This window comes from Actinomycetota bacterium (assembly GCA_035536535.1).
In the GTDB taxonomy this organism is placed as follows: domain Bacteria; phylum Actinomycetota; class JAICYB01; order JAICYB01; family JAICYB01; genus DATLNZ01.
In genome coordinates, this window is the sequence record DATLNZ010000006.1 from 1 (window position 1) to 55888 (window position 55888).

The 55888-nt window shown below is 68.6% G+C and carries 58 protein-coding genes (1 of these 58 cut by a window edge); 34 read left to right on the top strand and 24 right to left on the bottom strand.

From position 1 onward, the window contains the following. Positions 1-611, top strand: a 611-nt coding sequence (locus tag VNE62_00395) for an isocitrate/isopropylmalate family dehydrogenase (protein ID HVE90749.1), incomplete at its 5' end; no start/stop codon positions are given. Here VNE62_00395 and VNE62_00400 read toward each other — a convergent pair. Both VNE62_00400 and VNE62_00405 read right to left on the bottom strand, forming a co-directional pair. Next, a complete protein-coding gene (locus VNE62_00400) occupies positions 608-1477 on the bottom strand; it encodes a methyltransferase domain-containing protein (protein ID HVE90750.1) in 870 nt (289 codons plus the stop codon). The genes VNE62_00395 and VNE62_00400 overlap by 4 nt on opposite strands. A gap of 32 nt (positions 1478-1509) precedes the next feature. After that, positions 1510-3096, bottom strand: a complete 1587-nt coding sequence (locus tag VNE62_00405; GenBank protein ID HVE90751.1) for an MFS transporter — start codon at positions 3094-3096, stop codon at positions 1510-1512. A 103-nt stretch (positions 3097-3199) separates the two neighbouring features. On the opposite strand from VNE62_00405, the gene sdhC reads away from it, so the two are divergent. The 5 genes from sdhC to VNE62_00430 are packed head-to-tail and all read left to right on the top strand — an operon-like array spanning position 3200 to position 6997. Further along, positions 3200-3601, top strand: a complete 402-nt coding sequence (sdhC, locus tag VNE62_00410) for a succinate dehydrogenase, cytochrome b556 subunit (GenBank protein HVE90752.1) — start codon at positions 3200-3202, stop codon at positions 3599-3601. Between the two features lie 2 nt (positions 3602-3603). After that, positions 3604-4002, top strand: a complete 399-nt coding sequence (locus VNE62_00415; protein ID HVE90753.1) for a succinate dehydrogenase hydrophobic membrane anchor subunit — start codon at positions 3604-3606, stop codon at positions 4000-4002. 3 nt (positions 4003-4005) lie between these two features. Then, positions 4006-5766 (top strand): succinate dehydrogenase flavoprotein subunit, encoded by a 1761-nt coding sequence (sdhA, locus tag VNE62_00420; protein ID HVE90754.1) that lies wholly within the window; start codon positions 4006-4008, stop codon positions 5764-5766. Then, positions 5766-6464, top strand: coding sequence for a succinate dehydrogenase iron-sulfur subunit (locus VNE62_00425; GenBank protein HVE90755.1), 699 nt, complete (start codon positions 5766-5768; stop codon positions 6462-6464). The genes sdhA and VNE62_00425 overlap by 1 nt, the downstream gene beginning before the upstream one ends. A 26-nt stretch (positions 6465-6490) precedes the next feature. After that, positions 6491-6997, top strand: a complete 507-nt coding sequence (locus VNE62_00430; GenBank protein HVE90756.1) for a peptidylprolyl isomerase — start codon at positions 6491-6493, stop codon at positions 6995-6997. Between the two features lie 6 nt (positions 6998-7003). On the opposite strand, the gene purB is transcribed toward VNE62_00430, so the two are convergent. The 6 genes from purB to VNE62_00460 form a co-directional block, all read right to left on the bottom strand. Beyond that, positions 7004-8302, bottom strand: coding sequence for an adenylosuccinate lyase (gene purB / locus VNE62_00435; GenBank protein HVE90757.1), 1299 nt, complete (start codon positions 8300-8302; stop codon positions 7004-7006). A 78-nt stretch (positions 8303-8380) separates the two neighbouring features. Further along, positions 8381-8764, bottom strand: a complete 384-nt coding sequence (locus VNE62_00440) for a hypothetical protein (GenBank protein ID HVE90758.1) — start codon at positions 8762-8764, stop codon at positions 8381-8383. Then, positions 8748-8945 carry a helix-turn-helix transcriptional regulator gene (locus VNE62_00445; GenBank protein HVE90759.1) on the bottom strand — a complete coding sequence of 66 codons (198 nt, stop codon included), beginning with the start codon at positions 8943-8945 and terminating at the stop codon, positions 8748-8750. The genes VNE62_00440 and VNE62_00445 overlap by 17 nt, the downstream gene beginning before the upstream one ends. Positions 8946-9010: 65 nt before the next feature. Next, complete coding sequence (gene purE / locus VNE62_00450) at positions 9011-9469, bottom strand: 5-(carboxyamino)imidazole ribonucleotide mutase (GenBank protein HVE90760.1); 459 nt, start codon at positions 9467-9469, stop codon at positions 9011-9013. Next, positions 9466-10728 (bottom strand): phosphoribosylamine--glycine ligase, encoded by a 1263-nt coding sequence (gene purD / locus VNE62_00455; GenBank protein ID HVE90761.1) that lies wholly within the window; start codon positions 10726-10728, stop codon positions 9466-9468. Before purD ends, purE begins: the two co-directional genes overlap by 4 nt. A 41-nt stretch (positions 10729-10769) precedes the next feature. After that, positions 10770-11138, bottom strand: coding sequence for a hypothetical protein (locus tag VNE62_00460; GenBank protein HVE90762.1), 369 nt, complete (start codon positions 11136-11138; stop codon positions 10770-10772). Positions 11139-11238: 100 nt separating this feature from the next. On the opposite strand from VNE62_00460, the gene VNE62_00465 reads away from it, so the two are divergent. Then, entirely contained in the window at positions 11239-11457 is a 219-nt protein-coding gene (locus VNE62_00465) for a hypothetical protein (protein HVE90763.1), read from the top strand. 59 nt (positions 11458-11516) lie between these two features. On the opposite strand, the gene VNE62_00470 is transcribed toward VNE62_00465, so the two are convergent. Continuing rightward, positions 11517-13847 (bottom strand): family 78 glycoside hydrolase catalytic domain, encoded by a 2331-nt coding sequence (locus VNE62_00470; GenBank protein ID HVE90764.1) that lies wholly within the window; start codon positions 13845-13847, stop codon positions 11517-11519. A gap of 138 nt (positions 13848-13985) precedes the next feature. Between VNE62_00470 and VNE62_00475 the strand changes: the two genes are divergently transcribed. Then, the gene (locus VNE62_00475) at positions 13986-14693 is read left to right on the top strand and encodes a hypothetical protein (protein HVE90765.1); all 708 of its coding nucleotides are present in this window, start codon (positions 13986-13988) and stop codon (positions 14691-14693) included. A 141-nt stretch (positions 14694-14834) separates the two neighbouring features. Here the strand turns inward: VNE62_00475 and VNE62_00480 are convergent, their stop codons facing one another. Then, entirely contained in the window at positions 14835-16007 is a 1173-nt protein-coding gene (locus VNE62_00480) for a MarP family serine protease (GenBank protein ID HVE90766.1), read from the bottom strand. A 33-nt stretch (positions 16008-16040) separates the two neighbouring features. Then, entirely contained in the window at positions 16041-16895 is an 855-nt protein-coding gene (locus VNE62_00485) for a PAC2 family protein (protein ID HVE90767.1), read from the bottom strand. Positions 16896-16916: 21 nt separating this feature from the next. On the opposite strand from VNE62_00485, the gene VNE62_00490 reads away from it, so the two are divergent. Then, the gene (locus VNE62_00490) at positions 16917-17666 is read left to right on the top strand and encodes an alpha/beta hydrolase (GenBank protein HVE90768.1); all 750 of its coding nucleotides are present in this window, start codon (positions 16917-16919) and stop codon (positions 17664-17666) included. Between the two features lie 4 nt (positions 17667-17670). Here the strand turns inward: VNE62_00490 and VNE62_00495 are convergent, their stop codons facing one another. After that, complete coding sequence (locus VNE62_00495) at positions 17671-19260, bottom strand: SpoIID/LytB domain-containing protein (GenBank protein ID HVE90769.1); 1590 nt, start codon at positions 19258-19260, stop codon at positions 17671-17673. Positions 19261-19290: 30 nt separating this feature from the next. Next, complete coding sequence (locus VNE62_00500; GenBank protein HVE90770.1) at positions 19291-19884, bottom strand: sigma-70 family RNA polymerase sigma factor; 594 nt, start codon at positions 19882-19884, stop codon at positions 19291-19293. Between the two features lie 157 nt (positions 19885-20041). On the opposite strand from VNE62_00500, the gene VNE62_00505 reads away from it, so the two are divergent. From VNE62_00505 to VNE62_00520, 4 genes are all read left to right on the top strand, one after another. Beyond that, entirely contained in the window at positions 20042-20434 is a 393-nt protein-coding gene (locus VNE62_00505) for a hypothetical protein (GenBank protein HVE90771.1), read from the top strand. 21 nt (positions 20435-20455) lie between these two features. Beyond that, the gene (locus VNE62_00510) at positions 20456-21496 is read left to right on the top strand and encodes a phosphotransferase family protein (GenBank protein ID HVE90772.1); all 1041 of its coding nucleotides are present in this window, start codon (positions 20456-20458) and stop codon (positions 21494-21496) included. A gap of 216 nt (positions 21497-21712) precedes the next feature. Beyond that, positions 21713-21835, top strand: coding sequence for a hypothetical protein (locus tag VNE62_00515; protein ID HVE90773.1), 123 nt, complete (start codon positions 21713-21715; stop codon positions 21833-21835). 160 nt (positions 21836-21995) lie between these two features. Further along, positions 21996-22988 carry a DUF933 domain-containing protein gene (locus tag VNE62_00520; GenBank protein ID HVE90774.1) on the top strand — a complete coding sequence of 331 codons (993 nt, stop codon included), beginning with the start codon at positions 21996-21998 and terminating at the stop codon, positions 22986-22988. Here VNE62_00520 and VNE62_00525 read toward each other — a convergent pair. After that, positions 22985-24970 (bottom strand): ABC transporter ATP-binding protein, encoded by a 1986-nt coding sequence (locus VNE62_00525; GenBank protein ID HVE90775.1) that lies wholly within the window; start codon positions 24968-24970, stop codon positions 22985-22987. The two genes, VNE62_00520 and VNE62_00525, sit on opposite strands and share 4 nt — an antisense overlap. Here VNE62_00525 and VNE62_00530 point away from each other — a divergent pair. From VNE62_00530 to VNE62_00540, 3 genes are read left to right on the top strand one after another with little or no spacing between them, the layout of a single operon-like run. Further along, entirely contained in the window at positions 24952-25971 is a 1020-nt protein-coding gene (locus tag VNE62_00530; GenBank protein ID HVE90776.1) for a metal ABC transporter substrate-binding protein, read from the top strand. The genes VNE62_00525 and VNE62_00530 overlap by 19 nt on opposite strands. Next, on the top strand, positions 25968-26741 hold the full coding sequence (locus VNE62_00535) for a metal ABC transporter ATP-binding protein (GenBank protein ID HVE90777.1): 774 nt from the start codon (positions 25968-25970) through the stop codon (positions 26739-26741). Before VNE62_00530 ends, VNE62_00535 begins: the two co-directional genes overlap by 4 nt. A gap of 8 nt (positions 26742-26749) precedes the next feature. Beyond that, positions 26750-27562: a metal ABC transporter permease gene (locus tag VNE62_00540; GenBank protein ID HVE90778.1), complete on the top strand. Its 813-nt coding sequence runs from the start codon at positions 26750-26752 to the stop codon at positions 27560-27562. Here VNE62_00540 and mshD read toward each other — a convergent pair. After that, on the bottom strand, positions 27531-28451 hold the full coding sequence (gene mshD, locus VNE62_00545) for a mycothiol synthase (GenBank protein ID HVE90779.1): 921 nt from the start codon (positions 28449-28451) through the stop codon (positions 27531-27533). The genes VNE62_00540 and mshD overlap by 32 nt on opposite strands. Positions 28452-28547: 96 nt before the next feature. Between mshD and VNE62_00550 the strand changes: the two genes are divergently transcribed. Both VNE62_00550 and VNE62_00555 read left to right on the top strand, forming a co-directional pair. Beyond that, positions 28548-29432 carry a DUF892 family protein gene (locus tag VNE62_00550; protein ID HVE90780.1) on the top strand — a complete coding sequence of 295 codons (885 nt, stop codon included), beginning with the start codon at positions 28548-28550 and terminating at the stop codon, positions 29430-29432. 148 nt (positions 29433-29580) lie between these two features. Further along, positions 29581-30423, top strand: a complete 843-nt coding sequence (locus VNE62_00555) for an AAC(3) family N-acetyltransferase (protein HVE90781.1) — start codon at positions 29581-29583, stop codon at positions 30421-30423. A 5-nt stretch (positions 30424-30428) separates the two neighbouring features. Here VNE62_00555 and VNE62_00560 read toward each other — a convergent pair whose 3' ends face one another. Continuing rightward, entirely contained in the window at positions 30429-31190 is a 762-nt protein-coding gene (locus VNE62_00560) for a deoxyribonuclease IV (protein HVE90782.1), read from the bottom strand. A 207-nt stretch (positions 31191-31397) separates the two neighbouring features. On the opposite strand from VNE62_00560, the gene VNE62_00565 reads away from it, so the two are divergent. The 4 genes from VNE62_00565 (at position 31398) to VNE62_00580 (ending at position 38152) form a co-directional block, all read left to right on the top strand. Beyond that, entirely contained in the window at positions 31398-33659 is a 2262-nt protein-coding gene (locus VNE62_00565) for a S8 family serine peptidase (protein HVE90783.1), read from the top strand. A gap of 47 nt (positions 33660-33706) precedes the next feature. Next, the gene (locus VNE62_00570) at positions 33707-35623 is read left to right on the top strand and encodes a hypothetical protein (protein ID HVE90784.1); all 1917 of its coding nucleotides are present in this window, start codon (positions 33707-33709) and stop codon (positions 35621-35623) included. 32 nt (positions 35624-35655) lie between these two features. Further along, positions 35656-37578, top strand: a complete 1923-nt coding sequence (locus tag VNE62_00575) for a hypothetical protein (protein ID HVE90785.1) — start codon at positions 35656-35658, stop codon at positions 37576-37578. A 97-nt stretch (positions 37579-37675) separates the two neighbouring features. After that, complete coding sequence (locus VNE62_00580; GenBank protein ID HVE90786.1) at positions 37676-38152, top strand: hypothetical protein; 477 nt, start codon at positions 37676-37678, stop codon at positions 38150-38152. Here the strand turns inward: VNE62_00580 and VNE62_00585 are convergent. Then, a complete protein-coding gene (locus VNE62_00585; GenBank protein ID HVE90787.1) occupies positions 38133-39569 on the bottom strand; it encodes an amidase in 1437 nt (478 codons plus the stop codon). The two genes, VNE62_00580 and VNE62_00585, sit on opposite strands and share 20 nt — an antisense overlap. A 154-nt stretch (positions 39570-39723) precedes the next feature. Between VNE62_00585 and VNE62_00590 the strand changes: the two genes are divergently transcribed. The 7 genes from VNE62_00590 (at position 39724) to arfB (ending at position 45179) form a co-directional block, all read left to right on the top strand. Next, the gene (locus VNE62_00590) at positions 39724-40218 is read left to right on the top strand and encodes a hypothetical protein (GenBank protein ID HVE90788.1); all 495 of its coding nucleotides are present in this window, start codon (positions 39724-39726) and stop codon (positions 40216-40218) included. A gap of 41 nt (positions 40219-40259) precedes the next feature. Next, entirely contained in the window at positions 40260-40733 is a 474-nt protein-coding gene (locus tag VNE62_00595; protein ID HVE90789.1) for a hypothetical protein, read from the top strand. 126 nt (positions 40734-40859) lie between these two features. After that, positions 40860-41342, top strand: coding sequence for a hypothetical protein (locus VNE62_00600; GenBank protein HVE90790.1), 483 nt, complete (start codon positions 40860-40862; stop codon positions 41340-41342). 24 nt (positions 41343-41366) lie between these two features. Further along, positions 41367-41834 carry a hypothetical protein gene (locus VNE62_00605; GenBank protein HVE90791.1) on the top strand — a complete coding sequence of 156 codons (468 nt, stop codon included), beginning with the start codon at positions 41367-41369 and terminating at the stop codon, positions 41832-41834. A 146-nt stretch (positions 41835-41980) separates the two neighbouring features. Beyond that, complete coding sequence (locus VNE62_00610) at positions 41981-42445, top strand: hypothetical protein (GenBank protein ID HVE90792.1); 465 nt, start codon at positions 41981-41983, stop codon at positions 42443-42445. Positions 42446-42551: 106 nt separating this feature from the next. Further along, positions 42552-44645, top strand: coding sequence for a dehydrogenase E1 component subunit alpha/beta (locus VNE62_00615; protein HVE90793.1), 2094 nt, complete (start codon positions 42552-42554; stop codon positions 44643-44645). Positions 44646-44750: 105 nt separating this feature from the next. Then, entirely contained in the window at positions 44751-45179 is a 429-nt protein-coding gene (gene arfB / locus VNE62_00620) for an alternative ribosome rescue aminoacyl-tRNA hydrolase ArfB (protein ID HVE90794.1), read from the top strand. Between the two features lie 45 nt (positions 45180-45224). Here the strand turns inward: arfB and VNE62_00625 are convergent, their stop codons facing one another. Then, a complete protein-coding gene (locus VNE62_00625; GenBank protein HVE90795.1) occupies positions 45225-45689 on the bottom strand; it encodes a GNAT family N-acetyltransferase in 465 nt (154 codons plus the stop codon). 88 nt (positions 45690-45777) lie between these two features. Between VNE62_00625 and VNE62_00630 the strand changes: the two genes are divergently transcribed. Then, positions 45778-47280 (top strand): phosphatase PAP2 family protein, encoded by a 1503-nt coding sequence (locus tag VNE62_00630; GenBank protein HVE90796.1) that lies wholly within the window; start codon positions 45778-45780, stop codon positions 47278-47280. Between the two features lie 8 nt (positions 47281-47288). Here the strand turns inward: VNE62_00630 and VNE62_00635 are convergent, their stop codons facing one another. Continuing rightward, a complete protein-coding gene (locus VNE62_00635) occupies positions 47289-47921 on the bottom strand; it encodes a VTT domain-containing protein (GenBank protein HVE90797.1) in 633 nt (210 codons plus the stop codon). Between the two features lie 30 nt (positions 47922-47951). Between VNE62_00635 and VNE62_00640 the strand changes: the two genes are divergently transcribed. Continuing rightward, on the top strand, positions 47952-48722 hold the full coding sequence (locus tag VNE62_00640) for a phosphatase PAP2 family protein (protein HVE90798.1): 771 nt from the start codon (positions 47952-47954) through the stop codon (positions 48720-48722). Between the two features lie 14 nt (positions 48723-48736). On the opposite strand, the gene VNE62_00645 is transcribed toward VNE62_00640, so the two are convergent. Then, a complete protein-coding gene (locus VNE62_00645) occupies positions 48737-50278 on the bottom strand; it encodes an FAD-dependent oxidoreductase (protein HVE90799.1) in 1542 nt (513 codons plus the stop codon). A 159-nt stretch (positions 50279-50437) separates the two neighbouring features. Between VNE62_00645 and VNE62_00650 the strand changes: the two genes are divergently transcribed. From VNE62_00650 to galE, 3 genes are read left to right on the top strand one after another with little or no spacing between them, the layout of a single operon-like run. Next, a complete protein-coding gene (locus tag VNE62_00650; protein ID HVE90800.1) occupies positions 50438-50875 on the top strand; it encodes an SRPBCC family protein in 438 nt (145 codons plus the stop codon). Further along, positions 50872-51945 (top strand): sigma-70 family RNA polymerase sigma factor, encoded by a 1074-nt coding sequence (locus tag VNE62_00655; GenBank protein ID HVE90801.1) that lies wholly within the window; start codon positions 50872-50874, stop codon positions 51943-51945. Before VNE62_00650 ends, VNE62_00655 begins: the two co-directional genes overlap by 4 nt. A gap of 11 nt (positions 51946-51956) precedes the next feature. Next, entirely contained in the window at positions 51957-52976 is a 1020-nt protein-coding gene (galE, locus tag VNE62_00660) for a UDP-glucose 4-epimerase GalE (GenBank protein ID HVE90802.1), read from the top strand. 26 nt (positions 52977-53002) lie between these two features. Here the strand turns inward: galE and VNE62_00665 are convergent, their stop codons facing one another. The 4 genes in view from VNE62_00665 to VNE62_00680 are tightly spaced (at most 37 nt apart) and all read right to left on the bottom strand, a layout consistent with a single transcriptional unit that may run on beyond the window. Then, the gene (locus VNE62_00665; GenBank protein ID HVE90803.1) at positions 53003-53890 is read right to left on the bottom strand and encodes an amino acid ABC transporter permease; all 888 of its coding nucleotides are present in this window, start codon (positions 53888-53890) and stop codon (positions 53003-53005) included. Then, positions 53887-54522 (bottom strand): amino acid ABC transporter permease, encoded by a 636-nt coding sequence (locus VNE62_00670; GenBank protein HVE90804.1) that lies wholly within the window; start codon positions 54520-54522, stop codon positions 53887-53889. Before VNE62_00670 ends, VNE62_00665 begins: the two co-directional genes overlap by 4 nt. A 37-nt stretch (positions 54523-54559) precedes the next feature. After that, on the bottom strand, positions 54560-55555 hold the full coding sequence (locus tag VNE62_00675) for a glutamate ABC transporter substrate-binding protein (GenBank protein HVE90805.1): 996 nt from the start codon (positions 55553-55555) through the stop codon (positions 54560-54562). A 28-nt stretch (positions 55556-55583) separates the two neighbouring features. Continuing rightward, positions 55584-55888: the final stretch of an amino acid ABC transporter ATP-binding protein gene (locus VNE62_00680; protein HVE90806.1), read on the bottom strand. The gene runs 463 nt beyond the window's last position; 305 of the gene's 768 nt are visible here — the last part of the coding sequence; the start codon falls outside the window, past its right edge — the gene reads right to left on this strand; the stop codon is at positions 55584-55586.

Consider the following 55888-nt stretch of genomic DNA (forward strand, 5'->3'; position numbering starts at 1 on the left):
ACTACGCGATCGAGCACGGCCTGCCGTCGCTGACGCTCGTGCACAAGGGCAACATCATGAAGTTCACCGCGGGCGCCTTCCGCGACTGGGGATACGAGCTGACGCGCAGAGAGTTCGCCGGACAGGCCATCGGCTGGGACGACTGCGGGGGCCGGGCCCCCGACGGACAGGTCCTGGTCAAGGACGCCATCGCGGACATCACCCTCCAGCAGGTCCTCACCCGCCCGGAGGACTTCGACGTGATCGCCACCATGAACCTCAACGGCGACTACCTGTCCGACGCCCTGGCGGCCCAGGTCGGCGGGATCGGCATCGCGCCCGGGGGCAACATCAACTACCTCACCGGTCATGCGGTGTTCGAGGCCACCCACGGAACCGCTCCCAAGTACGCGGGCCAGGACAAGGTCAACCCGTCGTCGGTGATCCTGTCCGGGGTGATGATGCTGCGCCATCTTGGCTGGGCTGAGGCCGCCGAGCTGATCGAGAACGGCATTGAGCGCGCAATATCGGAGTCGGTGGTGACCTACGACTTCGCCAGGCTGATGGACCCGCCGGTGGAGCCGGTGTCCTGCAGCGCGTTCGGACAGGCGATCGTCGACCGGATGAGCTAGCAGCTGGTCGCGCGGTAGGAGCGCAGCACCCCCGCCAGGGCGTTGCGCGTCTCGGCGACGGTGAACCCCGACTCCCGCAGAGTCCCCAGGGTCTCGCGGTCCAGCCGGCAGCTTCCGGTCCGGCGGTACCACCCGGGCCCGGCCTTGCGCTGGGCCTCCGCGACGCGGCGGTGTCTGGCGACGACGTGCTCGGCCCCCAGCAGCACCCCTTCGGGCTTCAGGGCCCGGCGCAGTTCGCCGGCCGTCGCCTTCTGGTCGTCCACGCTGCACAGCACGAGCGTCGCGACGACCGAGTCGAACGTGGAGTCGCGGAACGGAAGCTGTTCGGCTCTCGCGCAAACCAGATGCGCCCTGGTGCCGCGGCCCGAAGACCTCAGGTAGCGCAGCGACTCCAGGTCCGGGTCCAGCCCGACTGGTCGGAGGCCCGGCGGGAAGTGGCGGGTGTTGCGTCCGGTTCCGGCTCCGAGGTCCAGCGTGCGTCCCCGGGCCTGGGCGAGCAGCGTCCGGCGCCACCTCGAGAATCCCACCGCGTCGATAACTCCCAGGGCGATGTCGATGGACCGGGGCGGGGTAGCCGTGCGCTCGACCGGCAGCCCCTGCTCTGTCCAAGCCGACAACCCCCCGGACAGAACCCACGCGTCGGGACGGCGCGCCGCCGCAAGCACCGCCCGGGGGCCGTGCTGGCAAACGAAGACAACAGGCCTGGCAGGTTCCGGCAGCGGACGAAGGCTGCCCAGCGGCCGGTGAACGGACCCGGCGATCCGTCCCTTGCGCACCTCGGCCCCCGTCCGGACGTCCACCACCTGCACGTCCCATCCCTCGCTCAATCGCCGTGCGAGCTCGAGGGGATACACCGGCTGGCTCACGCGGCGAGACTACAACCGCGGGCCGGACGCGTTCACACCTCCGGCGGGCTGATCTCGTCCAGGGCCTTGCCCTTTGCCTCCGGGAGGTGGGGGATCAGGAACAGTCCGACGAGCAGAGGCGCCACCGCCGTCAGGGCTATCGCCCGGCCTATCGAGCCCAGCGGCCCGGCCAGGTACCCGGCCAGCAGAAGGCCGGCGACCGACCCGGCCACCGATGCGATGAGAAGCGAACCGCCGGCCGTTCCGCGGACCTCCGTCGGGAACATCTCCGTGTTGAAGGAGGCGAGAGCGGGGGCCGCCAGGGCCGCGGCGGCCGTCGACACCAGCAGCGTCACGCCCAGCGTGAACCCCGACGTCAGGAAGAAGATGGCGTCGGTCACGGCCATGACCAGCAGCCCGGCGATTGCCGCCGGCCTGCGGCCACGCGACTCGGCGACGCGCCCGCCGGCCCACACCGCTATCAGCGCCGGCAGCGCCTGGGTCGCCGCCCGAAGGAGCAGGATTCCCGTCTCGGTGTACCCGCGCTCGACGCTGAGGTAGCGGTTGGTGAACTGCGACGTCGGGGCGAAGAACATGTTGAGCAGGAATCCCGTGGCGGCCAGCAGGGCGAACCGGCCCCCGTAGATCCGATCCACTACCTCCCCCGCGTGGCCGCGGACCTCGCGCCGGACCAGCTGGGCGAACCTCGACGACTCCGTCAGCCTCCGCGACAGTCCCGGGACCAGCAGCAGCCCGAGTCCGCCGATCGCGAACAGCGCGCGCCAGGCCTCGGAACCAAGCTGCGCCACCGGAAGCAGCAGGGCCCCGAGCACGAACCCGAGGCTTCCGGCCAGGCCCGCCGCGGCGAGCGCGTAGGCGCGGCCTCCTTCCGGCGCCTCCTCGGTCACGGCTATAAAGGCGACGACCGTGGCGAGGTTGACGCCGCCGCGGACCAATACCTGCAGAGCCCCGAGGACGGCGAGGCTCGGCGCCAGGGCGCTGGCGAGCGATGCGGCGCAGGCGCACACGGTCGCTGCGATGACCAGCCGCCGCCTGCCGATGCGGTCGGCGAGGATGCCCCCTGCCAGAGCGAGCAGGGTCCCCACGCGAGTGGCCGCGGTCGCGACCCCGAGCGCGGCGTCGTCCGCGCCGAAGGTGTGCGCGATCGGGTCCACGGCCTGCGTCAGAAGGGAGCCGCAGTACCCGGTGACGGCCAGGACGAACCCCAGCGTCGCCAGCGCCCTGGCCTGGTGCGCCGACATTGCCTCCGGGGGAGCCCACTTCGGGCGCCCGGGCTCCGACGGTTCGGGCCGGTCCTCCAGCCGGGCCCCGACGCAGGCCGCCTCGTGTGCGAGCTGGCGCCGGATGTGCCGCCGGACGGCCCGCCGGAACAGAAAGCCGAAGTAGGGAAGGTCCAACGAAACGCGCGCCTCGAGGTCCAGTCGTGCGCCGCCGCCGTCCCCTGCCACCGTCGCCCGAGCCAGCACCGGCTCCACGATCGATGCCGGCAGCATCCACTCCGTGCGGCCAGGCGAGCCGCCGGTGACGGCGAGCACCCGCTCCGCCGGCGCCGTCAGGTTTTCCGACAGCCGCACGACCTGCTCGACTTTCGACCTGCGTCGCCTGCTTCGGGTCGCCATTTCGGGTCCTCCGAGGGCCTCAAGCGGCCCAGCGTAAGGGACAAAGTGCCTGCTCCCGCGCCCATCGAATAGGATCGACTGACCCCGCCAAGGAGGCTTGTAGATGGCAGTTGGATCTGCCGCGACGCGGCGCGACCGGCCCACTCCCTACAAGGGAGAGAGCGGGAACTTCATGTGGGTCCTGCACCGCGTAACCGGCATCCTGGTGCTGTTCTTCCTGTTCCTGCACGTGGTCGACACGGCCACGATCCTGTGGGGGCCCGAGATCTACAACGAGGTTGTCGAGATCTACAAGAACTTCTTCTTCCGGGTGTTCATGGAGGTCCCGCTCGTCGGGGCGGTCCTGTTCCACTCGTTCAACGGGCTGCGCGTGCTGGCGATCGACCTCACGAACTGGGGGGCCCGGCGACAGAAGGAGCTGTCCGTGGCGGTGCTGGTGGTAACTCTGCTGTTCTTTGTCCCGTCGGCGTACATCATGCTGCGCCCCGTCCTCTTTTCGGGCTGACCGTGGCCATCCGGACCCAGAACGTCACCCGCAGGCCCCCTCAGGTCCGCCAGTCGTTTCAGCTGTGGACGTGGCTTTTCATGCGCCTGTCCGGGGTCGTACTGCTGTTTTTGGCCCTCGGGCACCTGGCGATCCAGCACATCTTCAACGACGTCGGCGACCTGTCCTTTGAGGTCGTGGCGCAGCGTTGGTCGGGCGGGTTCTGGAGGACGTGGGACTGGCTGCTGCTTGTGCTGGCTCTGCTTCACGGGACCAACGGCGCGCGGACGATGATCCACGACTACATCCGCAAGCCTCGCCGGCGGATAGTGGCCCTTGCCGTCCTGTACACCGCCTTTCTGATGACGATCGCGCTGGGATCCATAGCAATCTTCACCTTCAACCCCGACGCTTTCGGGTAGCCGATGGACACCACCCCCACGGTTCACCGCCACAAGTTCGAGACCGTCGTCGTCGGCGCGGGCGGAGCCGGCCTGTACGCCGCCATGGCCGCCGCCGAGGGCGGCCGGTCGGTGGCGGTTTTGTCGAAGTTGTACCCCACCCGGTCCCACACCGGCGCGGCCCAGGGAGGCATCGGGGCGGCGCTCGCCAACGTGGAGGAGGACCGCTGGGAGTGGCACATGTTCGACACGGTCAAGGGCGGCGACTACCTCGTCGACCAGGACTCCGCCGAGATCCTCGCGCGCGAGGCCGTGGAGACGGTGTACGAGCTGGAGCACTTCGGGCTCCCGTTCTCACGGCTGCCCGACGGAAAGATCGCCCAGCGCAAGTTCGGCGGCCACACTTACAACTTCGGCGAAGGACCTGTCCACAGGTCCTGCTACGCGGCCGACCGTACGGGTCACATGATCCTGCAGACGCTGTTTCAGCAGTGCATGAAGCGACAGGTCACCTTCTTCAACGAGTTCAAGGTGCTCGACCTCATCGTGTCCCACGACGGACGGTGCACCGGCGTCGTCGCTCTGGAGATAGCCAGCGGCGACTTCCACGTCTTCCACGCCAAGGCTGTGTTCTTCGGGACGGGCGGCTTCGGGAAGATGTTCAGGATCACGTCCAACGCCCACACGCTGACGGGGGACGGCAACGCCGTGGCCTACAGGCGCGGCGTCCCCATGCAGGACATGGAGTTCTACCAGTTCCACCCGACCGGCATCTACACGCTCGGGATCCTTCTTTCTGAGGGCGCGCGGGCCGAGGGCGGGATCCTTCGCAACGAAAGCGGCGAGAGGTTCATGGAGCGCTACGCGCCGACTCTGCTCGACCTGGCCCCCCGGGACATCGTCTCGCGGTCGATGTTCCAGGAGCTCAAGGAGGGACGCGGCTGCGGTCCGAAGCGCGACTACCTGCTTCTGGACCTCACCCACCTGCCGCCGGAGGTGCTGGACGAGCGGCTGCCGGACATCACCGACTTCGCCCGCACCTACCTGCGGGTCGAGCCCAAGTCCGAACCGGTGCCGATTCAGCCCACCGCGCACTACGCGATGGGAGGCATCCCCACCGACAACGACGGGCGGGTCTGGAAGGACGGGCACAGCGTGATCTTCGACGGCTTCTACGCCGCCGGCGAGTGCGCGTGCGTGTCGGTGCACGGCGCCAACCGCCTCGGGACCAACTCGCTGGTGGACATCCTGGTGTTCGGCCGCCGAGCCGGAAAGCACATGGCGCGGTACGTCGCCGAGGCCGACTGGCCCGAGCTGCCCAGGGGGGCCGAGGACCAGGCGGTCTCGCTGGTGGACGGGATTCTGTCGCGGCAGTCAGGGGAGCGTCCGGTGGACATCCGCGAGACGCTGCAGGACGAGATGAACGACAAGTGCTTCGTCGTCCGCAACGAGCCCGGACTGAAGGAGATGGACGCCAAGGTCGCGCAGTTGCGGTCGGCGTTCGCCAACGTGTTCATCCAGGACCGGGGCCGGCTGTTCAACACCGACCTCGTGGAGTGCCTGGAGCTGGGGTTCATGCTCGATTGCGCGCAGACGACGGTCGTCGCCGCCCTGGCGCGCCAGGAGTCGCGGGGAGGGCACTACCGCGAGGACTTCAAGGAGCGCGACGACACCCGGTTTTTGGCGCACTCGCTGGCCTTCCCCGGCGAGAGCAGCGACTCCGTGAGGATCGACTACAAGCCCGTGCGGATCACGAGGTTCGCCCCGAAGGAGCGCAAGTACTGATGCGAGTGACGCTGCGAGTCCGCAGGTACAACCCCGAGGTCGCCCGCGACCCCTGGTGGCAGGACTTCGACCTGGAGTCGGATCCCCGCGCCCGGGTGCTGGACCTCCTGCACCAGGCGAAGTGGTACCACGACGGCACTTTGACGCTGCGCCGGTCCTGTGCTCACGCCGTGTGCGGGTCAGACACGATGATGATCAACGGTCACAACCGCCTGGCCTGCAAGGTCCTGGTGGAGGACGTGGCTCCCGTCATCGTCTGCGAGCCCATCCGCGGGCTGCCGGTGATCAAGGACCTGATCGTCGACATGGAGCCCTTTTTTCGCAGCCTGGAGTCGGTCAAGTCCTGGCTGATCAACGAGGAGCCCCCTCCGAACTCCGAGCGCCTCCAGAGCCCGGAGGAGCGGGAGCGGTTCGACGAGGGCACGAAGTGCATCCTGTGCGCGGCCTGCACGACCTCTTGCCCCATCTTCTGGGCCAACGACGAGTACGTGGGTCCGGCCGCGATCGTCAACGCCCACCGCTTCACCTTTGACTCCCGCGACCGCGGGGCGGCCGAGCGCCTGGAGGTCCTGGCGGACCGCACCGGCGTGTTCAAGTGCCGCACGACGTTCAACTGCACGAGCGTGTGCCCGCGCGACATCCCCGTGACCGAGCTGATCCAGGAGATGAAGCGCGCCATCACCTTCGGCAAGATCTGACGCCCCCCACCCACAAGGAGACATCCATGTCGCAGCAGAAGCCTTCGCCCCCGTCCGGGACGCTGGACACCTCAAAGTCCTGGACCGCGACCATCCGCACCGACAAGGGCGACGTCCGGGTGGAGCTGTTCGCCTCCGACGCGCCGATGACCGTGGAGAACTTCGTGAACCTGTCCCGCAGCGGCTTCTACGACGGGACCACCTTTCACCGCGTCATCCCGGGGTTCATGGCCCAGGGCGGGGACCCCACCGGCACGGGCACCGGAGGGCCCGGCTACAAGTTCCGCGACGAGTTCAGCACCCGGCGTCACGACTCGGCGGGGGTGCTGTCGATGGCCAACGCCGGACCGGGGACCAACGGCAGCCAGTTCTTCATCACCTACGGGCCCACCCCTCACCTGGACGGCAAGCACTCGGTTTTCGGCAAGGTCGTGGACGGCATGGACGTCGTCGAGTCGATCCCCGAGCGCGACCCTTCGCGCGCCCGGGAGCCGGGCGAGAAGATCGTCACGATCGACATCGAAGAGTCGTAGGCCTGTCTAAGGCAGGTTCAGCGACTCCAGGCGGTCGAAGACGACGTCCAGCCTGGAGAGGAACCGGCTTTCGTCGAACACGGCGTCCAAGTCGACGGCCTCCGTTGCGCGGGGGTCCTCCTTGAGCACTTCCAGGTAGGGACGCTCCTCCTCCCAGGATGTCATCGCCGCCGACTGCACGATCCTGTAGGCGTCGTCGCGCTCCATGCCCGACTCAATCAGCGCCAGCAGCACGTGCTGCGAGTAGAACAGCCCGAAAGACAGCGCCATGTTGGCGCGCATGCGCTCGGGGTACACCGGCATCCCATCGACGATTCGCGTGATGTCGGCGAGGGCGAAGTCGCACACGCAGGACGCGTCCGCAAGCGCCACCCGCTCGACCGACGACTGGGACATGTCCCGCTCGTGCCACGTGGCGACGTTCTCCCAGCCGGCGTGCGCGTAACCGCGCAGCAGGCGCGCCAGTCCGGACAGCCGCTCGCACCGCCAGGGGTTTCGCTTGTGCGGCATCGACGAGGAGCCTTTCTGGGCTCCCTTGGTGAACGGCTCCTCGGCTTCCCGGACCTCCGTGCGGGCCAGGTGCCTGATCTCCACGGCCAGCCGCTCGATGGACGACCCGATACCGGCCAGCGCCGCGAGGTACTCCGCGTGGCGGTCGCGGGTGACGATCTGGCTGGGTGCGTCCTCGGGACGCAGGCCCAGCAGCGACAGCACATCGGCCTCCACCCCAGGCGGGACGCTGCCGTAGTTGCCTACGGGCCCGGCCATCTTGCCGACGGCGATCCTGCGCCGGACCTCGGCCAGCCGCTCGCGGTGGCGCGCGAACTCAAAGGCGTGGCCGGCGAGCTTGGCGCCGAAGGTGGTCGGCTCGGCGTGGATGCCGTGGGTGCGCCCCATGCAGACGGCGTCCCGGAACTCCAGGGCCCGCCGCCGCAGGACCGACGCCAGCCCGGTGACGCCGGCGAGCATGAGGTCGCACGAGTCGCGCAGCGCCATTCCCTGTGCGGTGTCCACCACGTCGTAGGACGTGAGCCCGAAGTGGATCCACCGGCCGTGCTCGCCGCACGTCTCGGCCACCTGGGACACGAACGCGACCACGTCGTGATGGACTTCGGCCTCGATCTCCGCGATGCGCTCGGGGTCGATGCGGGCCGAGCTCCGGACCGCATCCGCCGTCCCCACGGGAACCTTGCCCACGCGCTCCCACGCCTCCAGGGCGGCCACCTCGACGTCCAGCCACCTGCGCAGGCGTTCGCCGTCGGACCACAGCCGCCCCATCTCCGGACGCGTATAACGCGCGATCATGCGCTCATCGTATGCGGCGGAGCTGGCCGCACGAATTGCCTCAGCAGCGCCGCCCAGGCGAAGGTCGCCGGCTCCGATCTATCGGCGGCGGCCCAGGACGACCGTCGCCAGCAGCTGGACGGATACTCCGACGAGGGCGACGATGCCGAACTTGCCCATGCGGGGCTGGAATGCCAATTCCCACACGGCTCCGACCAAGGCCACTGCGATCATGGCGTAGTAGGACATCTCCATGGCACTTCGACTGATGGAGCGCTGGCGTTCATCGCCTTCGCCCCGCACCAGCGTCGGCAGTTCCCGGTCTCTTCCCCACACATTCAGGACCACTACGAGCCCCACGGCGAAGATCAGCGGGAACAAAATGCTGATCCAGTCCCGGCCTCTCATCGCGGAGATCACCGCCAGCACCATTCCGGTGGCGACTCCGAACGCGGGGGTCACCCAGCTAGTCCTCGTCCACATTGAAAACCTCCTCCACTGTCTGGCCGAAGAAGCGCGCCAGCCGGATCGCCAGGGGAAGCGAAGGGATATAACGGCCGACCTCGATCGAGTTGATCGTCTGCCGTGACACCCCCAGTTCCGCCGCGAGCTCTCCCTGGGAAAGCCCCTTCTGGGTCCTCAGCTCCGCGATTCGGGTGCGCACGTGTAAAGCTAGCTTGTCAGCGCGATCCTGTCAAGCGAACTTTACAGACGGGGGCCGCGAATCGGCTAGACCTCCGACTGCTTGCGCCTGAAGTCGGCGAAGCGCTCTGCCAGCTGCGGGTCAGCTGCCGCCATGATCTGCACCGCCAACAGCGCCGCGTTCTGGGCGCCGTTGACCGCCACACATGCGACCGGCACCCCCTTGGGCATCTGGGCGATGGCGAGCAGCGAGTCCAGACCCCCGAGGCCCCCGGACTGGATCGGGACCCCGATCACCGGCTTGTGGCTCGCGGCAGCCACCACGCCCGGCAGCGCCGCGGCCATCCCGGCGCCACAGATGTAGACGGCCACCTCCCTGGTCTCGGCGTCCTTGATGTACGCCATCAACGCCTCGTGCTGGCGGTGGGCGCTTCGGACGTTGATCTCGCACTGGACGCCGAACTCCTCGAGGGTCGCGTGCGCGCGCTTCATGACATCCATGTCTGACTCGGATCCCATCAGGATCGCGACGAACGGCTGGCTCATGACACTCCCTTCGCGATGTCGGTTCTCATGTACTTCCCGCGCATGCCGATTCCGCCCGCGGCTTTGTATGCGCGGTCACGGGCTTCCGGGATGGTGGTACCCAGGGCGGACACGCTGAGCACCCTCCCCCCGGAGCTCACGAGCCGGCCGCCGGTCTCTTCAGTCCCTGCGTGGAACACCACCACTTCCCCGGACGACACCTCGGCGATCCCCTCCACCGGCACCCCGGTCTCGTAGGGTCCCGGGTAGCCCTCCGAGGCAACGACGACGCTGACGCACGCGGTGTCGTTCCAACCAAGCTTGTAATCCGACAGGTTCCCCTCCACGGCCGCCAGCATCGCCTCCGCGAGGTCCGAGGACATCCTGGGCATCAGCGCCTGCGTCTCCGGGTCGCCGAACCGCGCGTTGACCTCAATGAGGTACGGGTCGCCGTCGCTGATCATCAGCCCCGCGTAAAAGCACCCGCAGAACCGGCTTCCCTCCTCATTCAGGCCCTGCACCAGGGGCCGGATGATCCGGTCCAGGGCCGCCTGCCGTGTCTTGGGGGCCAGCCAGGGGACCGGTGAGTACGAGCCCATCCCTCCGGTGTTCAGGCCAGTGTCGCCGTCCCAGATGCGCTTGTAGTCCTGGGCGGGGTCCAACGGAAGGATCGTCTCTCCGTCGGTGATGCAAAGCATCGACGTCTCGCGGCCTTGCAGGAACTCCTCGATCACGACGCGGCTGCCGGCCCCACCGAAGGCGCCGCCGCGCATCATCTGGTCGATCACCTCGGTCGCGCGAGGGTGGTCCTCGCAGATCAGGACGCCCTTTCCGGCGGCGAGCCCTTCGGCCTTTACGACGACCGGAGGAGACATGGTCTTCACGAAGTCGCTGGCGAGGTCGGGATCTTCAAAGGACTCCCCCCGGGCCATCGGCACCCCCAGGCGGGCCGCGAGGCTCCGGCAGAAGACCTTGCTCCCCTCGATCCGGGCTGCCTGTGCCCGAGGGCCGAACACCCGCAGCCCACGGGCCGCGAGCTGGTCGGCGAGTCCGGCCACCAGCGGCGCCTCCGGCCCGATCACCGTCAGGTCGATGCGCTGCTCCTCGGCGAAAGAGACCAGCCCCGCGACGTCATCGGCCGCGATCGGGACGAGGGAGGCGACGCCGGCCATCCCGGGGTTGCCGGGCGCCGCATACAAGCGTTCTACCGTCGGGTTCTGGGCCAGCTTCCACACGAGAGCGTGTTCCCGGCCCCCGGACCCCACCACGAGCAGTCGCATGCGCCGACGCTACCTAAAGCCGGAGACGTCCGGAGGGGCGCCTAGTAGGGGTGGACGCAGGCGCTGTAGCTGCCGCCGGCGGCGACGCTGCCGGATGCGTGGTGCTTCGGCACCCGGACGAAGCCGACCGGAGTCGCTACGTCCAGCCCGGTCTGCGCGTACACCTGGACCCCGCTGGGCGATCCGTCGGCGTAAAGGTAGCCGGGGCTCCACGTCACCCCCGCGAGGGAGCCGGACTGCTCGTGGCCGGTCCAGAGGTGCTGGGTCGAGGCGCGGACCCCGGAGCCTCCGGACGCGAGGCTCACCTGGCTGTCGGGCGCCGTGGGTGCCGGACAGTGAGCCGCGTGCGCGGGAGCAGCAACGAGCACGGCGGACAGGGCCACGGTGGCGAGCAGCAGTCTGCGGGGCATGTCTCACAGTTCGACGGCTACAGCCGCGTTCCTTCCGGGGCCGGTGGGACCCGGCAAACCGGACTTCTCGCCCGGCGGCGGGAGGGTTTAGGCTGGGTCCGTGACTGCCAAGTCGATCTTCAAGCGCCCCAAGCTCGCGCTGATGCTGTTCGGCTCGGCCTGGGTGCTTATCCGAAAGGCGATGCGCAAGTCCGCCGGTTCGTCGTCGGCCCGCACGGCGGGCGACACACCTCCCGCCAAGCAGCCGCTGCGCGGAGAGGACCTCGCAGAGGAGGCGTCCATGGACTCCTTCCCCGCGAGCGACCCTCCCTCGTACTAATCGCTCAGCGCTTTCTGCTGCCGCCGTGGCGCCTCCGCCCGATCCCGCGCGGGCACACGTCACAAGGAGTTCAGGCCGGGACTGAGGTCGAGCGAACGATCGGGCAGGTGAAGGGTCCCCGATGATCCGGACGGAAGGACGATCCGTCCGCTCACCTCCTGGTCCCGGGCCAGGTCCACCTCCACCGGCCCGAGCGGTGTCGGGACCCGTCCGGCCAGGCGCATCAGGGGGCCGAACCACGGCCGCACCTCGACGGTCGTCCATCCCGGCGAAAGCGGCCGGACCCCCAGGACGTGGCGCGTGAGGTCGCAGACCGGCGTGGACGACCAGCCGTGGGCATGACTGAAGCGCGCGCCCTCACCGGGCCAGAACTCCCAGAAGGAGCCGTCGCCGGAGTCCAGGAACCCTTTCCAGCGGCGGAGCGACCCCAGGAGCAGGTCGTGACGTCCGGCGCGCGCGAACGCCTGGTGGAGCCAGTGCGCGAAGAAAGTCTGGGTGCCCAGGACGTGGACCCGAGGATCGAAGCCGGGCGGGTATCCCCACGCCCGGAGGGAGTCCGGGTCGAACACCGGATCGCGGACGCGGGAGGTGTCCGCTACCTTTCCGAGCATCTCCGCGGCCTCGGCCCCCTGCACCACGCCGGCCAGCACCGACATGGCGACCGCGTGCTGCGTGGACTGGACATGCTCGACGTCCTCGGTGAAGACGCCCCGGCCGGCGTCCCGGAAGGCCCGCATGCCCGCCCGCAGGTCGTCCGCACGGGCCCGGCTCCTTCCCGCGGATGCGACGTCCCCCACCACGCGGGCGAGCGCAGCGTGGTCCTCCAGAGCGCACACGAGCAGCCCCTGCAGCGAAGCGATGGGTCCTTCCGGCAGCGGGCACCAGTCGATGAACACCCACCCGGGGACGGGTCCGAGGACGCCGTCGCCGGCGAAAGCCATAAACCAGTCCAGGACCGGATCTGCTTTGGGGAGCAGTTCCGCGACGATGCCCGCGTCGCCCGTGTGCTCGTAGAGACGGGCCAGCGCACGGATCCAATGAAGGGAGAAGTCGGGGATCGTCAGCGGGTGGGCGGCGAGGTCGCCCGCGGCGACCATGGGCAGCAGCCCGTCCGTCCGCTGCTCCCACGCGGCCAGCCGCAGCGAGTGAACCACCATCGACGGATCATCCGTCGCGCAGAAGGTGACCAGGGTGTGCAGGTACGAGTCGCCGACCCACGTCCGCTGCTCGCGGCCGGGACAGTCCACGAACGCGTCGGTCGAGCACAACCTCAAAGTCCGGACTCCCACCCGCCACAGCCGCTCCAGGACCGGGTCGTCGCTCGCGAACGACCCTGTTTCGGTCATCCCGTGGATGCGCTCACGCACCCGGGCGCCGGTGACGCGGGCCGCCGCCGAGGCCGACACGAACAGGTATCGCAGGCCCATCGCCTCAAACGGCGCGACGGTCTCGCCGTCCCCCCGGCACACCCGGACGTGGGTCCATTGGCGGTCCACGTCCGCGGGGTCGTCTCCGGACAGGCCCTCCGCGCATCGCAGCGTCACCACGCAGCCCGGCGTCGCGTCGACGTCCACCTCGACGAGCCCCAGGACCATCTGTCCGAAATCCACGACCAGCGCCTCGCCGTCCGGCAGGTCCGCCGGCAGCCTCGCCGCGATCCGGGGGCCTAGGCGACCCCCCCGCGCGTACAGAGGGTCCACCGGAAGCGACTTGGACGAAGGCGCCGGCAGGTCGCCCACCGTCGCGGCGCGCATGACCGCGGACGCCTCGACCACACCGTCCGTCGGCGCCGGCAGCGGACTGGGCCGCACCAGCGTGAAAGGAGGTCCCGGCACGGCGCCCGCGAGGACGACCGCCGGCGACCACTCCGCCCGATCCGTCGCCGTCACCCGCTCGTTCGGGGGCGCAAAGGCCAGAGGAGGTCCGGACGACCAGCCCGGCTTCGACGTCAGCCACTCCTCGCCCGTGTCGAGCACAGGGTTGTCCAAAGCCTCCAACAGGAACCCGCCGCGTCCCAGCTCGCCGAAAGCCGGCGCGGGTCTCCACCACGGCCCCTCGTGCGCGTAGTGACGGACCACCACCTCAACGAGGTTGGACCCCGCCCGCATCAGGGGGCCGGCGTCGAACTCGTCGAAGAACAGGGTCCCCGGGGGGGAGCGCACGGGCCCCCGCGACGCCTCCCGGCCGTTGATCCACAGTGCATATCGCCCGTCGGCCGTAACCCTCACCGGAAGGCGCCCGGGCGCCCGGTCCAGGACGAGCTCTCGCCTGAACCCCGCCATCTCGTCGCGATGATGCGGGTCCGGCTCGGGGGCCGCGGCGAGCCAGACGACCGGAGGACGGCGGTTCCAGATCCACCTTGCCCGCCAGTGCGCCGGCCACCGCCCCAAGGTCTCCTCCAGCGACTACAGCCCGTCCGGCGCCGCCAAGTGCCGTGGCCGCGGCCGGTATGTCCCCTATGATGCCCGGGGCAGGCTGTGCAATTTTGGCCTGCACGTCCCCTGGGAACGAAACGGCGAGAGGAAGACATGCGCAAGCTGCTCACCATCACTGCCATCGCACTTCTGGTTCTGGGCGCCTGCCGTCCGGACGACACCGAAGAGACGTCACGCCGGACGACCAGCCCCCGCACGTCCGAGACCCCGGACTCGACTCCACCGGGCACCGACTTTGCTCTCGAGGGCACCATCCGCTACACCCTGAGCCCCTCGGCGGCCACCACCGGCCGTACCGATCTGGACGATGACCTGGACGCCACAGACGACGCATCGTCGCCCAGAGCGACCGGCGCGGCCGGTACCGACGACGACGAGGAGGCGGCCGGGTTCGTCGTGGTCGCCAGCAGCGTCGACTCGCCGCTACAGGCCTGTGGTTTCGAGAACAACGACCAGATAGCCGTCTACTACGAGGGCCCGTCGGTCTTCGAGCCCGAAACCGTCGTGGACAACGCACGTTTCCCGCAGAGCTTGGCAGGCCAGCGCGTGGCTGTCACCGGCGTGCTGCTCGAGCTGGCCGGCCAGTGCGTCCTGGAGGCGCGCCAGGTCCAGGTCAACCCGGCCGCTCAGGCAAGCGGCAGCCCCCGCGGAACCCTGCGCCCCGGCACCACCGCCACCCCGCGCACCGGAACCGGAACCCGCACCCCCACCCCAACCCCGCGCCGCACATCCTCCCCGACAGCAACAGTCCGAGTGACATCAGCACCAACCACAGCCCCAACGGCTGACGCCACCCCGTAGATCAAGCGACCAAAGAGCCCGGCCCCCCCACGGGAGCCGGGCTCTTTCTTTTCTCAACGAACGCATCACCCAACGAACGCACCGACGCGCCAGGGACCAACCCCCACAAGGGGTGGGATGCGCACCGACCCCAGCCCAACCCTAAGCCGCACAAGGCCCAGAGCTAACAGCTGCACTCCGGCCCTGCGCCTCCCGAACCCGCGGCAAAACCTCAGTAGAAGTCAGCGCGTAACCCACATTGTCGTCGGTCGTGGACGCCGCGAAGATCACGCCGATCACCTCGCCCGAGGGCCGGACGAGCGGCCCCCCCGAGTTGCCTTCTCGGACGGCGCCGCTGAGCTGGTAGACGTTGCGGCGCGTGGTGTTGCGGCCGTAGATGTCGCGTCCGGTGGCCTGGAAGGTCCGCAGGACCGCGGCCGGCGCCGCCTGGAACGGGCCCCCGCCGGGGTAGCCCAGGAACGCGCCCTGCGTGCCGCGGTCCGCTGCCGCGGGCGCGATGGGCAGAGGTCCGGCGGCCAGCCCGGACGTCCGCAGCACCGCCACGTCGAGGCTGGGATCGAACAGCATCACCTGCGCCCTGTGCCGGCCCTTGGCGTCCTGGACGGTGATGCTCCCGCTCATCCCCGCCACCACGTGGGCGTTGGTCACCACCAGTCCCGGCGCGGCCACGAACCCCGACCCCGTCTGCACACCACCGCATGCCGGGCCGAACACGCGGACGGTCGCCCTGCCGGCGGCGGCAACCGCGGCACGCACCGCGGGATCGGGCGGCAGAGCGACCGGGGGAGCCGGTCCCGGTTCGAGTCCCTCGAACACCTGGGGGAACTTCGACGTGTCGATGAGCTGTCCGAGCCGGGCCAGGACCGTCGGAGGTCCGGGAAGCCTGTCCTCCAGGGCGCGCACGATCGCAGAGCTGTGGATCGCCGATGAGATCGTCTGCGTCGGCCCTTTGGACAGCAGGACTGTGAACAGCCACACAGCGGCGAGGGTCGCGATGGCGGCGAAGACGGCGCCGAGAAGGGCGTCGGCGACCCCCAGCCTCAGCTCCTGAAGCGTTTTCCAGGCATGGGTGCCCAGGGTGCGTCCGAACATGCCGCCGATCAGCCCCGAGATGAAGAAAACGGACATCGACACGAGCGCCTTGCTCTGCTGCGTCTGGACCATCCCAGCCGCCACCGTGGCCAGGGCGGCGCCGGCGACGAAGCCTCCGATCAGGCCCCCGAAAGACAACACCTGGATGGCCGCGCCCTGGGTTACGCCGTGCGCGACGGCCGCGACCAGCAGCAGGATTATCGCCACGTCGATCAGCGACATCAGGCGATGACCGGTTCGGTGCGGCTCACGCCGCTACTCGTCGTCCTTCAGGTGCTTGAGGTACTGCTCGAACTCGGCCGCAAGTTCGTCTCCGGAGGGGATTTCCTTGGGTTCGGCGTCCGAAGCCCGCTCCAGCTCGGCCACCTGGGCCACGACGTCGGGATCGGCCTCCACCGCCTCCGCCACCTTCTTCTCGTACGTGCGGGTGTCCTCCTCCAGCTCGGATGTGTCCGCTTGAAAGGAAAGCAGCCGCGACAGGCGCCGGATGAGCTCCAGCGCCGCCTTGGGAGAGGGGTTGGCTTGCACGTAGTAGGGGACCTGGGCCCACAGGCTCGCCGACGGGATCGACGCCATGCCGCACGCGTGGTGCAGCACGGACAGGATCCCGGCGGGGCCCTCGTAGGTCGATTGTGCGAACCCGAGCCGGCGCGCGAGGTCCGGCTCATAGGCGGTCCCCGTCACCTTCACCGGCCGTGAGTGCGGGACGTCGGACAGAAGCGCGCCGAGGGTGATCACCATCTCGGTCCCGGACGCGCGCGCCACGTCGATTACGGAGTCACAGAACGTCCTCCACTTCGTGGACGGCTCTATCCCCGACAGAAGGACCGCGTCTCGTCCAGTGCCCGGCATCTCGGCGTGGAAGAACGACGTGGTCGGCCACTCGATACGGCGCGTGATGCCGTCCTCGAGCACCACGTGCGGGCGTTGGACGGTGAAGTCGAAGAACTCCTCCGGGTCGATGGAGGCGTAGGCGCTGGCGCCGAAGTGCTTGCGCAGGAAGCCGAGCGCGAGCGAAGCCGCGTCAGCGGCATCCGTCCACCCCCGGAACGCGGCGATCAGCACGGGCCGCCGCAGTGAGGGCCGCGACTGGTACGCGACGACCTCCATAGGCAACGATGCTATCGCGCCATGCCGGAGTTCGGATCGTTCGACGCCACGCGGCTTCACTACGACATCGAGGGCGACGGCCCGCCGGTGGTGCTGCTGCACGGCTTCGCTTCGACGTCGTTCATCAACTGGGTGCGTCCGGGGCTCGCGAAGGCGCTGACGGCTGCTGGGCTGTCCGTGATCATGCCCGACGCGCGCGGGCACGGCCTGTCGGACAAGCCGCACGCCGTGGAGGCGTACACGGGAGAGGCGATGACGCGGGACTGCTCGGCTCTCCTTGACCACCTGGGCCTGGATTCGTGCGCGGTCGCCGGTTACTCGATGGGGGCAAGGACCGGGCTCGCGCTCGTCCTGGACGACCCCCGAATCAACCGCGCGGTGCTGGGCGGCACCGGGGACAGGCTGCTCAACCCCCCGAACCCGGACCGCGAGCTGGTGGCGTCGGCGCTGGAGACTGACGACCCCGGGTCCGTGACGGATCGCACGGCCCGCGGGTTCCGCGACTTCGCGGACCGCACGAAGGCCGATCGCTTCGCGCTCGCCGCCTGCTGGCGGGCCGGTCGGCGGAGGTTCTCCCACGAGGAGCTGGCGAAGATCACTTCGCCGGTCCTGGTCCTGGCGGCGGAGGGCGATCCGGTGATCGGCTCACCGCAAGCTCTGGCCCGTGCGATTCCGGGGGCCGAACTGCGGCTGGCTCAAGGGACGCACCTGAACGTGATCAACTCCGCCGCCTACCGCGACGCGATGGTGGAGTTCCTGTCGCGGGATTGAGTCCTCAGCGCAGCCGAAGGCGGTCGGCAGACACCTTCACGGCTCCAGCCAGGCACACCACCGCCAGGGCGATGAGGCTCGGGGTCTGGGACGACGCCTTCCGCAGCGGGGGATCGGGGCGGACGGCGACGGGCTGCGGCGGCGGGGCCGCCAGGTCGGTACCGGCCTCGACGGGCACAGGGGCCGCCGGCTGCTCGGGCGGCGGCGGCTCTCCGGTCGAGATCTTGACGTCGAACCAGGCCGACGGCAGGCCAAGCACCTCCATGAACTTGATCCCGGTCATCTCCACGCTGCCGCGGCTGCCGGTCAGCCGCATCTTGCGCACGCGCGGCGAGTCGCCTCTCTGGAGGATTTCCACCGACTGCAGCTCGCCCGGAACCCCCGCAGCCGCAGACACCTGAGCGGGGTAAAAGGTCCGGTTCCAGCGCTTGATGTTCGCAAACGGGTATTCCACCGCACTCAGGTAGGGATGGGCGTCGCGGCTTCCGTTTCCGTAGATGAGGCCGTGCGTGTCGGTCTTGCCGCCGCCGTTGCCGTGGTACATGGCCAGGATCGCCCGTCCTCCGTGGGTGAGGATCTCGCCGGACGTGGCCCTGGTTGCCGCGACCATGGACGGCTCCTCGCCGTCATAGCCCAGGTACACCTGGCAGGCCCCGGTCGGGCAGATGTCGAAGCCGTTGACGTGGTGCTTGGAGTACCAGGTCCGCGTCGCCTCGGCCAGGGACCGCGAGGCGACGGCCAGCACCTTCAGTCCCTCTACGGGCCACCCGGCCCCCTTCTCCTCGGCGATGCCCTGCACGTAGCTCTCCATGTCCACGTGGTTGACCGCCCACAGCGACCCGGACGTGGCTGAGTACCTCATCTCGAAACGGCCGCGGTACCGGTAGCCCGTGGTCTCCAGCCGCGTCAGCGCCGGCGACCCCTTGGGGACCACCCACACGGGACGCGTGGTCGTCCCGGGCTGGCGCCCGGGAGGCGACGGCTCCTCGGGCGGGTCCTCCGTGGGGGCCGGGGAGGGCGAGTCAGACGGCCCCGGCAGTGGCGACTGGGCCGGAGACGACGTGGGTGTCGGCGACGGGGACGGATCAGCTTGCGCAGCGCCCACCACGTTGGTCGCGCGGACCGTGTAGTTGCCGCCCGCGTAGGCGATGACCACACGCGCTCCTGCCGGCATAGCCAGGGGGAATCCGGAGCCGGCCCGGCCCCCGGGAGGGGCGTCAGAGACCGTGCCTCCCTCAGGCAGGACCACCGCGTGCTGGTTGGACGACGCCACTCCCACCCTTATCGGGGCGCTCGTCTTGCCGTAGACGGCGCCCTTGTAGAACAGCCCGAGGATCTTGCGGTACGGCCACCCGGCGCGCGCCTGGCCCTGGACTCCGTCCATCGCCAGTCCCATGCCGTGGGCGGCTCCCTGGCCTTCGATCACCACCGCGCGCTCTCCCGGCCTGGGGACAGCCGGTGCGGGTGTGGGGCCGGCTGCGGGAGCCGCCCGAAAAGCCCGCGCTGAGGCCCCCGGCGCATGGGCGGCGAAGGCCGCCGAGGCGAGGGTCAGGGCGAGGCAGCACAAGGCCGCGGACAGCCGGGATCGGAACATCGGGGGAAGACTAGCAGCCGGGGTGCAGATCTACGGCTTGGAGTCGGGGTCCGCCGCCTGCAGCTCTGCCCTGAGTCTGCGGCGGGCCCTGGCGGCGAGGCTCTTGACGCCGTCCAGGGAGGAGTCCAGCCTCCTGGCCACCTCCGACGACGGCAGGTCGAACAGGTACAGCAGCTCAAGAACCTCGCGCTCGCGCGGCGCCAGCGACTCCATCACCTGGGCCATCGCGATGCTGTCGGTCCGGCGGCCAATCTGATCCTCGGCCGCCCGGCCGGCGGCCGGATCCAGTCCCGCCGGCACCGACGGCCGCCTGGAACTCGCTCTCCAGCGGTTGCGGACGGCGTTGCCGGTGATCGTCTTGAGCAGCGGGGGAAGGCTCGTGTCCGGCGACAGGGACTCCCGGGACCGCCATACCCGAAGAAGGACCTCCTGGACCACGTCCTCGGGCTCAAAGTCGCCGGAACCCGCCCAGGACGCGATCAGCCGCCCGTACTCGGACATCAGGCGCTCCAGTGCGCCATGGTCGCCGCTGCGCAGGCCGTTGACGATCTGGGTGTCGCCCGGGCGGACGCCGCCGGCGCGCTGGGGCGAAAGTGCCGCCTGAGCTGCGGAAACGCCCGGCATCCGGCCTCCTGTCGCAGGCACGTCGAGTGGCAGGGTCCTGCCCCGTCACCCGAATAAACGCAGCCGGAGGGGGCAGCCGTCGCGGAATTGGGTAGGAATGCCGTGACACCTTCCCCCCGGGGGCGGGGTTCGTTGGGGTGAGAGGAAGGCGTTACCCGTGGGCGGAATGCAGTTCAAGCGCCATCAGCTGCCGGTTGGAGACGACGTGGTTCCGGTTCTCGTCGCCAGCGAGAGCGGCGAGCCGAAGGCCGTCTTCATGAGCTACGAGGCCTTTTTGGAGCTGGCCGCCACCCTCTACACGGCGATTGAGGCGCTCAGGGTGTCCGGCATCGACCCGGGCGAGGTCTTCGCGGACGAAGACGCGGACATGCTGCGCGAGGCCGTGGATCCGTCCGATGCCGAGGCCTACCTGTCCGCGGTCCCCGACCCGGACGACAACCCAGCGGGGGAGTCCGGCGAGGCCGTCCTGAAACAGATCTTCTCCAGCGACGACGAATCCTTCACGATTCGCGACACAAGCGACGACGAACCCACCCCGGACCCCCGGTAGCCGTCACGCGATAATCCCCGGATGGACGACCTCGTCCCCCGGCAGGGACTGTCCCGCTTTCTGGACGAGCGATTCGGCGCCTCGGACCTCCCCCTGGACGTCTCCCGCCTCGGGGAGGGTCACTCGAACCTGACCTTCCTGGTCACGAGGGGCGAGAGGCAATGGGTGCTGCGGCGTCCTCCGCGCGGCGAGATCCTGCCCTCGACGCACGACATGTCCCGGGAGTTCAGGGTGATGTCCGCTATCGAGGGCGCCGGGCTGCCGGTGCCCGTCCCGCGTCCCATCGCGATGTGCGAGGACACGTCCTACATCGATTCGACCTTCTACCTGATGGAGCCGGTCGAGGGCGTGGTCGTCCGAGACGAGATCCCGGACGTGTTCGATTCCCCGGAGAGCCGGCGTGCGTTGGGGGAAACTCTCGCGGACACTCTCGCCGCCATCCACGAGGTGGACTGGCGGGGAGCCGGGCTGGAGGGCTTCGCGCGCAAGCCCGGGGAGTTCCTCGTCCGCAACCTCGTGCGGATGCAGCAGCTGTACGACCTCGTCCGGGGCCGTGACATCCCGGAGATAGACCAGCTGGGGGACTGGCTGCGGGCACACGCTCCGCAACAGCGGGAGTCGACGCTGACCCACGGCGACTACAAGCTCGACAACGTGATGTTCGCGCCGGCGCCGCCGCCGCGGATCGTGGCCGTCGTCGACTGGGAGATCTCCACGGTCGGCGACCCGCTGGTGGACCTCGGCTGGATGCTCTACTTCTCGCTGGAAGCGGGCGACCCGGCCGGCGGCTTCGTGAGAACGATCGCCACTCAGGCTCCCGGCTACCCGACAAGGGCCGAGCTGGCCCAGCGGTATGCGAAGACGTCCGGTCGCGAGATCGACAACCTCCGCTTTTACGCGGCTCTGGCCGGGTGGAAGATTGCGATCATCATGGAAAGCTCCTACCGCCGGTGGCTGGACGGGATGGCCGACGACCCGATGTTCGAGACGCTGGACGAATACGTGCCGAGCCTCGCGCGACGCTCTCTGGACGTCATCTCGGGGGCGGTGGGGGTCGAGTAGAACTCAGCGGTCGCCGGTTCGCGGCATCCTCACCGACGCTCCGTTCGAAGGCGGGGAAAAGAAAGAACCGGGCCCTGGGGAGGCCCGGTTCTTACGCTGCTGAGGGGGTGCGCTCACCTGTAAGAAACGCAGAGGTCCGCTCCAGCCGTCGCCCCGGCCCCCCTTCGGTTCTCGCACGAAGGGTTTCGCGGGACCCCCGGCGGGAATGAACGCCTCATGGGCTGGATATTCAGACAGTTGTTCAGGGTCGTCATATCGACCATCGCAGTGCGCGTGATCAGGCAGTTCATGGGCGGCCGGCGCCAGACCCCCGAGCTTCCACCCGGCCGCCGCAGCTGACGCCTTCGGCGCAAAGAAAGAACCGGGCCCTGGGGAGGCCCGGTTCTTACGCTGCTGAGGGGGTGCGCTCACCAGAGAGAAACGGGGGAGGCGCCGAAATCTGTCGCACCTGTTTAGCTTCTATCGATAGCGCCTCGTCGATCGTGGGAGCCGGTGCCCCTTGAAGGATGTCGCGGTGGTGGGACTTACGTACTCGGGTAAGTCCACGATTTGGGGTGCAGTGTCGCGCGCCCACTCGTCGGCTCCCCCCGGCGCGGCCAAGGCCAATGTCGCGGTGGTGGCGGTCCCGGATGAGCGGCTGGACCGGCTCACGGCGATGCTGCAGTCGCGCAAGGTCACAGCTGGCCAGGTCCGGCTGGTGGACGTCCCCGGCCTCAACGCCCAGTCCCTGGGGGACGCCAGGGCGGCGGACGCGCTGGCGGTGGTGGTCCGGGCTTTCGGCTCTGACGCCGACCCCGCGGGGGATCTGGAGAAGTTCCGCTCGGAGCTGGCGCTGGCCGATTTGTCCACTCTGGAAAAGTCCACAGAGCGCGTGCGTAAGAAGCTGAAAACGCAGGCGGCGGAGGCCAAGGTGGAGCTGGAGACCTACAAACGGGCGGAGGCCGTTCTGTCGGAGGACAGGTGGCTGTCCGACGAGTCGTGGGACGCCGACGCCGAGCGCGCGCTGCGCCTGCTCACGCCCCTGACGCTGAAGCCCGTCCTGGTCGTGGCGAACGTGGACGAGACCCACGACGGCACCCCCGACGGGCTTCCGCAGCCGGCCATAGCCGTCCGGGGGCTGCTGGAGGCCGAGGCAGGGGACCTGTCGTCGGAGGACGCCGCCGAGCTCATGGCCGAGTTCGGGGTGACCGAGTCCGCCACGACGCGGTTCGTCCACTCCCTGTTCGAGCTGCTGGACCTGATCACGTTTTTCACAGGCAACGAGGTGGAGGCCCGGGCATGGGAGATCCCGCGGGGGACAAAGGCCCCCCAGGCTGCCGGCAGCGTCCACAGCGACTTCGAAAAGGGCTTTATCCGCTGGGAGGCGGTGGGCTTCGAGGACTTTATGGAGTTCGGTTCATGGGACGCCGCCCGGCAGAAGGGCCGTTTGCGCGTGGAAGGCCGGGACTACGTGGTCCAGGACGGCGACGTCGTGCGGATCCTGCACTCCTAGACCGCCGAAGTCTGGAACTGCGTGCGGTAGAGCTCCGAGTACAGGCCCCCAGCCGCGACCAGCTCCGCATGCGTCCCGCGCTGCACGATCCGGCCCCCGTCGATCACCAGGATCGTGTCGGCCGCGACGATGGTGGACAACCGGTGGGCGATCACCAGGCTGGACCGCCCGGACAGCGCCTCCGACAGCGCGCGCTGGATCAGCGACTCCGACTCCGAGTCCAGGTGGGCGGTCGCTTCGTCGAGGATGACCAGCGCCGGGTCCTTGAGCAGCACGCGTGCGATCGCGACCCGCTGCTTCTCGCCTCCGGACAGCCTGTAGCCACGCTCCCCGACGACGGTGTCGTAGCCCTCGGGTAGCGAGGCGATGAGGTCGTGTATGCGAGCGGCGCGGCACGCGCGCACCATCTCCTCCTCCGACGCATCCGGCCGCGCGTACAGCAGGTTGGCGCGCAGGGAGTCGTGGAACATGTGGGCGTCCTGCGTGACGATTCCGATCGCACCCGCCAGTGATCCCAGCCGCAGGTCTCGCACGTCCACCCCGTCGAACACCACCGTTCCTCGCGTCACGTCGTACAGCCTGGGCACGAGCGACGAGATGGTCGTTTTGCCGGCCCCCGACGGTCCCACCAGGGCGACCATCTGTCCGGGCCTGATCTCAAAGGACAGGTCCCGCAGGATCCAGTCCGAAGTCGTCCCGTGCTCGACCTTGCCCTCCAGCGATCCGATCGGGACCTCCTCGGGGGCCGGATACCTGAACCACACCTGTTCGAACCGGACGTGTCCCGACGGCGAGTCGAGTTCCTTCGCCTCCGGCTTCTCCTTCAGCGGCTGCGGGAGGTCCAGGATCTCGAACACGCGATCGAAGCTCACGAACGCCGTCATGAGGTCCACGCGGGCGTTGGTCAGGTTGGCGATGGGCGAGTAGATGGCGGCGACGTAGGCGGCGAAAGTGACGAGCTCGCCGAGGCCGAGGCCCCCCGACAGCACCATCCTCCCGCCGACCCAGTAGACGGCGGCTGTCCCCACCGCTCCGACGAGGCCGAGGCCGAGAAAGAACGTCCGGAACAGGACCGCCAGGCGCACGCCGATGTCGCGGACCCGGGCGGCGCGGGCCGAGAACTCGTCGCGCTCCGCGTCGGCGTCCCCGAACAGCTTCACCAGCAGCGCCCCGGACACGTTGAAGCGCTCGGTCATGGTCGTGTTCATCGACGCGTTGAGATTCATCTGCTCCCGGGTGGCCGCCTGCAGCCTCCTTCCAACCCTGCGCGACGGCAGGATGAAAGCGGGCAGCACGATGAGGGCGAGCAGCGTCAACTGCCAGGAGATCCAGACCATCGCGGCCAGGGTGAACACGACCGTCACGGCGTTGGAGACGATTCCACCCAGCGTGTTGGTAAGCGCTCCCTGGGCTCCCACGACGTCGTTGTTGAGCCTGCTGATGAGAGCTCCGGTCTGCGTGCGGGTGAAAAAGGCGATCGGCATCCGCTGGACGCGGTCAAACAGCGCCGCGCGCAGGTCGAAGATCACACTTTCGCCTATGCGGGCCGAGTACCAGCGGCTGACCAGGGACAACCCCGTGTTGACCAGCGCCAGCAGGACGACCGTCAGCCCCAGGAGGTTCACCAGCCCGTACGCGGACGCCGGCGGCGCCTGCCCCCGATCGCGGTCCTTCACAGCACTCTGAAGGGCCTCGACCAGCTCCCCCATCAGCTTCGGGGGGACCAGCGCCAGAAGCGACCCGACCACTACCGTCAACAGGAACACCAGGATCTTGCGCCGGTGTGGGCGGGCGAACCTCAGGACCCGGCGCCACAGGTCCTTGGGCAGAGTGGGGCGTTCCGACTTGTCGTCCAGACTGAGGTGCCGCATGTGGTGGCCGATCATGACCTTCAGTATGGGCTGAGGCAGGGTCGCTCCCGCCCGCCGCAGCCGCTGCGCCACGTTGACGAACCGGAGGACGCTTGGGACATCGCCGCGCATCGGCCGTCCGCCGTCACCTCGCCGCCCTGGGCGCGGTTGCGCTGGCCGCCGCCCCAGGCTGCGCTCAGGACCCGCCCGTCGCGGGGCGCGGGCAGTCAGGGCCCCTGGTGGTCACCTCCGTGTCGCCGATCACGAACGTCGCCGCCAACATCGCCGGCGCGGGGGCCCGCGTGGTCGGACTGGTCCCGGAGGGGGAGAACGCCCACGAGTTCGAGCCACCACCGCGGACGGCGCGGACGCTGTCGGATGCGCGGCTGGTGTTTGTCAACGGGCTCAACCTCGAGATCTCCCTCGAGGGCCTCGCGGCCAAGACCGCCGGCCGGGACAGGATCGTGCGCCTGGGTGACCGGACCATCCCGCGTTCCGAGCGGATCTTCGACTTCTCCTTCCCGGAGTCCAAAGGGGACCCGAACCCGCACGCCTGGACCAACCCCCCGTACGTCAAGCGCTACGCGCGCACCATCGCCACCGAGCTGTCGAAAGCCGACCCCGGCCGGCGGGACGACTACGAGCGCAACCTGGCCGCCTTTGAGCAACGGACCGGCGAGCTGGACGCGGCGGTCCGCGCCGCCTCGGCGACTCTGTCCCCCGAGCGGCGGACGCTTTTGACCTACCACGACTCGTTTCCCTACTTCGCCAGGGACTACGGCTGGACCGTGGTCGGCGCAGTCCAGCCCTCGGACTTCTCGGAGCCCTCGCCGCGCGAGCTGGCCGCGCTGGTCGATCAGGTCCGGGAAAGGCGCGTGGGGGCCATCTTCGGGTCCGAGGTTTTCCCGAGCCCGGTCCTGGAGCGCATCGCGCGGGAGTCGGGGGCCCGGTACGTCGACGCGCTGCGCGACGACGACCTGCCCGGGCGCCCCGGGGATCCTGGCCACTCCTGGTTCGGGCTGATGCAGTTCAACCTCGTGACCATCGTGGAAGCCCTCGGCGGCGACGCCTCGGCCTTGAAGTCCCTGGACGTGTCCGACGTCGTGGACAACCGGGCGGAGTATCCGCAGTGAACAAGCGGCTGGTGACGCTGGATTCCGTGACGTGCCACTACGCAGATTCCGCCGCGGCCATCGAGGACGCGTCCCTGACAATCGACCGCGGCGACTTCGTGGGCGTGGTCGGTCCTTCGGGCTCGGGGAAGACCACCCTCCTCCGGGCCGTGCTGGGGGTCGTCCGCCCACGCTCAGGGGTGGCCGTGATGGCTCCGGGCGTCCGGGTGTCCTACGTCCCTCAGGTGGAGGCGGTCAACTGGAGCTTCCCGGTGACCGTGGGCGAGCTCGTGATGATGGGGCGCTTGTCACGCCGCCGGCTCCCTTGGACCAGCGCCGCCGAGCGCGCAGAGGTGGCGCAGCTGCTGGACCGCCTCGGGATGCGGGACTTGGAGGCCAGGCACATCCAGGAGCTTTCGGGCGGACAGCAGCAGCGCGCGTTCATCGCCAGGGCGCTGATGCGCCGTCCGGACCTGCTCCTGCTCGACGAGCCGACCTCGGGGGTGGACGTCCGGACCCGGCACGAGCTGCTGCACCTGCTCGGGGACCTCAACCAGCAGGGCCTGTCCGTGCTGCTCACCACGCACGATCTGAACGGAGTCGCCGCGCACCTTCCCTACCTCGTGTGCCTGAACCGCAAGGTGACGGGGGCCGGTCCCCCCGCGGCCGTCCTGGTCCCGGAGGTCCTTGAGCGGACCTACGGTGCCCGGATGGAGGTGCTCGAGCACGGCGGTATGCGGGTGGTAGTCGACCACCTGCACGGGGCGGGGCACCCGGAGGCGCCGCACTGACGAACTTTTTGGACCCCCTGTCGTTCGACTTCTTCCGAACGGGCCTTGCCGCGGCCACGCTCGCCGGAGCGCTGTGCGGGCTGATCGGCGCCTATGTCGTGCTCCGCGGTATGAGCTACATAGGCCACGGCCTGTCCCACGCCGTGTTCGGAGGCGCGGTCGCAAGCTCTGTGCTCGGGGTGAACTTCTACGCCGGCGCCGGCGCCTGGGGCTTTGCATCGGCCCTGCTGATCAACCAGATCTCCCGGAGGCGCCGGGTGGGGGCCGACGCCGCGATCGGAGTCGTGACGACGGCTTCGTTTGCGATCGGCCTGGCCATCATCAGCCGGTCGCGGTCGTTCACCCGCAACTTCGAAGCGGCGTTGTTCGGGTCGGTGCTGGGCGTGTCGGGGGCCGACGTGGCGGTGCTCGGGTCAATTGCACTGGCGGCAGGGGCTTTCATCTTCCTCTGCTACCGGCCACTGCTGTTCACGGCGTTCGACCCTGAGGTCGCCGAGGCGTCGGGTGTTCCTTCCCGCACGATGGATGCCCTTTTCGCGGTGGTGCTGGCGGCCTGCGTGGCCGCCACTATGCGTGTGCTGGGCGTGACGCTGGTGGCCGCGGCGCTGGTGATCCCGGCCTCCACGGCCCGCCTGCTCACCAACTCGTTCAGCCGGATGCTGCGGCTGTCCACCGGGCTGGGAGCGGTCTCCGGCGCGGCCGGAATGTTTCTGAGCTACTCCTTGGACGTAGCCTCGGGCGCCACCATCGTCCTGGTGGCGGCTCTGATCTTCGCGGTCGTTTTCACCGTCACCGCCCGTCCGCGGATCCGACGTCGGTGACGTACGCACGATCGGTGTGGTGTACGTCGAAGCCCAGCCGGCGGTACATGGCGACCGCCGGCGTGTTTCTCGCGTCCACGTAGAGCATCACCCCCGGCAGCCCGCGACCAGCGAGGCTGTGCACCCCGGCCAGGACAAGCGCCTTTCCCAACCCCCGGCCGCCCCTGTCCGGATCGACGGCGATCACGTAGATCTCGCCCAGCCGCTCGGCCTCGTGCACTTTCGTCCAGCAGAACCCGGCCATTCCGCCATCGTCCACGGCCACGAGGAACCCGTCCGGGTCGAACCATGGCTCCCGCATCCGGCTCCGGAGCGTGTCGAGGTCCCACCGGCCCTGCTCGGGATGGCCCTCGAACGCCCGGCCGTTCACCTCGAGCCACTCGTGCTCGTCTCCGGGCCTAAATGAGCGGACGGAGGTTCCAGCCGGCCACTGGGGCCGGTCAGGGTGAGGCAGCGGTCGGCGCATCTGCAGGAGGTCCCTGCTGCGGCGCAGCCCCAGCCTGTGGGCGAGCGCCTCGTGGGTGTCCGTCGCGTCGAAGGCCCACAGCGTCACTCTGCCCCCACCCGTCTCTGCCACCTGTGCCAGTGCGGCCTCGGCGAGCGCCAGCTCGAACCCGACCCCCCTGTGCTGCGGATGCACCACGATCTCGACTCCCCAGACGCCCCGGTCCGGCCCGGTCCCGGACAGGTGGGCGTAACCGACGGCGTGATCGTGTCCGTCCTCCCACGCCAGCACGTAGCGGGTGTCGCCTGAGGGCCCCCGCTCGAGTTCCATGCGCTTGTGCTCGCTGAGAGGCGGGTGCCCGTCGTGGACGGCCGACGCCTCCAGCACCTCCCGGACGTGCTCCAGGTCACTGGCCGTGAGCTTCTCGAGAACCCTCACTCGCACGCGCGTAGCGTACGATCCGACGTTTTCCCGTGCGGTCCGTGGGTAAGGGTCCGTTTAGCCGCGGTTTGCGGAGAGCTGAAAACGAGGAGGCACGGAATGGCGGACAACGTTCACGAACTTTTCCTGCACGAGCTGCAGGACATCTACGACGCGGAGCACCGGCTCGTGGAGGCACTGACCACCATGTCGGACAACGCGTCGGACGAAAGGCTGATCCGGGCCTTCAACGAGCACCGCGAGATGACCCAGGGGCAGGCCGACCGCCTCGAGAGGGTCTTCCAGATGCTCGACGAGGACCCGAAGAGAGAAAAGTGCCTCGGTGTGAGCGGCCTGATCGAGGAGTACACGAAGTTCGTCCGGGACGAAAGCCCCGAGGGCGTGGTGCATGACACGTTCGCGACGGGTGCGGCGATCAAAGTCGAGCACTACGAGATGTCGGCCTACGGGGCCCTGATCAAGCTCGCCGCGACCGCCGGCCACGAGGAGGTCGTACCGCTGCTCGAGGAGACATTGCGCGAGGAGGCCCAGACCGCGGGCCGCTTGGAGCAGTTCTCTCTGAAGCTCGGGGAGGAGGTCGGTGGACCCGGATCGGTGCCTGCGGTTCTGGCGGCCGCCGAGATCATCCGCGAGGGAGCGCTCCTTTCCGTCGGGGCGTCCAACGGTGCTGGTACCCGTCGCGCCACCGGGGCAAAGAAGGCCACGGCAAAGAAGAAGGCCACGGGGGCAAAGAAGGCCACGGGGGCAAAGAAGGCCACGGGGGCCAAGAAGGCCACGGCAAAGAAGGCCACGGCAAAGAGGGCCACCGGGGCAAGGAAGGCCACCGGGGCAAAGAAGACCGCCGCGAAGAAGAAGTCCACCGGGGCAAAGAAAGCCACGGCAAAAAAGGCCACTGCAAAGAGGTCGAGCGGCTCCAGGAAGTCGAGCGGCTCCAGGAAGTCGAGCGGCTCCCGCAAGTCCGCGGGCCGGTCCTCGTCTCGCTGACGCACCGGGCGTGGAGGAGGCCCCGCCGCCCCCCGGCGGCGCCTCCTCCCGCCCCCCGGGCCGTAGATTTACCGCCCCGGGCGGGAGTGAACATGGATCTCAAGGGCGCCGAGATGGACCTCGACCAGGGAGTGCCGGTCACGACGACGTGACTTCCGAGGACTCTGCGATCCAGGCCCTGCAGCAGCGGGAGGCGACCGGGCCCGTGACGGTCGACTCCCTCGTCTCAGACCTCACCTCGCTCGGGGTCCGCCCGGGAATGGTGCTGCTCGTGCACACGTCTCTCAGCGCGCTCGGATGGGTGTGCGGCGGGGCGCAGGCCGTGGTCCTTGCGCTTGAGCAGGCGCTGGGCCACGAGGGGACCCTGGTGATGCCCGCGCACTCAGGCGGTCTGAGCGAGCCTTCGTACTGGCGCGCTCCCCCCGTCCCGGAGAGCTGGTTTGAAGTCATTCGCAGGACCATGCCGCCGTTCGACGCGGCCATGACCCCCACCCGCAGGATGGGCGTCGTAGCCGAGTGCTTCCGGACACAACCCGGGACGGTCCGCAGCTCCCACCCGCAGTCCTCCTTCGCCGCGCGGGGGCCCCACGCGTCCCGGGTGGTCGACGGACATTCGCTGTCGTACTCCATGGGCGAGGGCTCGCCTCTGGCAAGGGTGTACGAATTGGACGGCCGGGTGCTCCTGCTGGGAGTGAGCCATGCCAACAACACGTCCCTGCACCTCGGCGAGTTCAGGGCCGATCCGCCCGGCCGCCGCCCTGTGGAGCAGGGAGCCCCTGTGGTGGCGGACGGGGTCAGGCGGTGGATCCGATTCCAGGACCTGGACTGGGACTCCGACGACTTCGAGGAGCTCGGACGGGCGTTTGCGCAAGAGACGGGCTTGGAGCAGCAGGGCGCCGCCGGAGCAGGCCGCGCCCTGCTGATGTCCCAGCGGGCGGTGGTCGACTTCGCCTCCCGCTGGATCAGCGCCCACCGAGCCACAGGACGCTGAGGGGATTAGCCGCCGACGGCGCGCCGGACGAAGTCCAGATCGGCAGCCAGGTCCTCCGGCCCTCCGGGCGTCTCGCAGACGACCGGCGCCCCGTCGCACGCCCGCAGCATGTCCCGCAGCACATCGGCTCCGATGGTCCCCGAGCCGAGGTTGGTGTGCCTGTCGCGCCCCGTCCCGGCCGCGTCCTTTGAGTCGTTCGCGTGGACGAGGTCGATGCGCCCGACGATGCCGAGCACCCGTTCAACGGCGTCGGCCAGGTCCTCGCCGGCGGCATGGGCGTGGCAGGTGTCGAAGCAGAAGCCGGCACCCAGCGGGCCCACTGCCTCCCAGAGCCGAGCCAGCACGTCGAACCGGCGGGCCATGGCGTTGTCGCCTCCGGCCGTGTTCTCGATGTACACGGGCACCGTCGTCTCCACGATCTCCAGCGTCCGGACCCAGCGGCCGATCCCCTCCTGGACGTCGTCCTCCGCGTGTCCCGCGTGGACGATCACGGCGGCCGCCCCGACGAGGGCCGCCGCGTCACAGGTGTCCTGAAGGATGCGGCGGGACGGGACCCTGATCCTGTTGTTCGGGGAGGCCACGTTGATCAGATACGGCGCGTGGACGTAGACGCCGACGTCTGAGGCCTTGAGTTGGTCCGCGTCATCGCGGGGCGGGGGCTTGCGCCATCCCTGAGGATCCGACAGGAAGATCTGAACGCTTGTCGCGCCGATCTCGCGCGCGGCCGCCAGAGGGTCGGCCGGCGAGACGTGAGCGCCTACGGACACCTTCGTTCGCGCCATGGGGGCCGAGGATACCCACGCCGCCGCCGGCCTCCGCGACCCACCCCTATGAGCACGCGGCAACCCGAGCAAGTGCCCGTCGTGGAAATTGCTCCTCGCAGCAGGCAGGAATATCGGCTCCGACGCAGAACCTGTGCCAAAGAGTGCGACCTGGGGGGGTCCGAACTCGAAATCCCTTCGGGCGCTGGGGCAATGGGGACGGCGCTGGGGCGCCTGCCCGAAGGGGGGCACATAGTGGGCTACTCGACTTGTTCGAGGGCGCGCACGATCATCGCGATCGCGTGCGCTTTTTTTGTTTTCGGACCTGTAGCGGGTCCGGCGGCGGGTCAGGCGCTTCCGGTCGACACGACGGAGACGCTTCTGGCGAAGGCCGATGCCGGACTGGTTGACGCGGTTCGCAAGGGCAACACCCAGAGTCTGGACGTGATCGTCACGGGCCCTGCGCACGTTGGCTTTACCCAAAACAGGTTCTCCGACCGCGCAGCAGCGATGCGGGCGATGGAGTCGGCTTCGCAGCCCTTCTTCACCGAGGTGGAGCGGGTCGCGCTGGCTGCGGGGGGCCGGGTCGTCACGAAGTGGGCGGCTGGCCCCGCGGTGAAGGTGTCCGGAACGATGGTCACCGCCAAGGCGCTGGCCGCGCTCAAGACGGTTCAGTACATGGAGCGCGACTACGAAGGCGCGGTGCGCCTGGTTGAGCCGATCCCGGACCCCGGTGGCATCGAGGCCAGCAACAGCGACGGCCGGAAGATGCTTCAGGCCGAGGACATCTGGGCGCTCGGCTTCAAGGGCGAGGGCATCAAGGTCACGATTATCGACACCGGTCTCGACCCGAACCACGAGGCCCTGAAGAACGCGGACGGGTCGACGCGAATTGCGAAGTGGGTGGACTACTCCAACAACCGCGTGACCCCCTACGACGACCACGGCCACGGCACGCACGTCGCCGGGACTTCGGTCGGAGCCAGCGACTACGTCGACCCGCAGTTCGGAGCTTTCCAGGAAACCGGAGTCGCCCCGAAGGCGACGCTCTACGGCGCCAAGTTCCTCAACTCCGCAGGAAGCGGATCGTTCGAGAACGGTATCAACTCGCTGACCTGGTCCTACAACGAGGGTGCGGACATCTCGTCCAACTCCTGGGGCTCGACGTGCTCGTCGAGCAGCAGTGCGGTCATGCGGACGGTCCGCCAGCTGACAGACCTCGGGATGCTGTCGGTGTTCGCGGCCGGCAACTCCGGCCCCGGCGCCGGAAGCGTGGGAGGTCCGGCCTGCTCCGACTCCGCGCTGTCCGTCGCCGCGGTGGACAAGAACAGCGTCATCGCTTCGTTCTCCAGCCGAGGACCTTGCGCCGACCTCGAGACCGGCGGACCGTCCCGGATCTGCCCGGACGTCGCCGCGAAGGGAGTCGCGGTCCGCAGCTCGATCCCGCGCTCCGGGGCCGGCAACAGCGACCCGAGCGGATACAAGACATGGCAGGGAACGAGCATGGCCACCCCGCACATAGCGGGGGCCGTCGCTCTGGCCGAGCAGATGAAGAAGCAGTTCACCGGTGCCGGCTGGGACACCCCAGCCCGCGCCGAGGAGCAGGTCTTCAAGCTCACGGCGCTGGACCTCGGCACCGCCGGTGAGGACAACACCTTCGGGTGGGGTCTTCCTCAGCTGCTGAGCATCTACGCCCTGCTCAACGCCACCGACGAGGCGAAGATCATCGACACGTTCGGGATCTCGAGCCCCCTGGTGCGGCTGGGTGACTCCACGAAGCTCAGCTTCACGGTCCGCAACCTCGGGGGCGCCCGCGCCACCGGTCCGTTCCGGGCCACGCTCACCAGCCCGTCCGGAGCCGAGACCGTTCTCAAGAGCGCCGATGCGAGCCTCGGCCTCCTGGACGGCCAGAGCGTCAGCCACACGATGACCGTCGGCGGCGATATCTCGCCCGGCACCTGGACGTTCAGGGGCACGTTCGCCTACACGTGGACCGACCCCGATGGGATCGTCCACGACGGGCTCGTGGACCGCGTCGGGACCATCGACGTCAAGCGAGTGTTCATGTCGATGCAGCTGACGGGGCTGGAGGCCAAGGCCCTCCCGGGCAGCCCGCAGGCACTGACCTTCACCGCCACCAACACGGGCAACGAAGACGCGTCGGGCGTGCTCATCGAGTTCACCGTCCCGGACCGCTACAAGTTCGTTCCGGGTGACAACTTCGACCCGGCGGTGGCTCAGTCGCGGTTCGCCGCTCCTACGCCGAAGAAGGTGACCGAGGACGGCAACTACGGGCGGGTCGTTCTTTCGTTCGAGCCGGGCAACCTGCCGGTGGGCCAGCAGTTCACGTTCACGACCAAGCTCCTGCCGACATCGCCGGACGACTACCGCCTCCTGGCGGTGACCCGGTTCAAGGACGGAGCAGGCAAGGCGTTCTTCCAGGGCGGAGTGTTCCAGCAGACGGTCGGGCTCTGACCGGTACGCGGCACACGACAAAAACAGACGGCAGAGGAGAAACGGACATGGGCAAGGACGCAGGGGTGCGATGGTGGGTAAGGCGGGTGGCGGTCCTGGGGGCCACACTCGCGTTGATCGGCGGGCTGTCGGGTCAGGCTCTGGCCGACCACGAGCCGGTGGTGGATCTGGATCTGGGTTCGCAGTACGCGGCGAATTTCGATGAGGACGCTGGTGGGGTGACGGCGGTCACGCCGCCGCCGTCCGCGCCCCCGAAGAACCCCAGCTGGGCGCACGGGACCCCCACGAGCGGTCCCGGGGTCGCGTTCTCGGGCACCAAGGTGTGGGCCACGAACCTGGCAGGCAACTACAACAACAGCGAATGCTCGGCCATCGTGTCGCCGCCCATCGACCTCACCACGGCCACCAGCGCCTCGGTGTCGTTTATGCAGTGGAGGCACATCGAGGAGAGCACCTCGCTGACCAGCTTCGCGTTTGACGCGGGGATGCTCTTCGTAACCACCAATGGGGGCAACAGCTACCAGCTGATCAACCCGGGCGGCGGGTACACCTCCAAGCAGGTGGGCAGCACGGCCCGCACCTGCCTGGCGGCACAGCCCACGGGGGCCAAGGGTCTTTCCGGCCCGGCCGGCACGACGGTTCCCCCGGCGACCTACTCGCCCGTGTCGGCTGACTTGACCGCATTCGCCGGCCAGACGGTGCAGTTCGCGATCGCGTTCGGGTCCGACAGCGTCACGAGCCGTGCCGGCTGGTACATCGACGACTTCACGGTCACCACCAACGCGGGCTCGACCGTGCAGGACTTCGAGAACTCCGACGGCGGGTTCACCATCAAGGCGACATCCGCACCCCTCACCCCGCTCGGGTGGAGCCACGGGACGGCCACGGCCGGACCGGCGGCAACCACACCGTTGTGGGGAACGAACCTGTCCGGCAACTACGGACAGAACGAGTGCAGCTCCATCGAGACCACTCCTATCGACCTGCGCCCGCAGGGCCTGGACTCGGACCCGACGGGGACGCTGAAGGCCACGCTGTCGTGGGACCAGTTCTTCCGCTCGAGCTCGAGCGGGGGGGCCGGCGTCGTCCAGGTCGGGGTTGACGGCGTGTACACCAACGTCGTTCCCACCACCGGCTACGGGACCACCAACCCCGCGGCCGCGCTCAACGCCTGCCTGCAGGACGACACCCAGGCGTCCGGCGGGTTCGCGGGCCTCATCAACGCCGTGGGCGACCAGCTCGCGCCGCAGAGGGCGGACCTGACGCCTTTCATCGGCAAGGTAGTCACAGTGCGGTATTTGTTCGCGTCGACGGACTCCACCCTGCGTTACGACGGGTGGTTTGTGGACAACATCGCGGTCGGCATGAAGTCCTACGTGGGAATCCCGCACGCTCCGGACGTTCAGCCACCCCGCTACTTCGCGGACGGATGGACCACGGGAGGCACCACGAGTTGGGCGCGCGGAGTGGCCACCACCGGCCCCTACAAGGGGGGCGAGGTCTTCGCGACCAACCCGGCCGGCAACTACAGCGCCAATGAGTGCGGTTACCTCGACACCCCGGACGTGAACGGGGCGACGCTGGCCGCGGTCCCGACAATGGTGTTCGAGCACTGGTACAAGATTGAGTCGGCCACTGCCACCGGGTCGGCTTGGGACGGCGGAGTCCTGCTCGCGTCGACCGACGGCGGCGCCACTTGGTTGCCGCTGACGCTGCCCGAGTACGACCGACCGGCGTACAGCACCGGTCTCAAGAACTGCTTGGCCGCCAACGGAGTCCCGACCACGTCGTCGGTCTTCTCTGGTGCGCCGACCGCTCCTGAGACCGTCACGGTTGACCTCTCTGCGCTGGCCGGAGCGGCGAGCGTGAAGATCCGGTTCCTGTTCGGATCGGAAGGCAGCGTCCATTACGACGGCTGGTATCTGCGTTCGGTCGTCCTGGCCGGCGTTCCGCTCGAGCTGTAGGGGGAAAGCGGCCGATGAGGATGAAAACACGAATGTGGCGCAGTAGCGCAGTGCTGCTGGCCGCGTGGATGCTGGCGTCGGTAGGGTTCGCCGGTCAGGCGGGGGCGCAGGTGGCCCCCCCGACCGGAGTGGACCACACCGTGCCCTTCACGCCCCTGCAGACGGTGTTCTCGGAGGACTTCGAGCTGGGAGACGCCGGTTTCGTGGGGGGTGGCAACGCGTCGTGGCAATTCGGCGATGCCGTCAGTCCCCCCACGCCCGCTGTGGGTCAGGGTCCGAAACTGTGGGGAACCAATCTCGCGGGTGACTACGCCAACTCCGAATGCGGTTACATCCAGAGTCCGGCGATCGACCTCGGAGCCTTCGCCGGGCCGGGGACCGGCTCCACCAACCCCAGGGTGACCACGGCGAGGCTGGCGTTTCGTCACTGGATGCACACCGAGCCGAAGTTCGACGCAGGCTTGGTGCTCGGATCCTCCGACGGGCAGTCGTGGAAGCCGCTCAATGCAGTCGGCGGCTCGAGGGCGGTGCCTTACACCACGGCCCGCAACTGCCTCGGTCTTGGCCCCACTGACCTGGCATTCACCAGCGCGTCGTCTTCTGCGCCGGCTGCGGATGCCTGGTCGCTGGCTGAGGTGGACGTGACCCCCTACATGGGCGGCCCGCTCTACCTGCGCTGGGTGTTCGCCAGCGATTCCAGCGTCGTGAAGCGGGGCTGGTACGTCGACGACGTCAGCATCCAGCTTGGTGTGGGCGCCGCAATCAGCCAAGGCATCCCGCAGCAGGCGGCGGTTCCGTTCACCCCGGCCGCCACGCTGTACGCAGCGTCGTTCGAAAACGACGGCGACGGATGGGTCGCCGATGGGACGCTCGCCTGGGAGTGGGGTCAGGCTCTGACTCCTCCCGAGCCGCTTCCCGGCTCCCTTAGCGCATGGGGAACCAGGCTCGGTGGCGACTACGGGATCAACGAGTGTTCCGCGGTCACGAGCCCGGGCATGTTGTTGACGGCTCCTCCCGGCCTCGCCGGGGCGGAGTCCGCCCGCATGACCTACAGCCTCTGGCGCCATACCCAGGGTGGTTACGACGCCGCGGTCATGCAGGTCGGCACGGCGGACGGACGCTGGACTCCGGTGACTCCCCTGGAGGGCTACGACCGGACCATGATCAGCAGCTCGACGGCTCGCAGCTGCCTGGGAGTGACGACCACCACCCAGCGGGTGTACTCGGGACCCACCACTGCCCCGAAGCCCGACGAGTGGATGAAGCACACGATCGACCTGTCTCCGTTCATGGGTCAGGAGATCAAGCTGCGGATGATCTTCGCCTCGGACGCCTCCACCGTCGCCCGCGGCGTGTACCTGGACGACGTGCTGATCCAGGCCGGAGCGGGTGCTGTTGTCTCGCCCGGAGCCGAGGCGTCCGTGTGTCAGGGGGCTCCCGGCTGGTCCGTCACCGGGACGAACCCGTCCTGGTGCTACGGGCCATCCCCGGACACCAATGCTCGTCCCTCCTGGACCACCAGCAAGGCGGCGGGCAAGTACAACTCCAGTGAGTGCAGCGCCATCGAATCGCCGTCCGTCTCTACCTCGGCGGTTCCGGGCCTTGGTGGGCTGACCTTGCGATTCGAGCACACGATCAAAACCGCTTCGACCGACGACGGCGGTGTCGTCCAGGTCACGGGGGACGGTGGTGCCAACTGGGTTACCGTCGCGCCGCTGGGCGGCTACCCGTCGACGCTGAGCACCAGCGCCCGGAATTGCGTGGCTCCCGGCGCGCTGACGGCGAAGGGCTACACGACCGCCGGGGGCACCCCGGAGTTCGCTCTCGCGGCTTTCCAGGGCCAGGACATCAAGGTCCGGCTCCTGTTCGGGTCCGGGTCGGCCAGCGAGGACGTCGGCTGGATGGTCCGTGGCGTGAGCCTGTCGAGGGGACTGGGGTCGATTCCGCTGAGCTGAGCTGGGGGCGCTCGTCCACGGCTCTTCGAGGGGCCCGGTCTGGGGACCGGGCCCCTCACCCATTCCCGTGCCGTTCGCTGTGCGACCATGTCCCACCGTGGACCACGTAGTGATCCTCGACCCCGAGCACGTGTCGGCGCGGGACGGGCGCCCAGCGATGACCGTCGCCGTGGAGGCTCGCGACCGCCCGGGGCCCGCCTACAAGCACGGCGTGTTCCCCGATGACGTCGTCTGGATCCGGATGGGGCCTCTGCTCGTGGCCAAGGCGACGGTCCGCATCGCCTGGAAGGGTGAATACGCTTTTTTGCGGGAGCTTCAGCAGCGCACCAGGGGCACCGAGCTGGAGGGGCTGGCCTCCTTCTGGCAGCGAAAGCCCAAGATCGGCTACGCCGTCGTGGCTACGCTCACCGACGCCAGGTTCGTGCGGGAGCCTGCGCTTGCGGGCCCCCGTTCCTACGGCTACGACTGGATCGTGCTGGAGAACGAGCGCAAGCGCGAGACATGGCTGGATCTGCGTCCACCGGAGCCGAAGGACGCGGAACTGGTGTCGAGGTTCAGGACCCTCGCCGGCTGAGGACGTCCGCCTCGGCCTCCACTCCCGGGGGCCTTCGGTGCGCCCACGGGGCAGCCTGCTCCAGCTGAGCGGACAGGCGGATCAGCGTGGCCTCGTCGTACTGCCGCCCCGCCAGCTGGACCCCCACGGGCAGCCCCAGCTCGTCGGTGTGGACGGGAACCGTTGCCGCCGGCTGTCCGGTCGAGTTCCAGGCGCCGGTGAACGGCACGAAGTTGATGGCCCCGAAGAACTCCATCAGCGGCTGCTCGGCGTCCTTGTACTGGCCGTGCAGCGGCGGGGGGCTCGCGACCGTCGGCGTCACCAGGACGTCGTAGCGGTCGAAAAAGGAAACGATCCTGCGCGACTCCCGCTCGATGCGGTTCCAGGCCCTGCGGAAAGCCGGCCCCGACGTCGTCTCCCCGAGCTCCGCGAGCGCCCGGTTCACCGGGTCCAGCGTTTCGAGCGGGGGCATCGGGTCCTGCGCCGCGGCGCCGACAAACCAGATCGTCAGGAAAGCGTCCACCAGTCCCGGGTCGTACTCCGGCGAGTCCTCCTCGACGTCGTGGCCCAGGTCGGAGAGCAGACCGGCTGCTCTCCGGACGCCCTCCTGGTTCCCGGGCGCAACGGGGACGTCGGCCGGGGGCTTGCAGGAGAAGGCGATGCGCAGCCTGCCCGGAGGCGTCGTGGCCTCCGCCAGGAACTCCCTCTGTGGGGGCGGTGCGGTCCAGGCGTCGCCCGCCACGGGTCCGGACATGACGTCCAGCAGCGCCGCGGCGTCGGACACCGTCCGCGAAATGGGACCGTTCTGCGAGAGCAGGCTGCCTGGATCGGGGGCCGCGGACACCCGTCCGCGCGATGGCTTGATGCCGTAGAGGCCGCAGACGGAGGCGGGGATGCGGATGGACCCTCCACCGTCGGACCCCTGGGAGACCGGGCACATCCCCGCGGCGAGGGCCACCGCGGCGCCTCCCGATGACCCGCCCGACGTGCGGGAGGTGTCCCATGGGTTGCGGCAGACGCCGTACGCCGGCGGCTCGGTCCAGGGGGTCGTCCCGAACTCGGGGGTGTTGGTCTTGCCGAGGACGATAAAGCCGGCAGCCCGCAGCCGTGACACGACGTGGTCGTCGTAGCCGGGGATCCGGTCCGCGTAGGTCGCGGTCCCGTGGGTGGTGCGGATCCCGGCCGTGTCGTTCAGGTCCTTGATGGAGATCGGGACACCGTGGAACGCCGGCAGGTCCTCGTCTCCCGCGCGCGCCTCGGCCGCTCGCGCCTCGTCCATGGCCCGGTCCAGGGCCAGCGTCACCCAGGCGTTCAGAACGGGGTTTAGCCGCTCGATCCGGCGGGCGTACAGCTCCACGAGCTCCACCGGCGAGACCTGCTTACCGCGTACCAGTTGCGCCTGCTCGATAGCTGGGGCGAAGGCGAGATCGGTGCTCATGGGCCCCAGGCTACGGGCAAGCGGCCCGCCGCAGCCATGCGCCGTCTCCCGGGGGCCGGGGTTACGCGCGGATGTTTGTCAGTGGCCCCGGCAGGAAGGACGGGAGGGACGGAGAAACAGTCACACGTCACGTCCGCGCACCCAAGGAGGTTCCATGTCGCTCAGGCGGCGTCTGGCAATGGCTGCCACCGCAGCCGCACTCGTTGCAGGTCTCGTCCCGCTGGCTGCTGCGCCGGCTCAGGCAGGCCACTGCGAGGCAACGATCTACGTCTTCAGCCGGCTGGGAACGGTGCTGCCCGACAACCCGACCGGGCGCGGGGACATCGCCGCCGGCGCGCCCACCTCGAACCTGTACGGATGCGCAGCCGCCCCTGACCTGGAGTTCCAGACGGACTTCATCTACCCCGGCAGCAACGTGATGTACTCGCGGTTTCTCGCGGGAGGCGCCGGGGGGTACGCGTTCAACGGGGACCTGGTCGGGTTCAGGTCCGGGCCCACGGTCCAGCGTGAGCAGGTGTTCGGTTCGGGCACCTTCTACACCGAAAGTGAGCTGATCGCTCTGACTCCCGTGAGCCTGGGATGCACGACCGCCACGATGGACGGGACGGGCGGGGTCGAGTACTGCACCCTCGACCGGTTCCCCCGGTAATCCGGCCCTACAAAAAGAGATCGACTCAGGAGGCGCAGCGCATGCTGAAAGTCCTTAGGACGGCCGTGGCAGCTGGTCTGCTTGCGGCGCTGATACCGGCTCTCGCCGCTTCCGGGGCGCACGCCGGCCAGTGCGACCCGGAGATCTACATCTTCTCGAGGCACGGTGTGTTCCTGCCCGAGAACCCAGCCAACCGCAAGGCGGTGACGACGCCGCTGATCGCGTCCAACTTCTACGGATGCCAGGCATCGCCCGACGTGGAGGCAAACACCAACCTCATCTATCCGGGCGCCAACGTCGTCGATTCCAGGCTTCTGACTGGGGACGCAGGTATCTACTGCTTCCACAACCTGTTCGCCAAGTGCGGCTCTACCGTCAAGGCCACGGTAGTGGACACCACGTACACCCAGAGCGAACTGCTCTCAATGGACCCGGCCACCTTCGGCTGTCTCGGGGCCACCTTCGACGGGCGAGGCTACGTCGAGTACTGCACGATCGACAGGCTTTCCCCTTAGGACAGAACGAAAGGCGGGGGGCCTCCGGGCCCCCCATTTTTTTTCTGGTCCGCGGAAGGGAACCGCGGACGCGGGTCGAATAACGATCCGAACGAAGTGAGGGATCTACGGACAAGGGGGTTTCACATGCGCTTTCGTACCCGCGCTGCCGTGGTGGCAGTCGCTGCAGCCCTGCTGGCAGGGCTGAATCCGTTGGGCGGCCCGGCTCAGGCCGCCGAGTGCGGCGCAGACGTCGTCGTCTGGACGCTGCACGGAGTGATCGTTCCGGACGACTCGCCCACCGGACAGCGGGTCTTCACGCCGCTGTACGACTCGAGGACATTCGGGTGCGCCGCCAGCCCCGACGTCGAGTTCAACACCGGGTTCGTGTACCCGGGCGCGAACCTGATCAAGGCTCTGCACGTGCCCGGCGGCGCCTCTCAGTACTGCTTTGCCGGCCTGGCCCTCAATAGGTGCGACGCGACCATCATCTACACGAGCCTCACGGGAGGCGCTCGAACCGAGTCCCATCTGCTCGCTCTGGACCCCACGCAGATCGGCTGTGTCAACGCGTGGTTCAACGTGACCAGCCCCCACGAGTACTGCACCCTCACGCATCTCACGCCGTAAGCACATCCGACAGGAGGAATAGGAATGCTCATCCGTAAGATTGCGGCCACCGTGGTCGCTTCGCTGGTATTCGCATCCGGGCTCGCCATCGGCGGCGCTCCCGCCCAGGCGGCACAGTGCGCCACCGAGGTCATCATCTTCACGTCCGCCGGCGGTCCTGCCTACGACTCCAAGGTTTTGGGCTGCCTCACCGTGGACGCGGGGCTGGAGTTCAACACAGCCATCATCTACCCCGGCTCCCGCACGATGCAGTCCCGTCTGACCTCCGGATCAGCAGGGACCTACTGCATCACGGGCGCCCTCATCTCTCCCACCGCGTCCTTCCACGGCAAGTGCGGATCGGCAACGGTCAGCGAGGGACTCGTTCCGGGGACCTCCTACTCGGAGAGTCCATCGATCGCGATCTCTCCCGCCGGTCTGGGCTGCGTGACGGCCAGCTTCGACGGCCGCGGACACACCGAGTACTGCACGGTCGACAGGATCTCGCCCTAGGCTCTCGGACAACCTGAAGGGGCGCCCCGCAAGGGGCGCCCCTTTGGTTCGTCCGGGCTGCGGCTTTCTGGAGTGGAGAAGGGAACTGCGGACTCGGGTCGAATATCGATCCCAACAAGGCAAGTCCCCCAAAAGGAGGAAAGAACATGCTCGTTCACAGGATGGCGGCCGCCCTGGCCGCTTCCATGGTCTTCGCCGCGGGGCTCACGGCTGCGGCGGCTCCCGCGCAGGCAGCGGACTGCGACCGCCAGGTCATCATCTTCAGCTTCATCGGCGGAACGGGCGTCACGTCCGACCCCAACAGCATCGGGTGCACCGCGTCGCCCGAGGTCGAGTTCAACACCAATCTCATCTACCCCGGCTCCCGCGCGATCAAGTCCCGGCTCGTGTCCGGTACCGCCTCGGGGTACTGCCTGATCGGGGACCTTCTGAACCACCTGGGCGGCGGCAGGTGCGGGGGCGTCGTCCTGGACGAGGGCCTGGTCCCCGGAACCTTTTACTACGAGAGCCCCACGATTACCCACCCTGCCGCCGCAATGGGCTGCGTCCGGGGCTGGTTCGATGGCCGGGGCGGCACGGAGTACTGCACCGCCACGTCCTTGCAGCCCTAGAAAGTGCTGTAACCAGGAGGGCGTCCCTTGTGGGCGCCCTCTTTTCTTTGGCCCGGCTCCCATTCCCCGCTCCGGTACCCTTTGGGGGGCCCGCGCAGGAGGACGGATGCAGATCAGGGAGAGGCTTTCCAAGCACAAGGGTGTCCCGGCCGAGGAGGCCGTGGAGGACTTCCGGCTGGCCTGTGTGTCGAGGTCGATTGACGACCGGGAGATCATCCTCAAGGCGCAGAGCAAGGTCTTCTTCCAGATCTCGGGGGCGGGCCACGAGGCCCTGCTTCTGGGGCTGGCCCGGCACCTGGACCCCGCCAAGGACTGGTTCTTCCCGTACTACCGGGATCGTGCGCTCATGGTCGGACTCGGCGTCACGCCTGCCGACATCCTCAAGGAGGCCGTAGGGGCCGCCGACGACCCGGCCTCCGGCGCGCGGCAGATGCCGTCGCACTGGGGGTACAAGGACCAGAACGTCGTCACCCAGTCCAGCGCCACCGGCAGCCAGTGCATACCGGCGGTCGGGTGCGCCGAGGCCGGCCGGTACATCTGGAGCCAGGAGTCTCTGAAGGGCCGGATCCCGGCCGCCCCGGACGAGGTGACCTATGTGTCGCTCGGAGAGGGGGCGTGCTCGGAGGGTGAGTTCTGGGAGGCGCTGTCGTCGGCGTGCACCCTGAAGCTGCCGGTGCTGTTCGTCGTGGCCGACAACGGTTACGCGATCTCGGTGCGGTCCTCGGATCAGGCTCCCGCGCCCGTTTCGGAGCTGGTCCGCGGCTTCAAGGGCCTGTCGATCACGAAGCTGGACGGCTGCGACTACTTCGAGGTCCGGCGCAAGGCCGCCAAGATCATCCCGAAGATGCGGGAGGGCGAAGGTCCGGCGCTGCTGCACGCCACGGTCACCCGTCCCTACTCCCACTCGCTGTCCGACGACCAGAAGAAGTACAGGACGGCCGAGGATCTCGAGCAGGAGAAGCAGGGCGACCCGCTTCTCATCCTGGAACGCGAGCTGGTGTCGTCCGGGATCCTCACCGCCGAGGAGGCCGAGCAGATACGGTCCGACGCCAAGGCGCTGGTGGCTGAGGCGGCCAAGGAGGCTCTGGCGGCTCCGCGTCCGGACCCCGCCACCGTCCTGCACCACGTCACTGCCCCACCGGCCCCGATTACCGAAGGCGACCCGGGAGGCTCGGGCGACCCCATCGTCATGGGCGACGCGATCAACCGGACCCTGCACGACGAGATGGCTCGCGATGAGCGCATCCGTGTATTCGGTGAGGACGTGGCCGACGCCTACGAGGACGTCCTGGACAACGTGAAGGGCAAGGGCGGCGTGTTCGGGATCACGCTGGGGCTGCAGCGCAAGTTCGGCATCGACCGCTGTTTCAACTCGCCCCTGGCGGAAGCGAACATCGTGGGGCGCGCGGTGGGCCAGGCGACCAGGGGCCTGCGACCCTGCGCTGAGATCCAGTTCTTCGACTACATCTGGCCGGCGATGCAGCAGATCAAGACGGAGGCTGCCACGACGCGGTGGAGGTCCAACGGCGCGTTCAGCGCTCCGATGGTGATCAGGGTCGCTTCTGGCGGATACCTGCAGGGGGGCGCGATCTGGCATTCGCAGATCAACGAGTCCATCTTCGCTCACGTGCCGGGGCTCCAAGTTGTCTTCCCGTCCCGCTCGCGCGACGCCGTCGGCCTGCTGCGCACGGCGCTTCGCCACTCGGAGGACCCGGTGCTTTTCATCGAGCACAAGAAGCTGTACCGGGAGATGTACCTCCGCGACCCCTACCCGGACCCGGACTACGTGGTGCCGTTCGGCAAGGGGTCATATGTCGCGCGCGGCGACGACATGACGGTCGTCACCTACGGTGCGACCCTGCAGAAGTCCGTGCTTGCGGCGAAGCAGCTTGAGGCGGACGGCCTCACCGTCGAGATCATCGACCTGCGTTCGATCCTGCCGTGGGACAAGGAGATGGTGGCGGAGTCGGTCGCCAAGACGGGACGTCTGCTGGTCGTCCACGAGGACATCCTCACCGCCGGCTTCGGGGGGGAAATCGCCGCCTGGGTGGCCGAGCACTGCTTCTGGGACCTCGACGCGCCGGTGATGCGCGTGGGGGCCAAGGACTGTCACGTCGCCTACGAGCCCACGCTGGAGAACGCGATCCTGCCGCAGGTGGACGACGTGGTTGCGGCTTTGAGGTCTCTGGCGTCCCAGTAGTTTCGTTCTGTGCGCTTACGTGGTCGCGTTCTGCGCGTCGCGCCGGGGGGGGCCGGGCGACCTCCGACGCGCTCGCTTCCCTCGGCCTCCGCCTATCCTGCTGGGGTGGATGGGGTGCGGGTTAACAGTCATCTGGTGATTCCGGTGGGGGAGCTGGAGCTTCGGTTCTCTCGCAGTGGCGGGCCCGGGGGGCAGAACGTCAACACGCGATCTACGCGGGTCGAGGTGGTGTTCGACGTCGGGCGATCGCCTTCGCTCGGCCCCCGGCAGCGGGCCCGGATGCTTGAGAGGTTGGCGTCAAAGCTCGACTCGGAGGGGCGTCTGAGGGTGGTGGCTTCGGAGGCCCGGACACAGGCGGCGAACCGCGAGGCGGCGCTGGGGCGGCTCGGGTCGGTGCTGGAAGAGGCGCTGCGTCCGGACCCCCCGCCGCGGCGGCCGACAAAGCCGTCCAGGTCGGCGCGGGAACGGCGACTGTCCGACAAGCGGGCGCGGTCGCACATCAAGTCCGAGCGGAGCAGGCGCTTCGAGGAGTGACAAACCCCGCCTTTCAACCGAGGTTGAAAGGTCCCGGTCTGTCCTTCAGCACGCGGTCCTGGAGAACAGCGTGATCATCAGCCCTTGCGGCAGGGCGACGTTTGCAGTCGCCTCGTAGCCCATGGACAGGTAAAGCCTGACGGCGGGAAGGTTGTCCGCTCCGGTGGATACCTCGAACCGGCGGGCGTCCTCGCGGTCGTGCAGGTGCTCGAGGAGAAGCCGGGCAAGTCCGGTCCGGAACCGGTCGGGGCGCACGGCCAGCCTGTCGATGCCGACTGTGTCTCCGGTCCGGGCGAACCCGAGGATGGCGCATAGCTCGCCGAGCTCGTCCTCGACCCCCAGCATCGTCAGGTGCAGCGCGGAGACGTCCTCCGCCGACTCGCGGAGCGGTGGGATCGCGTCGAACCCGATGAGCTTTGCTTCCTGTTCGTAGGACACGCGCTGCAGCGCGGTGATTCGGGCTGCCGTGAAGAGATCCCGTTGGTCCAGCTCCCGCACCTCAGGCGCCACGTACCATCATGAGCCGAACCGGCCTATGTGGGTTTCGGCTCGCGGTCCGGGGGTATCGTCCGTTTATCCGCCCCGTCCGGAGGTGAACTTGCGCACGCCGGCTCGTGTCCCGAAGCCCGTCAAGGCGCGCCGGGAGAGGCTGGAGCCCGACGCGCTCCTGCGCATCGACCTGGCTCTGTTCCGGCGGCTCGCCCGGTGGAGAGCTCCGTTCCTGGACCGCACGCTGCCCCCCCTTACCAGGTTCGCCAACAAGTCCAAGCTCTGGGCGCTGATCGCTGTACTGATGGGGCTGTCCGGCGGCAGGTTTGGCCGCAGGGGGGCCCTGCGCGGGATGGTCTCCGTCGCGGCCACGTCCGCCGTCGCCAACATTCCCGGCAAGCTGCTCACCCGCCGCAAGCGTCCGGACCCGAAGCTGACGCCGGTCGTCCGACGTCTCGCGCGGATGCCCACGTCGTCGTCGTTTCCCTCCGGACACTCCGCTTCGGCCTTTGCGTTCGCGACCGGGGTCGCGATGGAGCGTCCGATGCTGGCGCCTCCGCTGATCGCCCTGGCTGCGACGATCGGCTTCTCCCGTGTGTACACCGGCGCCCACTACCCGTCGGACGTGGTGGCCGGCGCGGCGCTGGGCGCGGGGATCGCGCTGGCGTCGCGGCGCTACTGGCCGGTGGCGCCCGACGAGCCGGCCGAGGTCCGGGCGGCGCTGACGCGGTCGCACCAGCAGCCGCTGCCGGACGGGACGGGCCTGGCTATCGCGGTCAACCCGTCGTCCGGGCCGGCCGTGGGCCGCAGTCCGGCGCAAGAGCTTCGCGAGGCGCTGCCGGGGGCCGATGTGATCGAGCTCGAGGAGGGAATGGACCTGGAGAAGGTCCTGGAGGCCGCGGCGGGGACGGCCCGAGCCCTGGGAGTGGCGGGCGGGGACGGGTCGGTGAACACCGCCGCCGCCGTTGCCCACCGTCACGGGATGCCGCTGCTGGTCGTCCCCTCAGGAACCCTGAACCACTTCGCGCGGGACCTCGGCGTTGCGGGAGTGGCAGACGCCGTTCGTGCCGTCAAGGAAGGGTCCACAGCGGCCGTGGACGTGGCGAGCATCCACGGGCACGGATTCCTCAACACCGCGAGCTTCGGCGCCTATGTCGAGCTCGTGGACGCCAGGGAGCGGCTGGAGTCCAGGATCGGGAAGTGGCCGGCCGTCCTGGTCGCGCTGGTGCGGGTGATGCGGGAGGCCGAACCACTGGACCTGGAGATCGACGGCAAGCCGGCGCGGGTGTGGATGGCCTTCATCGGCAACTGCCGCTACCACCCTCGCGGCTTCACGCCCAGCTGGCGGGAGCGCCTGGACGACGGGCAGCTGGACGTCCGGATCGTCAGCGCCTCCCAGGCCTGGTCCAGGGCGAAGCTTGTGTGGTCGATCGTTACCGGCCGACTTGCCAGCTGCCCCGCGTACGAGTGCTCGCTGGCCGAGCGGATCGAGGTTCGGTCGATGCAGGGACCGCTGAGGCTGGCGCGTGATGGCGAGACGTTCGACGGCTCAAACCGCTTCGTGATCGAGAAGCTGCCGAAACCGCTGGCGGTGTTCACGCCCTCGGACTGATCCGACCTTCACTCGCGGCGCAGGTACCGCCCGAGGAGCACAGCACCCGCTATGAGAACCGCGACGCCGGCTCCCGTGACAAGCGGACCCGCCTTCTTGTATGCCTCGCCGGCGAGATAGCCCGCGCCGACAACCTCCGCTATCGACACCAGCGCCCCCAGCCCGTCGGCGGGCAGGAACTGCCGTGAAGCCATGTCCCCTGAGCCTGCGGCCGCGCCCACGAGCGCCGAAGGAAAGGCCGCGATCCGGCCCAGAAACACCAGGCGCGGACCCTTCTTGTCCAGAACCTTTTGGAGCTTGCGGATGCGGTCGGGTGGCAGTATCCGCTGAGCGAGCTTCGGCATGTTGCCGTCCCCGATGTCCTCGCAGTAGATGCGGCCCAGGTAGTAGAAGTGCCAGACGCCGAGGATGGCCAGAGGGATCGCGGCGGCCATCAGCTCGATCAGCCCGACTTTGTCCTGCCTCAGCAGGAACCCCCCGGCCAGCAGGACCTCCTTGGTCGGACGCATCAGGACCAGGATCAGAAAGTGGTCCTTGTACAGGACCGGGGCCAGCGGGATGGCCAGCAGCCCGATAACGATGCGGACTCCCGCGGCTATGAGCAGCGGCGTCCTGAGCCGGTTCTTGTTGCTGTCTTTCATGCGGGGGCCGGGGTCGGGGACACTGGAAAGATGAAAGGCTACCTGCCGGACTTCGTTCGCGCCCGCATGGACCCCGCGCAGCGTTACGGACTGCGCCTGACTTTGCTCACGTTCGCGGTCATCCTGGTGGCAGTCCCGTTCGGACTGCTGCTCGTTCAGGTCCTCAGCGACGGCCCGTTCACCAGGATCGACACTGAGGCCGCCGAGTACCTGCACGAGTACGCGCGGCGGTCCCCCGTCGGTATCAGGGTTCTTCAGGCCCTCAGCTTCATGGGCAAGCCGGTGCTGTTCTACGTGCTGATCGGTGCGGCGAGCCTCTACTTGTGGAGGCGCGGGCGCCGCCGGTTGATCGCCTACCTCGTCGCGACCTCCGCGCTCGGCGGGCTGATCGATACCGCCGTCAAGATCCTCGTGAACAGGCCTCGGCCCGTCTTTGAAGACCCGATCGCGACGGCGTACGGCAAGAGCTTTCCCTCCGGACACGCAATGAGCTCCACCGTGATCTACGGCGCGCTGCTACTGGTGTTCCTCCCGGTCGTCTCGCGCCGGCTGCGCAAGTGGCTCATCGCGACCGTGTCGGCGCTGGTCGCGGGTATCGCGTTCTCCCGTCTCGCCCTCGGCGTCCACTTCGTGAGCGATGTCCTGGGAGGAATCGCGCTGGGGCTGGCATGGCTGGCGGCGTCGACCGCCGCCTTTGAAACCTGGCGAGAGGAGCGCGGAAAGCGGCCGTCTCACCCTCTGCAGGAGGGCCTTGAGCCGGAGGCAGCGGCGGACCTGCGGGCCGAGACTCCGCCGCCCTAGGTACCGGCGCCCCCCTACTCCGGGTCCGCCGGCTCACCCGGCAGGTCGACAGACTCCAGGTCCCTGTTTGCCGGACCCTGGATGACTCGCCCGTCGGAGTCGAAGCGGGATCCGTGGCAGGGGCAGTCCCAGGTGGTCTCCGCCGGGTTCCAGCCCACGATGCAGCCCAGGTGTGTGCACACCGGCGAAACGGCCTTGACGGATCCGTCCTGCCCCCGCACGGCCGCCACCGCTCTGCCCCCCGGCGCGCGCACAACCCCGGCCTGACCGGGCTTCAGCTCGTCAAGAGAGGGGGCCACGAGCTCCGCGAGCCTGTCGCCGACCATTCTCTTGGCGGCGTTGAGGTTCTCCTTGACCAAGTCGCTGATCGAGGCCTTCAGGTTCACGCGGGTGGCGTCAAACAACTCCAGCCATGGGTTGTCGGTGCCCTGGATCGCGTCGGACAGCATCACGGCGGCGGCGGTGCCGTTGGTCATCCCCCACTTGCCGAACCCCGTGGCGACCCACATCCTGGTGGCGCCCGGCGTCTGGCGGCCCACGTACGGGACCTTGTCCGCGGATATGTAGTCCTGGGCGGACCACCGGTAGTCGATCGACTCGACTTCGAAGTTCTCCCTGGCCCAGTTCTCGAGACTCGAGTACCTTGCGTCGGTGTCCGGGTCCTGACCCACCTTGTGGCCCTCGCCGCCTATCAGGACGAAGCTGCCCTCCGGCCCGCTGTGGGAGCGCACCGATCGGGTGGAGGAGCCGACCCCCAGATACATCCCCTGCGGCTCAGGGCTGCACCGCACGCCGAGCGCGTAGGACCGTTCCGGGTGGGTCTTGGCAAAGAACAGGCCCTTGTCCGCAAACGGCAGGTGGGTCGCGAACACGACCTGCTCGGCGAGGACCGTGCCGGCACTGGTCGTGACGGTGCACGTGCCGTTGGACTCGTCCACGTCCAGCGCCCGGGTCATCTCCGCCACGACGCTTCCGTCGCCCGGGATAGCCTTTGCCAGCCCGAGGCAGTACTTGCGGGGATGGAACATGGCCTGGTTGTCGAAGCGGACGGCAGCGCGCACGTCGAATGGCAGGTCGGTGTCGGTGGTGAACGACGCCGGGAGCCCGGCTGCCGTCGCGGCGGCCACCTCGGCCTCGATGTCACCGGTGCGGTCGGCTGAGGTCGTGTATGTGTACGCGGGGCGGCGGGCGAAGTCACAGTCGATCGACAGGTCCTCGACCAGCCGCGCGATCAGCTCGATCGCGGCCTCCTGCGCCTCGCCGTAGAGCCTGGCCTGGTCGTCACCGAAGTCCGACGCGATGTGGGAGTAGATCAGCCCATGCAGCGACGTCACCTTCGCGGTCGTGTATCCGGTCGCGCCGGACGCTATCCGGCCCGCCTCGATGACGGCCACGGTCGCGCCCTGTCGCTTGAGCATCAGCGCCGTGGTCAGTCCCGCGATCCCGCCTCCCAGCACGGCGATATCGACCGACAGGGACTCGGCCTGTGCGCCGTAGTCGCTGGACGGCGCGGTCCCTACCCACAGCGACCGGTTGCGTTCGTGGAGTGATCCCATTGGCTCGAATGTCCTTCCCGTCGAAGTACGCGAGGCATCCGCAGTATGCCTTCGCTGCCGGGCCCCCGTATGGATGCGTTTGGCCGACGCCGTGGCGGGTATCGGACATGCGCAGGGTGCGCATGGCCGCGCACCGGAACACCGGGGTGATCGAGGACCATGGCGCAGAACGTCACCCGCATCCGCGCGCCCGTGGAGCGTGTTTTCCAGGTGCTGACCGATGCTGCCGCCTATCCGGACTGGGTCGTTGGGGCTCGCTCGATCCGGGCGGTGGACGGGGACTGGCCGCGATCGGGTTCGGCTTTCCACCACACTCTGGGTGCCGGCCCGCTCCACGTGAGCGACTCGACGCGGATAATCGAGATCGATCCGCCGAGGCGGCTGGTGCTGAGCGCAAAGGCGCGGCCGGTGGGGCTGGTCGCCCGGGTGAGCCTCGATCTCGAACAGGACGGGGATGAGACGATCGTGAAGATGGCCGAAAAGGGGATCGGCGGCCTGGCCGGCCTTCTGTGGAACCCGCTGTTCGACAAGCTGACCCAGATCCGCAACGCCAGGTCTCTCGACCGCCTGAAGCGGCTGGTGGAGGAGGGACCTTGAGCGAGCCCGCAGATGGCGTTCGCGACACGCCGTCGTTCCGGGCGGCCTTGGCCCAGACCCTGGAAGGGGTGCCCCGGTCGAAGTGCGCCGAGCTTTCGCAGGTTACGGACATCGCAGTCGCGGCGGGACTCGACGAGCAGGGCGTAAGGACGCTGTTCGACGAGCTAGAGTCGCGGGGGATCGACCTTCGCGACGACTGCGGCCACTCCACCGAGGCGCAGGGTTACACCAACGGGTCCCTCGCTTCGTACACAACCGACACCGTCCGAATGTTCCTCAACGAGATCGGCCGATACGACCTGCTGACCGCAGATCAGGAGGTCGAGCTGGCCAAGCGTGTCCAGAAGGGGGACAAGGCGGCGAAAGATCACATGGTCACGTCGAACCTGCGGCTGGTGGTCTCGATCGCCCGCCGCTACCAGCACAGCGGGATGCCTCTCCTGGACTTGATCCAGGAGGGCATCCTGGGGCTGATCCGCGCCGTCGAGAAGTTCGACTGGCAACGGGGGTTCAGGTTCTCGACGTACGCAACCTGGTGGATCCGGCAGGCAATCGGACGCGCGATCCAGAACCAGGCGCGCACGATCAGGATCTCGGCGGACCTGCTGGAGCGCGAGCAGAAGATCCAGATGGCAGAGCGCGACCTCTCGCGGACCCTTGACAGGGATCCGACCGAGCAGGAGATCGCGGAGGCCATCGGACTGACCATGCAGGAGCTTGCGAGGGTGCGGGCGGCGCCGCGCGTGGTGACCAGCCTCGACCGTCCTTTGAGGTCCGACTCCGAGACGTCGTTGGGTGACGTCCTGGCCTCAGAGCACCGCTTCGAGGACGAGATCGAGCTGTCGCTGGAGCACAGCAGCCTCCACCAGGCCGTCGCGAGCCTTCCGGAGCGCGAACAGGCGATCATCAGGATGCGCTACGGCATGGACGGCGACGGCGGCCCCAAGACTCTCGACGAGATCGGACGACGGATGGGGGTCAGCCGTGAGACGGTCAGAAAGATGGAGTCGCGGGCGCTGCAGCGACTGGCCTGCACACGGGAGATCTCGGCGCTGAGGCGCGCCGGCTGACGCGTCCAGCCGTGACCTGCTCGATCCTGGTAACCGGGGGCGCCGGTTTCATTGGCAGCCATACATGCGTCGCCCTGCTCGAGGCCGGCCACCACGTCACGGTCCTGGACAATCTGTCCAACAGCTCCGCGGAGGCGATCCGACGTGTGGAGAGGCTCACCGGACGCGAGGTGCTTCTCGAGGAGGCGGACCTGACGGACGCCGTCGCGGTGGACGGGGTCATGTCCTCCGGGCGGTTCGATTCCGTGATCCATTTCGCCGGACTGAAGGCCGTTGCGGAGTCGACGCAGGTCCCGTTGCACTACTACGCAAACAACGTCTCCGGCACTTTGATCCTCCTGGAGTCGATGGCGCGACACGGGATCACGCGGCTCGTGTTCTCTTCATCCGCGACCGTGTACGGAGAACCCGCGTCGGTCCCCGTAACCGAGGACTTCCCACTCAGTGCGACCAACCCGTACGGCAGGACGAAGCTCATGATCGAGCAGATCCTTTCGGACGTCACCGCATCCGACTCAGGCGTGAAGTTCATCTCCTTGCGCTACTTCAACCCGGCCGGCGCCCACCCCAGCGGGTTGATCGGCGAGGACCCGTTGGGCATACCGAACAACCTCATGCCCAACGTGATGCAGGTCGCCGCGGGCCGGAGGCCGGCTCTCAAGGTGTACGGCACCGACTACCCGACCCGCGACGGGACCGCGGTGCGCGATTACATCCACGTGATGGACCTCGCTCAAGGGCACCTGGCGGCGCTGGACGCCCTCGAGGGCGTCCCGGGATGCGTTGCGGTCAACCTGGGTACGGGCCGGGGCTCAACCGTGCTGGAGGTGATCGCTGCGGCATCCAGAGCGGTGGGAGCCGACATCGCCTACGAGACAGCACCGCGCCGGCCGGGTGACGTCGCGGAGACCTACGCCGATGCCTCGAGGGCCGAGCGCGAGCTTGGCTGGCGGGCGTCCAGGACGCTGGACGACATGTGCCGCGACGCCTGGCACTGGCAGTCGCAGAACCCCGGCGGCTATAGCGCCTGACGCAGGTGAGTCCAGCCGGGCGAACCTCAGGCGGCCGGACGCGTCTGGTCCTCGGCCCCCACCTGCTGCAGGCGCAGGGCGACCTCGGGACTTCCCCGTCCGGGAGCCGCCTCCAGCCGGCGCCCGAGGGCGGAAAGCGAGAAGTTCAGTGCGAAGTAGATCAGTCCGGCCACCAGAAAGCACTCGATCGGGTTGACGTACTGCTGCTGCAGGATGTTCAGCCTCCGGCTCACCTCCAGGACCGTGATGTAGCTGAGCAGGGACGTGTCCTTGATGAGCGTCACGAGCTGCGAGACGGCTGCCGGAGCCATGCGCCTGAGGGCCTGGGGCAGCACGACCAGGCGCAGCGACTTGCGGTAGCCCAGGCCCAGAACTGCCGCCGCCTCCAGCTGCCCCCGTTCCAGTGAAAGGATCCCCGCGCGGATGATCTCGGCCATGACGCACGACGTGTACGCGGTCAGCGCGGTGATTCCGGCGGCCATCGGCGACAGGTTGACGCCAAGGCGCGGCGCGGCCAGGTACGTGTACAGGATGATCAGGAACAAAGGGGCCGACCGCACTCCCTGGACCACCACCGACGCGGGAAACGCTGCGAGCGCTCTCGCCGCTTTTCCGATGGGGAGACCGAGGAGCTTGTGCCGGGACAGCCTCAGCAGAGCCAGCAGCAGGCCGAAGACGATGGACAGCAGTACGGAGACCACGGCCGCCTGAAGGGTCAGCAGAAGTCCCCGGCCGATGAACTTCCAGATGAGGCCGGCGATCTCTGGGTTCACGAACGGCTCCCACCGCGACTTCAGGGTCTGCACGCGTCTGCCGAAGTCACCGGGTCCGTAGACCCGGTACACGCCCGCCGCGACCGGAGCCAGGAACAGGGCGGCGCCGGCCGCCCCCAGAAGCCTCAGCCGGGCCGTCACCGCAGGATCCTCATCCGCCGTTCGATCCGTGACACACCGAACGAAAGCGGGAGCGTGATCGTCCAGAACCCGAGGGCCACCAGGGTGAACAGCTCGAACGTGCGGGCGGTCCGGCCGTTCAGCACCTCGGCCTGGTAGACGAGCTCCGGGAACCCGATGGCCGCCGCTATGGCGGAGTTCTTGACCATCGCGATCATCAGGTTGCCCAGTGGCGGGACCACCGTCCGGAAGGCCTGGGGCAGGGCCACCAGCCGCATGGACTTGACGAAGCCGAGTCCGAGGGAGCGGGAGGCCTCCATCTGCCCCTTTCCCACGGAGGAGATGCCCGACCTAACCACCTCCGTCACGTAGGCCGCCGTGTACAGGCACAGCGCCAGCGCCGCCGCGGCGAACGCCGACATGTGGATCCCTGCCGAAGGCAGTGCGAGGCGCAAAAAGAACATCTGGATCAGCAGCGGCGTGTTTCGAAACAACTCGACCTCGGCCCGCGCCACCCGGGGGAGTATCGGGACCGGAGCTACCCGGCACACCGCCACGAAGGTTCCGACCACGAGGCTCGACCCGAATGCGATGACGACCAGCAGCAGCGTGTTGCGAAACCCCGCGAACAGAAACGCGACGGTGCCGGTCATGGATCGATTCCCCGATCCATGACCGGCACCGTGGATCTCAGCTCGGCGCGGGGGCCGGCGTGGAGGGAGCCGCCGTCTCCGTCGGCGGCGTGGCCACTGGAGTGGGCGTTGCGGACGACGTCGCCGCCGGAGCCGCGGAGGGGGCGGCGGCTCGTGCGTCGTCGTCCGGCGGGGTGGCCGCCTTGCCGGAGAACTTCTTGATCCACCTGTCGTAGATCTCCTCCCAGGTGCCGTCCTCCTTGATGTCGCGCAGCACCGTGTTCACGAACTCCAGGAACTCCGGGCGGCCCTTCTTGATGCCCACGCCGTAGGGCTCCCTGGAGAAGGTGCCGCCCGTGAGCTTGAACCGATCCGGCTCCTTGGCGATGAACTGCAGGAGGATCACGTCGTCCGTGCTGACGGCTTCGACCTGGTTGTTGCGCAGCTGTTGCACGCACTCGCTGTAGGCGCGGAGCAGCACGACCTCGGCCCCAGGGGCCGCAGCCTTCAGGTTGGTCTCGGAGGTGGACCCCTTGGCCGTGCAGATCTTGCCCTTCTGGTCGGCCAGCGCCTTGATGTCCTTGATCTTGGAGTCTTTGCTCACGAGCAGGGACTGTCCGGCCAGGTAGTAGACGACCGAGAAGTCGATCTGCTTGCGGCGCTCGTCGTTGATCGTGAACGTCGAGAGCACCAGGTCGACCTTGGCCGGGTCGCTGGAGAGGAACGGGATCCTGTTGTCGGAGACGGCCTCCTGGAACTCCGGCTTCACGCCGAGACGCTCGGCAATCTCCTTGGCGATGTCGATCTCGAACCCTTCGAACTGGCTGGTGAGAGGATTCAAAAACCCGATCTGCGGGATGTCGGCCTTTACCCCGACCCGCAAGGTTCCCCGCTTCTGGATCTCGGCCATGTACGTACCTTCGGCGAACTTCTGCACCGACCCCGTCGGCCGAGCGGACCGCTCGGCCGGCTCGTCCCCGGGCCCGCCGCAGGCCGATGCCAGCAGGCCCAGCAATGCGCCCGCTACGAGGCAGCGCGTGGTTGCTCGGTTCATCGCCTCTCCTTTCGTCAACCCCAACACCCTAGTGCTTGAGGATCTTGGACAGAAAAGCCTTGGTGCGCTCGCTGGACGGGGCATTGAAAAAGTCGTCGGGAGCGGCCACCTCGACGATCCGGCCGGCATCCATGAACGCAACCCGGTTGGCGGCCCCCCGTGCGAACCCCATCTCATGCGTTACGACGATCATCGTCATGCCGTCGGCGGACAGGGCGACCATGACCTCGAGCACCTCAGAGATCATCTCGGGGTCCAGCGCCGATGTCGGCTCGTCGAACATCATGAGCTTCGGACGCATCGCCAGGGCCCTCGCGATCGCCACCCGCTGCT

Coding starts and splice junctions, on each gene's coding strand:
- VNE62_00405 (HVE90751.1), bottom strand. CDS start 3,096: ATGGCGACCCGAAGCAGGCGACGCAGGTCGAAAGTCGAGCAGGTCGTG.
- sdhC (HVE90752.1), top strand. CDS start 3,200: ATGGCAGTTGGATCTGCCGCGACGCGGCGCGACCGGCCCACTCCCTAC.
- sdhA (HVE90754.1), top strand. CDS start 4,006: ATGGACACCACCCCCACGGTTCACCGCCACAAGTTCGAGACCGTCGTC.
- VNE62_00425 (HVE90755.1), top strand. CDS start 5,766: ATGCGAGTGACGCTGCGAGTCCGCAGGTACAACCCCGAGGTCGCCCGC.
- VNE62_00430 (HVE90756.1), top strand. CDS start 6,491: ATGTCGCAGCAGAAGCCTTCGCCCCCGTCCGGGACGCTGGACACCTCA.
- purB (HVE90757.1), bottom strand. CDS start 8,302: ATGATCGCGCGTTATACGCGTCCGGAGATGGGGCGGCTGTGGTCCGAC.
- VNE62_00440 (HVE90758.1), bottom strand. CDS start 8,764: ATGTGGACGAGGACTAGCTGGGTGACCCCCGCGTTCGGAGTCGCCACC.
- purE (HVE90760.1), bottom strand. CDS start 9,469: ATGAGCCAGCCGTTCGTCGCGATCCTGATGGGATCCGAGTCAGACATG.
- purD (HVE90761.1), bottom strand. CDS start 10,728: ATGCGACTGCTCGTGGTGGGGTCCGGGGGCCGGGAACACGCTCTCGTG.
- VNE62_00460 (HVE90762.1), bottom strand. CDS start 11,138: ATGCCCCGCAGACTGCTGCTCGCCACCGTGGCCCTGTCCGCCGTGCTC.
- VNE62_00475 (HVE90765.1), top strand. CDS start 13,986: ATGCGCAAGCTGCTCACCATCACTGCCATCGCACTTCTGGTTCTGGGC.
- VNE62_00480 (HVE90766.1), bottom strand. CDS start 16,007: ATGTCGCTGATCGACGTGGCGATAATCCTGCTGCTGGTCGCGGCCGTC.
- VNE62_00485 (HVE90767.1), bottom strand. CDS start 16,895: ATGGAGGTCGTCGCGTACCAGTCGCGGCCCTCACTGCGGCGGCCCGTG.
- VNE62_00490 (HVE90768.1), top strand. CDS start 16,917: ATGCCGGAGTTCGGATCGTTCGACGCCACGCGGCTTCACTACGACATC.
- VNE62_00495 (HVE90769.1), bottom strand. CDS start 19,260: ATGTTCCGATCCCGGCTGTCCGCGGCCTTGTGCTGCCTCGCCCTGACC.
- VNE62_00500 (HVE90770.1), bottom strand. CDS start 19,884: ATGCCGGGCGTTTCCGCAGCTCAGGCGGCACTTTCGCCCCAGCGCGCC.
- VNE62_00510 (HVE90772.1), top strand. CDS start 20,456: ATGGACGACCTCGTCCCCCGGCAGGGACTGTCCCGCTTTCTGGACGAG.
- VNE62_00515 (HVE90773.1), top strand. CDS start 21,713: ATGGGCTGGATATTCAGACAGTTGTTCAGGGTCGTCATATCGACCATC.
- VNE62_00525 (HVE90775.1), bottom strand. CDS start 24,970: ATGCGCGGCGATGTCCCAAGCGTCCTCCGGTTCGTCAACGTGGCGCAG.
- VNE62_00550 (HVE90780.1), top strand. CDS start 28,548: ATGGCGGACAACGTTCACGAACTTTTCCTGCACGAGCTGCAGGACATC.
- VNE62_00565 (HVE90783.1), top strand. CDS start 31,398: ATGGGGACGGCGCTGGGGCGCCTGCCCGAAGGGGGGCACATAGTGGGC.
- VNE62_00570 (HVE90784.1), top strand. CDS start 33,707: ATGGGCAAGGACGCAGGGGTGCGATGGTGGGTAAGGCGGGTGGCGGTC.
- VNE62_00575 (HVE90785.1), top strand. CDS start 35,656: ATGTGGCGCAGTAGCGCAGTGCTGCTGGCCGCGTGGATGCTGGCGTCG.
- VNE62_00585 (HVE90787.1), bottom strand. CDS start 39,569: ATGAGCACCGATCTCGCCTTCGCCCCAGCTATCGAGCAGGCGCAACTG.
- VNE62_00590 (HVE90788.1), top strand. CDS start 39,724: ATGTCGCTCAGGCGGCGTCTGGCAATGGCTGCCACCGCAGCCGCACTC.
- VNE62_00595 (HVE90789.1), top strand. CDS start 40,260: ATGCTGAAAGTCCTTAGGACGGCCGTGGCAGCTGGTCTGCTTGCGGCG.
- VNE62_00600 (HVE90790.1), top strand. CDS start 40,860: ATGCGCTTTCGTACCCGCGCTGCCGTGGTGGCAGTCGCTGCAGCCCTG.
- VNE62_00605 (HVE90791.1), top strand. CDS start 41,367: ATGCTCATCCGTAAGATTGCGGCCACCGTGGTCGCTTCGCTGGTATTC.
- VNE62_00610 (HVE90792.1), top strand. CDS start 41,981: ATGCTCGTTCACAGGATGGCGGCCGCCCTGGCCGCTTCCATGGTCTTC.
- VNE62_00615 (HVE90793.1), top strand. CDS start 42,552: ATGCAGATCAGGGAGAGGCTTTCCAAGCACAAGGGTGTCCCGGCCGAG.
- VNE62_00635 (HVE90797.1), bottom strand. CDS start 47,921: ATGAAAGACAGCAACAAGAACCGGCTCAGGACGCCGCTGCTCATAGCC.
- VNE62_00640 (HVE90798.1), top strand. CDS start 47,952: ATGAAAGGCTACCTGCCGGACTTCGTTCGCGCCCGCATGGACCCCGCG.
- VNE62_00645 (HVE90799.1), bottom strand. CDS start 50,278: ATGGGATCACTCCACGAACGCAACCGGTCGCTGTGGGTAGGGACCGCG.
- VNE62_00650 (HVE90800.1), top strand. CDS start 50,438: ATGGCGCAGAACGTCACCCGCATCCGCGCGCCCGTGGAGCGTGTTTTC.
- VNE62_00670 (HVE90804.1), bottom strand. CDS start 54,522: ATGACCGGCACCGTCGCGTTTCTGTTCGCGGGGTTTCGCAACACGCTG.
- VNE62_00675 (HVE90805.1), bottom strand. CDS start 55,555: ATGAACCGAGCAACCACGCGCTGCCTCGTAGCGGGCGCATTGCTGGGC.